The sequence below is a fragment of the Palleronia sp. LCG004 genome (assembly GCF_032931615.1).
In the GTDB taxonomy this organism is placed as follows: Bacteria; Pseudomonadota; Alphaproteobacteria; order Rhodobacterales; family Rhodobacteraceae; genus Palleronia.
Window position 1 is genome coordinate 2,805,001 of record NZ_CP136759.1, and the last position, 55,902, is coordinate 2,860,902.

The window sequence follows — 55,902 nt, forward strand, 5'->3', positions numbered from 1 at the left end:
ACCTCCGTAAGTTCGCGAGAAGGAGGCCCAGTTTCTAGGCAACTAGTGGCTGGGGGCACAAACCAGGGGGTGGCGACTGTTTACTAAAAACACAGGGCTCTGCGAAGTCGCAAGACGACGTATAGGGTCTGACGCCTGCCCGGTGCCGGAAGGTTAAAAGGAGAGGTGCAAGCCTTGAATTGAAGCCCCGGTAAACGGCGGCCGTAACTATAACGGTCCTAAGGTAGCGAAATTCCTTGTCGGGTAAGTTCCGACCTGCACGAATGGCGTAACGACTTCCCCGCTGTCTCCAACATCGACTCAGCGAAATTGAATTGCCTGTCAAGATGCAGGCTTCCCGCGGTTAGACGGAAAGACCCCGTGCACCTTTACTACAGCTTCACACTGGCATCAGGCCAGGCATGTGCAGGATAGGTGGTAGGCTTTGAAGCCGTGACGCCAGTCGCGGTGGAGCCATCCTTGAGATACCACCCTTGCCTTGCTTGATGTCTAACCGCGGTCCGTTATCCGGATCCGGGACCCTGTGTGGCGGGTAGTTTGACTGGGGCGGTCGCCTCCCAAAGAGTAACGGAGGCGTGCGAAGGTTGGCTCAGAGCGGTCGGAAATCGCTCGTTGAGTGCAATGGCAGAAGCCAGCCTGACTGCGAGACTGACAAGTCGAGCAGAGTCGAAAGACGGCCATAGTGATCCGGTGGTCCCGCGTGGAAGGGCCATCGCTCAACGGATAAAAGGTACGCCGGGGATAACAGGCTGATGGTGCCCAAGAGTCCATATCGACGGCACCGTTTGGCACCTCGATGTCGGCTCATCTCATCCTGGGGCTGGAGCAGGTCCCAAGGGTACGGCTGTTCGCCGTTTAAAGAGGTACGTGAGCTGGGTTTAGAACGTCGTGAGACAGTTCGGTCCCTATCTGCCGTGGGTGTAGGATACTTGAGAGGAGTTGCCCCTAGTACGAGAGGACCGGGGTGAACGATCCACTGGTGGACCAGTTGTCATGCCAATGGCAGTGCTGGGTAGCTATGATCGGAAAGGATAACCGCTGAAGGCATCTAAGCGGGAAGCCCCCCTCGAAACAAGGTATCCCTGAGGACCGTGGTAGACCACCACGTCGATAGGCCGGAGATGTAAGCGCAGCAATGTGCTCAGTTGACCGGTACTAATTGTCCGATAGGCTTGATTTGATCCAGTAGAAGATTGGCTGGACCAAAAGCATACACCGAAGTGTACACGACTTGGAACTGATGGATGTCCTGCCCGCTCAAACAAGCGGAACGGACAGAAGCTTCTCTTTCGGTTTGGTGGTCACAGCGCGAGCAAAACACCCGATCCCATCCCGAACTCGGCAGTTAAGTGCCGTTGCGCCGATGGTACTGCGTCTCAAGACGTGGGAGAGTAGGTCGCCGCCAAACCTAACGAGAAGCTCCGATGATCTCTCTGAAACGATGATGGTGCCGGATCCTACCGCCACCGAAACCCAGAATGATCGACGGGACCGCGCATACCTGCGCACCGTCATCCGGCGCGGGATGGAGCAGTCCGGTAGCTCGTCAGGCTCATAACCTGAAGGTCGTAGGTTCAAATCCTACTCCCGCAACCAACTTCCGCGAAAATCGCACTACCACGAACGGCGTCGAGCTCACTCGGCGCCGATTTGTGTAGCATCTCCAGCAGATTACCCTCGATGATCAAGCGATGAGCCTTCGCCTCTTCGTCCCAATCGACGTCGATCCGGTCGATCAGCTCATGCAGCTCGTCGGCCGCGCGTCCGACAACGCTCTCCTCGGAGAGGCTCGCTGCAAGGTTCCCGACCATCTCCTGATAGAGCTCGGGCAGACCCTCGGGCAGCTCGATGTCCGGCGGGACGATGTCGTCGCGGGTGGCTGCGAGGCGCGCGAGGTCGGCATCGATCTTCTGGAGTTCGGCGACGAGCGATTCCGAGCCCAGCCCCTGCTTCGCCAGAGCAACCAAGTTGCGTTGTTCCACCTCCAGCTGCCTCACCCGCGCGTCGTGAAGGCGCAGCATGTCCTCGGCCGTGCCTTGGGATGCCTTCAGCTGGTGGTGCACGCGGTCGCGGAACCTTGCATAGGCCTCGGGCTTCATCAGATCGGCCCGCAGGGCAGACAGGACCAAGGGCAGGGCGACGCTCTCTCGGAGGCCCTGGAACCCGGTGCAGACGCTCGGGCCCTTCTCCTTGGCGTCGGCGCAGTAGTAGGTCTTGTATTTGCCCGACCCGGCGACGGTCATTCGTCCGCCACAGAGGCTACAGTGCAGGAGTCCCGACAGCAGATACTTTCGGCGCCGGAGCGTCTGGCCCGACGACAGACGGTTCCGGTCGGTGGTCTCCACCTTCAACCGCCGCTTCGTCTGCGACGCCTGACGCGCCTTCACGGCATCCCAGAGCTCTTGGCTGACGATCCTGAGCTCAGGCACCTCGACGATGTGCCACTCGCTCTCGGGGTTCAGCGTCGAGCGCTTCTTCTCGGTCTGGTGGTGCTTCGTGTAGGACAGCCGGTTCCAGATCCGCCGCCCGACATAGAGCTCGTTGTTCAGAATGCCGGTGCCGCGCGCGGCGTTGCCGTTGATCGTGTTCTGCTTCCAGTGCCCCGACGACTTGCGCTTCGAACCCACGGACGGGGAGGGGATGCCCTCCTCGTTGAGGCGGCTGGCGATCTTGATGGGCGAGACGCCGGCGGCGTAGTCGCGGAAGATGCTCCGCACGACGGCTGCCTCGATCTCGTCGATGGCCAGGGTGCCCTTCACCGGGGCACCGCGCTCGTCGGTGCCGGGGCGGTATCCGTAGATGCGGCCGCCGCCGCTCAGGCCCTTCAGAACCTTGCCCTCGATGCCGCGGCGCACCTTGTCCGAGAGTTCCTCGAGGAACATGGCGCTCATCATCGACGAGAGCCCCAGCGTAAGCGCATCCACCTTGCCGCGCCCGACCGTGTGGATCTCGACACGTGCGGTCTTCGCGGCCTTGTAGAAGCCGGCGAGATGCTCTTGGTCGCGGGAAATCCGGTCGAGGGACTCGGCGAGGACGATGTCGAACGCCCCTGTGTGAAGCGCGTCCTTCAGGCGCGTGAAGTCCGGCCGGGTCCGTGCCGCCGTGCCGCTGATCGCGCTGTCCGAGAAGCGCTCGACGATCGTCCAGCCCTGCTGCCGTGCGTAGCGCTCCGCCTGACGAAACTGGTCCTCGACCGACATCGGGTTCTGCAAGTCGGTCGAGTAGCGGGCGTAGAGCGCGACCCGGCGGGGAGTGGCGGCGTTGGCGTGATTTGTCACAGGCGAAACTCCGGGGGTTGGAAACCGCTCTGACGGTCGGTGTCGTTGGTCATGTCGGGGGCGGACTTTCCGCCGTCGCTGAAAGGAGCCCGCAGGCTTCCCAGATTGGCGGCCGGCTCGACGAAGGATAAGTCGGCATCGTTTTGCGTGCAGAATCGCTCGAAAGCCAGAAGCTTCTCGGGATCGCGTGAAATGCGCGTCGGGTCGATTGCGATGACGGCCTGCGCCTCGCCGCTTGCGATCCGATCCCGGAGGATCGTGAGACCGGGAGCGTCTCCCGCTCCGCTGACGCCGTTGGCGACGACGGCATGAATGACCTTCCAGCCCTGCGCTGCGGCGAGAGCGGTGCACCGATGCCGCTGCTCTGCGATGGCACCCTCATTCGCGTGTGCCGTACGCAGGTAGAGCAGGGCGTTGGTTCGGTCGGTCATGGTCTTCCCATCGTCGTTCTGCCGTCGGCACGGCGCGGTTGAAAAATATGTCGCAGGCAAATGAGGACATCGTATGGCCGCATTCCCCTGTAGGTTGTGATTATCGCGTCAGGCATCGCTTCCTGCTTCTCCCGCTCCTGCGAGAGCTTGCGGACCGCGGCTTCTGCGAGAAGGTCGATCAGTCTGTCGAGCGGCATCGGCGGAGTCCTTTCCAGTTCGGGCACCACACAACCGACATGGCGGACGCCCAACCGAGACCGCAGCACAGCTTTGGCCACCGGCGCCCGTGGGGAGACCCGCGGGCGCTTTCTGTGGGGGCGCGATCGTCAGTCTCGTTCAGATCAATCGTCTATTGCTTGAGCTTCCTGAGCAGTCTCCGAAGCGCTCTCCTCGGGGAGCGCCTCGGAGACTGCGTCTGAGCGGACATGAAGATCTGCGGCGATCTCCACCCCGTCGAACAAGGTCCATGGCAGTTCAGGACCACCGGCATTGACCGCTGGCCAGGTCACATAACCGAGGCCGCCGAACGATACCGTCCGGGCTTCCGCGGCCTTCGCGCGTTCGGTGAGCTGCTCTATTGTGGCATGGTTCTCGGCGGTCAGCGCCTCAAGTCGGGCGATCTCCTTGTCGCGCTCTGAGATCTCGACCTCGAGAGCGCGCCGGATATGATGCCAAGCGTCGCGCCGTTCCTGATGTTCGGCCTCGGCAAGACGCCAGAGCTGGGCCCAAAGTGCCGTCATCTCTGCGGGCATATCGGGAACGGCGGTCATCAACTCTGCCTTCGCGGCCCGTTCCTCGCGCCAGGCTCGCAGATGCTTCGTGATCGTGCTGAACGAACCGCCAGTAATCTTCCCCACCTTCTCGACGGTCGGCGGTGTGCCGTCGGCGTCCAGCTGATTTGCAGCAGCGAACACCGCCTCTCTGGTGGCTTTGCCTCTCTGCGTCGACGATGCTTCGGCCATGATGCCTCCGTGGTGTGCTGTAGTGTAATCCTGCTACGCTATGTTACAGCGGCGCTCCTTTACGGAGGCTTATCGGCGACGCTATCGCCGGGGGTATGCGGCGGTTCACAGCGAAGCAGGCTTCGGGGCAGCCTGTGCCTCGGCCGGATGAGCATGCCAGGTGACGAGCATCGCCGGCGAGGATCGGTGATGCCGCCGGAGACTGAGTGCAGGTGTCGCAACGGGTAGCACGAGAGTGTCGGGCGTAGCGAGATCGCGGGGCACGGTCGGCGATGCAGCTTGGCTCCGTCCGCAAGCCGTGATGTCATCGTCGGAGCGCCGTGGTGACCGTCGCGCTGCCGGCGAAGGGCTGGTCGATCTGCAATCACTATTCTCTGACGAAAGGCCAAGTGGCGATCCGCGAGATCGCAAAAGTCTGGGCCGACAGCACCGGCAATCTTGCGCCTCAGCCCGCGATCTTCCCCGACCATACAGCGCCCGTCATCCGCATGGGCGATGAGGGCCAGAAGATGACGACGATGCGGTGGGGCATGCCATCGCCAAGCTTTGCCCTGAAGAACCGCAAGGCCGATCCGGGCGTGACCAATATCCGCGACCTCGGGTCACCGCACTGGCCGCTCTGGCTCGGCCCCGAGCATGGCGGCCTCGTGAAGTTCACCAGCTTCTCCGAATACCGGGTCGAGCCCGACAAGTCGCGAACCCCCGTCTGGTTCGCGCGCGGCGAGGATCGACCCCTGATGTTCTTCGCGGGGACCTGGAGGCGCTGGACCTCCGTGCGGACGATCAAAGAGGTCGAGGCCGATCTCACGACTTCCTGACTACGGAAGCGAACTTCATCGTCGGAGCGATCCGTCCCGGTCCATGCCGGTGATCCTTACCAAGCCAGCGGAATGGGAAACTTGGCTCACGACGCCCTTCGACGAGGCGCGTGTGCTGAACCGGCCGCTGCCGAATGACGCGCTGGAAGTCGTCGCCGAGGGGTGGCGGTAGAACGGAGCGATGCAGAAATAATAATGATCAACGGTAAGCGAACATGACTGATGGCGCAGCGGAATAATGGTCTCCTTCGTATATGGACGCATTCGGTCTCGCTAAAGCCTAATTTTCGTAGGATGCGTGTCGAAAAGCTGGAAGCAGCTCGAAATTGGTGCAGGTCAACGTCAAAGTTTGACGCGCCCTTGAGTACGCGGAAACGCCGAGAAGTGGTTCAAGACATCCTCCAGTATATTAAGAATTTCTGAGAAAGAATTGAAGTCTATGTTTTCTTGGTTTTTCGAAACTTTCTCGGCCAATATCCGTTTTCCATAGTGTTTATTTCTGTCGAAGGTTTTTTCGTCCGGGTTGAATGTCTTTCCACCAAGAACCTGACTTACGACTGGCTTAGGAAGAAAGTCTTCGATCATGCTATCCTTCCCGCCAGCCAATTTAGGGGTTGGTATAACGTAGAGATTTTTAGTGACGTGATAAAATCGCGCTGTCCCGTCGACAGTCACCTTTGATCCTGATGCCGTTTTAACCGCCCCCCACAGGCCGTCTCTCGAACCTTGATCATTATCGACTAAGAGGATAACCGGAGACACAAATCCTTTGTGGGATAAATTGCCTGTACGACTCTTATACTTATGGATAAGCCCTTTCAGGTCTCCGGTGCCACCGTTGAGGTGCTGAACCGAGCTTGGGACTCTTAATTCGCTGTCAATCTTCGCATACTGAAAAAGCCTAATGGCCAAGCCACTTGGTGACCCAGCATCTTGTAGTTTTGGTCGTGCGACTGTGCTGCGTTTGATGGCGCACTGGACATAAATATTATCAGTTACTCCCTCGCAAATAACCACGGGCTGAGGGGACGCTACAAAACTCGTGTAATCGAGAAAGCGTCGATAATCTCTGTAGAAAGCTGGTTCCTTAGGTCCTTCTAATTTACTGAACCTCCTGTAATTGTATTCGGCACCCTTGACCCAAAAAATGTGACTAAGCATACCTTGGAGTGCGGCCCCTGACACTGCAGCCTTGCTTTCCGCTCCTCCGATCGTAACCGGCTTAAAGCAAATGTCATCTTTGATGAAGCTATGTACTTGAGCTCTGACCTGCTTATAGTACTCGCGCTTAACGTTAACTTTTTCATTAACGACAAGCCCGGTTACGTCTTGTCGAGACCTTTTGAAAAGCATTCGAGTTTTGTCAGGATTTACTTCAAAGCCCGATCTTTTGACTTCGGAGAGGATTTTCTTGGATAGTCTCCAGTCTCCAGATGAGGTACCATTTTCACGGTCGATCGCTATATATTTTGGAAATACGCTTTTATTGGTTGAGAAGGTAATGTCGTCAGCATAACGTGTGTAAGTGCATCTGTTCTTCGTGGCGACTTTTGAGAGTCTTATATCCAAGTGGTTGGCTATGAGATTGGATATTACCGGCGACGTAGGAGCTCCTTGTGGAAGGATACTATTATTGCAGGCCAATTGTGCGAATATAGTGGCGGCCTTCTCATCCAGCAAGAAGTGCTTGTTCTTTATAAAAAATCCGCGCACTCTGCCGAAATTTATCGAAGGGAAAAAGTCTTTAAGGTCGAAATTCAGAATCCACTTTCGATCGACATGTCGGGCTCCATTAGTTGAGATTGACAAATTCCGCTTGAACCCGTGAGAAACAATGCAGTCCTTGCGACTGATTTGCTTACCCTCAATTTCGACAAGGCAATCTTGCAGAACGCGGGCTAATCTACTTTGGGCGAGTTTGAGTTCAGGAATCGGAGCGGATATCTTTCGAACACCCTTAGTCGCCTTTGGAATTTCGAACTCTATGTACTTGGATGAGTCTGGAATTTTATAGAGAATGTAGGATAATTTCTTTGGCTGATATCCAATGAGATAAGCAATATCGGAGATATTTTTGCATAATTTTATTCTGGATAAAGAGCTCATGTGATCCACGAAATATCTGTCTTGGTGAGCACGTGGGCACTCTCAGGCAACCGAAGGGTCACATAAGATATGCTGAAGGAAACCCGAATAGGGCATATCCACCTAACGGTGGTGTCATCCGTCGCGAACACACAACGGTAAAATCTGCCCACGCGCTCGAATTAGTTGATGGCACTACGGTGGGAGGCGCGCAACCTGTTATAGTGCATCGCCGTCGTTCGCGACTTATGCACCGAACTTCGGCTCTTCGCCCTCCACCTTGGCTAAGGTTGAGGTGGCGCGCCGGCGTCGTCGGTAGCAGCGACGGAGGGTGTGGGTGCCGGCGCGCCTTCTGCCGGGTGATCCAGTCCCGGCAGTAGGGCCCCGAGGGGCCTCAAGGACGGCACCCCGCGGGGTGCCGTTGGGTCAGTTGAGATCGAGCATCCTCATGCTGAGCCGGATCGCCTCTGCGTAGTCGATGGCCTGGCGCGTCGCATTGTAGAACGTCTCGATCCGCGGCAGAGCGGCCGTCAGGGCTTCGGCTTCCGGAGAGAGCACCGTCTCGATATCGTAGGCTTCCTTGCAGCCAATCAGGAGTTCCCTTGGAATGGGGACCTGCTTCTTGGACGTCCCAGCTGCGATTGCTTTCCGGATCTCCACGACGGCAATGTCGGTGAAGATGGCGAGATCGGGGGTGATGCCCTCCTCCTCGTCGAGAGTATCGAGGAGATCTCGGACGTATTCCTGTGCAGAACTGTCGAGATATGGGAGGACGTTGCTTCGAAGATGCTGATCCAAGTCGTTCCTCCAGAAGATGGCGGATCTTGTCAGATCGACGAGCTTTGCGAACGGGTTCTTGGGGGGCAGAGCGCTCATCCCTGCACCGCCTTTCCGCCCGTGCTCTCTCGTCGCGGCCCGCGGCTCTCGACGGTGAAGTCGCGGTCGCGCCGCAGCCAGCGACGCCGCCTCGACCGTCGATCGGCCGCGATGTCGGCCTCGGCATGGATGCGGCCCCGTACCGCGTTCATGGCGGCGAATGGCGCACCGTCGAGGCGGCCAAGGACGGCTGAGCCAGTCGTGCGGCAAATGTCGAAGCCGCTGTGGTTGAGCGGTACGAACATGCGGCGGGCACCGACGAAACGCGTCGGCTCGTTGAGCCCGGCAGGGAGGTATTCCGCGCGGCGACGGACATGGATCTCGTAGCCGACGTTCGAGCGGCGGTAGGACGTCGTGCCGTAGGCGAGCAGCGCGTATCGCTGGCTGCCGAGCCGCTCGATATCGAGAACGAGGCAGGGCCGCGACTTGGGGTCCTCGGTGCTGTCCTCTTCGGCGAGGGGAAAGCGGAAGGAGACGATGTCTCCGTAGCTCACGTGGTCCTGCCACGCGGTGGTCGTGGTGATCTTGGTGCTGGTGGTATCGTCGAGCATGTCGGCTCCATGGGTTGGTGGATGTCCGACGCGTCCGGCCTGGGTCCCTACCTTCTTCTTTCTCTCTCACTCGGCCGGGACCCTCCGTCGTGCGCGTCACAAGACGCGCGCACGACGGAGGGTGCTGGCCTTCTCCTTTGTGCTGGAGTTCCTGGGGTGCCAGATGGCTTGAGGCTGGGATAAGACTTCTCTGCGATGTTGCGCGGCAGTGGCTCGGTGGAAACGGGTGAGACCGGTATGGGTGTAGGACGGCTGAAACAGGCGCGAATGCGGCGTCTGATGCCTCGAATGGCGGCAGCCGTTGCATTCGCTACGAGCTTCAGCCTTTCCCCTATCGGGGCCGACGCCGCGGTTCTCACTGGCAGCGCGGAGGTTACCGACGGCGACACGATCAAGCTCGGCGTCGTGCCGGTGCGGATACATGGCGTCGACGCCCCCGAGGATGGGCAACGCTGCGAGTTGCCCACCGGCGGGCGCTGGAGTTGCGACGACGCGGCGCGTGATCGACTGGCCGACCTGGTGGAAGGCCGGGAGATCCGCTGCGATTTGCAGGATGTCGATGCCTACGGACGGCTGGTCTCGATCTGCTACGCGGGCGTTGTCGACGCGGGCGAAGCTCTTGCCGCGGAGGGACTGGCCTGGGCGTTCACCGAGTATGTCGATGTCGACGCAGCGGGGCTTGGGCTCTGGCGGGACGGTGCCGATCCGCAGACGCCGTGGGACTACCGGTCCAACAGATGGGAGCGCGCCGCGGCGGCCTCACCCCGTCCGGGATGTCCGATCAATGACAATATCGGCGGGGGCGGTGAGAAGATCTACCACACGCCATGGTCCAAGTACTCAGCCGAACGCAGATTGACGAGACCGAGGCAGAGCAGTGGTTCTGCGATGAGAGCGAAGCGGTCGCGGCCGGATGGCGGCCGGTGCGGTCCCGATAGGCAGACCGCGGCGACCGAACAGGCGGCGGGGACATCGCGCAGTCGATCTCATGCTCAGAGGGGTTCGGGGAGGTGTGCGAACGGCCTCCCTGAGAGCGGGGGAGGTTCGGAGGGCGCGCGGAGCGGCATCCTCCGGGAGCCTGGGGCCTTGGGGGCGAGCGGAACGCCCCCGAGCCCGTCGGGGGACGCTTCAGGGGGTGCAGGGGGAGCGGCGAGCAACGACCCTGCCCGGGGTGTCCAGAGGGGCGGTGCGCCCTCTGGTCCGGCCGAAGGCCCCGAGAGGGTCAGGGAGAGCGGCGCGTCTCCCTTGGCGTCGCGTCAGCGGCGCCGGGGTCCAGGGGTGCAACCCCTGGCGAACGACAGCTGGAACGCAGGCCCGAAGGGCCGGAGTGCCAGCTGATTAGTGAGTATTGACCTGGGCAATCGCTGGGCTGCTTTCGCAATCCAAGGCTTCACGGCAAAGGTGAAGCGGTACTCCGCTTTGCTCCATATTACCGATGAGAGATCTCACCGGCAAAGACGGTGGTCGAGTCCGCCATCAGTGTCCCAAGAATAATCTTTAAAAACTCTCGAACCATCCATATAGGAGCATTACGGAAAAAACGCAGGCATAATTGAAAAGCGAGGGCTAAAATTAAGTTTTGTAAAGTAACCTTTAATTTGCATCTGCTTTCCATATTTGATAAATCGTTTTACGCCGATCGAAAGCTTCAGGGCCGCCTTCCATAATAGATATTACGCTCGTTTGACAAGCTTTGTCGTCAATGTTGCCTGTTGATACTGAAATTTCTTCATCAGTGGCGCTGCAAGTGGTGATAGTCTCAGAATCTCCAAGGACCGGAAAATTCGCGTTGTGGGTTGCGAAGATAAATTGACGATCAGGCTTTAACTTGCGAAGTAATTTTACTACTTCCTCATACACGGTCTGACTATCGAGATCATCTTCTGGTTGATCAATTAGCAATAGATCGTTGCCCTCTTGGCTCAATAGAAAAAGCATCATCGCAGATGCCCGTTGACCAAGGGAATGGGATGAAAGAGCTTTGCCATGGTATGTCACTGAATAACTATTCGGCACCTGATACGATAGAAGGGCGTATAGATTTGCGAGAAATAGATTCTTGAAGTCTTCCGATTTCGTCTTTGCAAGAGTTGATGCCGAGTCCAGATCTCGGAAAACTTCACCAAAATTTGGATAAGCAGCAGCAAGATTCTCGTAGTGTTCTCTACGAATGCCACTTCCGCGAAGCACCTGCTCAAAGCGGTCTTTGAAAGCTTTCTTGTCACCGCTAAACTCGGCTTCGACCTTCAAAGCAGTCTGAGATTTGTTAATTTTTTCTAACTCGCCGGAAATAAGCAAGAACTCTTCATGCCAAGCATCATTGACCGAAGCCAGCGCAACCTCAACAGCGTCGAATCTCGACTTCTTCTTTTGAGTGCGCTTAGTCACTTCAGCGATTTGCGCTTCAAGTTCCTGCTTGCGTTGGGTAAGTTGAATGTAGGCGTCGGGCTCAATTGAGCTTACTCCTTGCTGCTCCAACGCCACAACCAAGTTCCGTTCCGTTTCAGCAAACTCTTCTTTGAGGCTGTCACGGCTGTCCCTTAGTTCTTGATGAAGTCTGTCAAGTTCAGATGTTATAAGTAGTATCTTAGCTGAAATGGCTTTGGCCATTATAGATATACTCTTTAGTTCACGTAGCTTCGCGGTATAGCCAATGAAGAACTCAAAGTTATAATCAGATTTGCGATCCTCAATAAGATTAAACTCTTCCTCAGCTTTGATTGCGAATCTGTCAATTACTCTCTGCCAATCTCGAGCTGTTTCCTCAATATTCTCGCAGTAGTCTAAGTCTTTGTAATAAACTAATTGCTTTTCAAGTTTTTCCTTAAGTCCGTGCTTGTCAAATTGCTCGAGTTTGAAATTCAAGTTATTTAGTTCGGTCTGCAAAGCTTCTAACTCATTGACGTCGCTGCTAATTTCCATGAATTCGCTAATTGAGGAACTTAGATCGTTCGTTCGCTCTTTAATCTTTTGGCGGATGCCTTTCAGGTCACTGCCTATAAGTTTATCTACGAGGTCATTCCCAAAGCCGCTTCCGACAGCGGATAGGTCTTTTTGGCCAAAATATAGTGGTTTGGTTATGACGGTCTCCCCGATAGAAATTCCAGGGCGCAGGAAACCGTCGACATAGACATTTGGCGATTGTCCATGAATACGACTAATTTCAAAATTTCTACCATGCCGATCAACGACTTCAAGAACAATTTTGCCTCCGCTTTTGAGTACGTGAGGGACAAGTTTGTCCTTATAGTCTTTGTCTTGGGCCATTTCGCCAAATGGTATATCAAGTCCGTAACGAATACTTTCCAAAATAGAGGATTTGCCGCTCCCCTGAATGCCAATTAAGCAATTTAAATGCGGTGAAAATGTAACACGTTTATCTTTTAGTACCCCGCCTTCAAAGCGAATTGCTTTAATATGTGAGTGGTTAACTGATGGTGCCTCTTTCGACACTCGAAATTTATGATCTGTGAGTGCAAATTTTACGGCGTCAAAGCTTAAGTCGCCAAGCTTAAGATAGGTTTTCTGGCCTTTGCCGATCTGGTCAATTGATTTCGCGTCAGACCCTTCGACTTCAGCTGGGTAGCGTTCACCCCACCATCCCTTCACTTTGACGCGACAAACTGCGTCGGGTTTATCGTGCGTCCGCACTTTCTGAAAACCAAGCGTATACTTTTGAACAAGGGGGTCTGAAGCGAGTTCTTCCATCCGTCCGCCCCTGATCTCTCTCCATAAACCGCTATTATTCTCGACATGGGCGAATAGGATAAAAAAGTCGCGATTATACCTTTCTAACTCTTTTAAGGTGTCAACAAGATCATCTTTGCTTCGGCCGTTCTCGTTCTCGTATTGCTGAGGAACTCGCCCGGAAAAGGCTACGTTTAAAAACTGATTTATGTAATCATAGCCATCAGCCAACCAAGCATCAGAGAATACAATTAGGGTGTGTATTCCGTTCGCGCCGTCGTTTACAGACAACTCTACTCCGGGCAGTACGCCAATTCCTGCGTTGCGCGCACGTTTTCGCAACGCTTTGAACTCTTTGTAATCGAACTTATTGTGGTTCGTAATTACTGCAAGCCGTGTTCCTGTGGATTCTAACGCGTCGACATAATTATTTATGAACTGGTTTTCCTCACCCCCATATCGAAATTCCTTATCGGCCCGCGTGTGTAGGTGAAAGTCTACCCGTAGCCAAGGTGCCCCATGCTCAAAAAGTTTTTGGATCGCTTCACTCAATGTTCAGTTCCCGCGTAAAACTGTTCTTACAGAATACATCATGTTCTTGAAGGCGATGTATAGGGTGGAGGTCCCACCTCAATCAACAGCTTATAAGGTTCCTTTCCGTAGTCGCGATGCAGAGCTGTGCGCCAGAAACGTTATATACCCGCCAAGCCTGAACGGCATAGTGTTTGAACGGCACCTTTTCCATGGCACGTCACCTGGGGATGACTGTAGAGCCGCAATGCTGCCTTTCTCCTCACCGCCCTTCGGCCGCGATTTTTGATTGATATCGTCTATCGGCTGAAGTTTCTTCTCCCAAGCGTACACTGACAACTACGACGCTGCGCCGGAAGTCAATTTCATTTTTGGAGCTTCTTTAGCTTAGCCATACGCTTGATGCTTCTCTTCGGACCTCAGCGGCCGCCCACGAGCCCGCGGGTTGACTGCGCACAACTCTTTTTCTCTCCGATCGCCTGACATCGACACAACTCCTGAATTCCTCGGTTCAGGAGATCAACGATGGACGGCTCGCAGCTCAAGACAGACTACCCCGTGGTGCTTCGCTTCGAGGGGCTCTACCCGCACCAGCTTGGGAGCTACGAGGCGCATCGCCTGCGGAAGGGTGGGGACCTCAGCCACGTTGATCGGGAGCGAACAAAGCTGAACGGCCCCCCGCTGATCGGTCCCGAGGACTGGGCGTCGCTGGCGCTCGCTGAGATCCGCGAGATGACGGCCAAGAACTTCGCGGCAGAACTCGAGGCTCTGGAGAAGCGGAAGCGCAAGAAGGATATCCAGCGCCGTCTCATCGAGGGGCCGAAGCAGCCTTGGCGACCGACGCGGCATGGGCCCATGCGCGAGGTGATCCTCACGGTCAACAAGGACTGGTTCGCCGGCGACCTGTCGAACTTCTTCGGCGAAGGCGAGAACCACCGGGAGAAGGAGTTTGGCGAACTCGCTGTAGGCTGGCTAAAGGAAAACTTTGGCGACGACGTGATCCATGCTCGTGCGGACCGGGATGAGGCCGCCTATCACATCCACGCGGTTATCATGCCCCGGGCGAATGTTGAGATCGCGAAGCCTGGGGCGAAGGTGCCGACGGCAACCGCGACGCGACGAATGCTGCAACCATCGATCCACCCGCTTATCAAGGACTACGAAGCCGCGCAGGACAGCGTCGGCCACTGGTTCAAGGATCTGGGGCTTGTGCGTGGAGAGCGAACCGCCGCTGCGAGCCGCGATGCCCGTGAAAACGGGGAAGAGCGTCCGAAACGCCGGTATCACGCGAAGACATGGAAGTGGCGCGCCGAGCAGGAACAGCGCCTGCTCGCAGAGAGGCAGGCGCTGGACCTGCGTGAAGAAAAGCTCTCCGATCGCGAGGGGAAGGTCGAGGAGCGGGAAGCGGAGGCGGAAACCGTGCTTGCCGTCGCCGAAGGCGTTGTGTCCGGGGCTCTCGTCGTCGAGACCGCCGATGACGATGCCGCGCCCGTTCTGACCGACGCACCCAAGGTACCGGATGCAACCCTCTGCGAGCCGACGGTCGAGACCCTGCGAAAGCGATCACCGCGTGGCTTCGCGCGTGCGGCGAATGCGTTCGAGCGCGCCTGGTTCCGCCTGTTCGGTGAAGCCCGCAAGAAGGCGAAGGCAGAAGCCCAGGCGAAGGTCACGGGGGCCATGGCGCAAATCGAGAAGGCCGACGCAAAGATCGTCGAGGCGACCCGACATCTGCCACGAGAGGTGCGCGAAACGATCGCCGGTATCCGTCAGACGATCCCCGCTATCCTGAGCCGTCTCGAACGGCGTAACGGGGGGATGCAAAGGGACGACGATGGGAGCCGAGACGAACGCAAGGATCGGGGTGATGGCGAAAAGTTCTAAGGCAGGGCAGAGGCTTATCTGAAACGTGGAAGAAAAGTTGCGGATCTCGCTCACCGATCGAACGGGTCGGAGCAAAATGTTTCGTACCCCGAGAGGGTGACCCACTAACGGTGCCCGGTCGGGCCCTTCACTTCGCTACAAGGATACCACCATGACCAACTTCCTCGACGCCCAGCTCGCCAACTCCAAAACCCTCCGCAAAGAGCGCCAGCGCGCCGCGTAGCCGAGCGAGTCCGACGCGACCGCACGTGCGTTTGCCACATTCCAGCGTGCCGTGCGGCGCGACTTCCGCAAGGCGGATAACCAGGAAAAGCTGATTGCGAAGGCAATCGCCGACACGATGCCCGAACTGATCGCGGCGATGGACGAGGACCCGCTCGCCGCGCTCTTCTTCGCACTCGAACGTGTGGCGACAGCGCCCAACCGCCGCCGCATCGCCAAGCACCTGCTGCGCCCCGAGATCGTCGACGAGATGCATGCCGAGGCGGACGAGGAAGACGCCCTTACCGCCGAGGAAGCGGCGAGGGCCGAGGCCTTGGCCGCCGAGAAACCCGTCGGGCGGAACGGCTCTGACAGAACTATGCCGAAAGGCGACGCACTTGGAGGCGCAGCGGAGGAATGACCTCCGCATATAGGAAGGCCGATACCTCTCGCCGGCCCCGCCTTAGTATTACCCGAAGAGCACCGAGGACGATCGGTTGAGTCCAATGCGTGCTCCCGCAACCAGCTCAAACGAACGCTCGTTCGAGCGAAAGCCCGCCCCTCCGGCGGCCTTTGTTTTTGCGAGCATCTCCGGCAGCTTACCTTCCAGCTCGACCTCGTGTCCGCCGCCCGGGCGGGGACGGACAACGATTGCGGAAATCAGCTCGCGCAGCTCGTCAGAGGCGCGGTCCCGCACGGAGGGCTCCGACAGCATCCCGATGAGATTCCCAATATGGGCGCGGTAGAGAGTCGGCAGATCGTCGGGCAGTTCCACCTGGGTCGGCGTGGCCGCCTACCGCTGGCTCTTCATCTGATCGAGCTCGGCTTGGAGGGTATTCAGGCGCGCGACGAGAGTCGGGGAAAACTCGCCTGTCTCAATGGCCGAAAAGATGTTGTCCACCTTCGCCTGATGCTCGGCGATCATCTTGTCTCGCAGCTTCAGGTTATCGCCGATCGTTGATTGCTCGGCGCGAAGGCGCGCCTCGAACTCCTGGCGGAAGGTCTCGCAGGGTCCGTCCTGAATCATGGCGTGGTAGAGGTTTGGAAGGATTTGCTCGGCATCATGTCGCAGCTAACACTTGAGTTGGCGTGTTCCTGCGACTCGGATTGCAGTACGCTTTGGCTATCTCGGCAGATGTTTCTCCCGTCTTACAGGCACTGGCCCCGCTGACGGTTTTCGTAGTCTTCCCGACGGTCATGTGGCCGCTGCAGAAGTTGCACCTGACCTGGCCCGACAACAAAGTATTTCCGGTGGTGATTGCTTGGAAACGGCAACAAGCTCGCAGCGTCTTGTAGTCCGCCCACGGCTCATCGTGACTAAAACCATAGGCCAGGAATGTTGCAATCGTTCACATCGACGGATCGTCCAGTGCTAATACCTACCGCCTAGGGAAAGGGCTTTCAAATATCTCCAGGCCGGTTCAGATGTTACACCCCAATTAAGATTGTCCTTAATGAGAATACCGGCGTGCGACACAAAATTGGTGATAGGCTTCAATTTATAGAGCCGAAGGCCCATAAACGGGACCAAATGATCCAAAGTGTCGCCTTTAGCAAAGATTGCCGGGATTGTGATGCGGGCTCTGCGCAATCTGGTTAATTAGCGGGTTGGCGTATCGGCGTTCTTCGGGAGGGTGATATTCACCCACATACGCTCAAGCGCATCATGGAATCCTCTTGACAGTTCAAGCTGCCATTCCGCGCTCGAGAGCTTTAAGTTTGTTCGTATGATATCAATCTTGATCTTCCTCGGTTCGGGGGATGCGGATCCGAGACACAAATTAAGCTTACTGTTCAAACACTCTCAAGTTCATTTGCCACATGCCGCTTTTGGTTGATCCCGATCAGTCGAGCCAAGGATGGTTGACGAGGCTTTCCCGGCCAGTTCCTCAGCGCCCCGTGATGCCGGGAAAGGCTATCAATAGACCGACCGCCAAGATCTGCAGGGCGATGAACGGTAGGAGCGCCCGGAAGATTTCGCCGAGCGATATTTCGGGCGGTGCGACCGACTTCAGGTAGAACGCAGCGGGGCCGAAGGGTGGGGACAGGAACGAGACCTGCATGTTCATGGCGAAGAGCACGCCGAACCACACTGGATCGAGCCCCATGGATTTGATGATCGGCACGAATATCGGCATCGTGAGCAGGGCGATGCCGACCCAGTCGAGGAACGCGCCCAGTACGAAGAGGATCGCCATCATCACGAGCACGATGACCGTGGGATTGTCGGACAGCCCCGTCATCAGGTCCGAGATAAAACGGATCCCGCCCATCAGGTTGTAGACGCCCACCAGCGCCGTGGCTCCGATGCCGATCCAGACGATCATGCCGACGGTGGCCAGTGTCTGCATCGCGCTGTCACGCAGCATGGCGAAAGTGAATTCCCCCCGGAGCAACGTCGAGAGAAGCACGCCACCGACGCCGACGGCGGACGCCTCGGTCACCGAAGCGATCCCCGCATAGATCGACCCCAGGACGAAGAACACCACGAGGAACGGCAGGATAAGCCCCTTGAGAAGCTTGATCTTCTCGGAGTTGGGCATGGGCTCCGGATCCGGCAGGGGAGCGATATTGGGATTCGTGTAGGACCGGACAAGAATGTAAATGACGTAGAACATCGCCAGCATGAAGCCCGGGAGGAACGCCGCGGTGAAAAGATCCCCGATCGAGACGTTGGCCGTGAGGCCATAGATGATCAGGACGATGGACGGCGGCACCATCGTTCCAAGCGAGCCGCCGGCGCAGACGACGCCGATGGCAAGCTTTCGATCGTACCCCTGGCGGAGCATCTGGGGGAGCGCGATCAAGCCAAGGAGCACGATCTCGCCACCAATGATGCCCGACATCGCGGCAAGGATGACCGCAACGAAGATCGTCTGAACGGCCACGCCGCCCCGCAGCCGTCCACCGACCAGCTTCATCGCGTCGAACAAGTCGCGGGCGATGCCGGACCTGTCCAGCAATGCCGCCATCAGGACGAACATCGGGACCGAAACGAAAACGAAGCTTTCGACGAAGGTATAGATGCGCGAGGTGATGATCGGTACGGACATGGTGCCGTAGCCCATGATCGCAAAGACCAAGGCGACCAGCAACGTGACGAAGGCAAGCGGCATGCCCGTCAGAAGCAGGACGACCATGAGGCCGAACATCCACAGGGTCAGCGGGCCGATACCTATGGCCGCGAAATCGAGGATGGCGCTCATTCTTCGGTCTCCAGGACGCGGTCTGCAGGCATGCGGAAGTATTTGACCGACAGGATCAGGAACTGGACCATCATCAGAAGGATGATGATGAGCAGAAATCCCTTCACAAGGGCCGGTGTCGGCGGGTTCCATGCTGATCCCGAGGTTTCCATGCGGAACGCGCCGGTCGGGGTCCAGTACGCCTTGGTCACGACGATCCACGCGGCGAACGCGAAGAATCCCGTAGCGATCAGGGACAGGATCGACAGGATGACGTTCAGCCAGCGTCGAGCACGCGGTCCCACGGCGTCGTAGAGCAGGACGACGCGGATGTGGCTGTCGCGCGACACGCAGAGCAGCCCACCGTAGAGAAAGGCGAGGCCGCACAGGAACGTCGTCGTCTCGTGCGCCCAGAGCGTCGGGCTGTTGAACACGTAGCGGAGGAAGACTTCCAGCAGCAGGATGCACGCAGCCAGGACGATCCCGGCTGCGAAGACATAGGCAATTTTGTCTATGATGCGCCCGAGGATGCCCGCTTCCGGGATCGCTCGCTTGGTAAGATCGCTCATGGGTCTCCTCCCCCCGGCATTTGCGTCACGGGGCGGGATGTGCTTCCGCCCCGTTCGGGTTCACTCGATCAGGCCCTTGGATTCCAGATAGCTGTTCAGGCCGTCATAGACCTTCTGCGCAGCTTCGGACTGGCTGGCGACCTTTTCCCATTCGCCTTGTGCGATGCCACGGAACTTGGCGCGCTCTTCCGCGGACCAATCGTGCACGGTCACCTCGCCTTCGGCCTTCGCGGCCTCGACCGCCGCCAGATCGCGCTCCTTCAGCGAGTTGACCTGGGTCTGCTGGAACTCCTTGATCGAGGTGTGGAACAGTTCCTTGATGTCATCGGGAAGTTCGTCCCAGCGAGCCTTGTTCATCGACACCTCGACCAGCGGTAACGAGTGGAAGCCCGGATAGACCGGATGCGTCGCGACTTCGTTCATTCCGACTTCCTGGTTGACCGAGAACACCGAGTAGTCGGCCGCGTCGATCACACCCTTGTCGAGCGACGTATAGACTTCGGATGCCGGCAGGTTCACCGGGGCGGCACCTGCCGCACGGAACACGTTCGCGATCAATCCCTCGGGGCTGCGGACTTTCAAACCCTGGAGATCGTCCACGCCTTCGAGCGGCACCTTGGAAACGAACGCCTCGAGCCCGGGCGTGGAGACGCCGATGAATTCAAGGCCATAGGGGTTCAGCAGTTCGTTCATCAGCTCCTTGCCGCCGCCGTTCTCGACGAAGTCGATCATCTCCGCGGGGTCGGACCATGCTCCGACGGGGTTGGCGATCAGGCCGAAGGCCGGGTCCTTTCCGGCGAAATAGGACGTGTCGGTGATGTGCCCGTCGATGATACCCGCGCCGACGGCATCCTGTGTTTCCTTGTAATCGACGATGGAGCCGACCGGCAGCAGTTCGACGACGACGTTTCCGTCGCTCATCTCCTTCAGCGTCTCGGTCCAGCCTTGCTGAAACTCGAAATTCGGGTTGCCCGCCGGGTCGGACGACTGGAAGCGGAAGCTGTAGTCCTGTGCATTGGCGGCCATCGCCGTCAGGCCAACGGCCAGCGCACTGGTGAGCAGGGTCTTGTAGGTCATCGAGGTCTCCTCCCTCTGGGGTGAATGAGGCGTGTCAGCCGCCGTGAAAACGTATCTGCACCTTCATGGCGCGGGATTTGTCGGCCGCGAGGTCGAAGGCCGCGACCGCATCGTCCGCGTCGTGCACGCCGGTCAACAGCGGGGCGAGGTCGATACGGCCATCGGATATGGCCCGCGCGGCCGTGGCAAATTCTTCATGGAAACGGAACGCACCTCGCAGGTTCAGCTCCTTGGCGACCATCAATTGCAATGGCAGCGGCGCATCGCCACCCATCCCGACGAGCACGACCGTGCCGCCCGCCCGCGTGGCATTCAGCAGACCGCCGAGCGCCTGTGGCGCGCCGGAACATTCGAAACTGACGTCGACACGACCCTTGTCGCGCTGCAACGGTTCCAATCCGTCCGCCTCGGTCGCGAGGTTGATCGTCTCATCCGCACCCATCGCGCGGGCAACCCCAAGTGGCGTGTCGGAGATATCGGTCGCGACGATGCGCGTCGCACCGGCCAGCCGCGCGGCAGCGATCGTCAGGCAGCCGATAGGGCCTGACCCCGCCACGAGCACGGTCTTTCCCACCAGCGACCCGGCCTGCCGCACCGCGTGCAGACACACGGCCAAGGGTTCGGTCATCGCGGCAAATGCCAGGTCTGCATCAGGCGCGAACCGCTCGACCAGCGTCGAGGGGAGGGTCAACGCCTCGCGGAACAACCCTTGTTCATGCGGCATCCGCATGGCCGATCCGTTGAAACGCATGTCGAGGCACTGGTTCGGCTGACCGCGCAGGCAATACTCGCACCGGGTGCAGGGACGGGAGGGGTTCACGGCCACCTTGTCGCCGATGGCCAGCCCCTCGACCCCATCCCCGAGTGCGGCGATTATGCCCGAGACTTCGTGGCCGAGGGCCATCGGTTCGCGGATGCGGATCGCGCCGAAGCCGCCATGCAGATAGTAGTGCAGATCGGACCCACAGATCCCGCCATTCGCGACTCGCACCTGCACCTCTCCGGGGCCGGGCTTTTCCGCGGGCGCGATAGGCTCGACACGCAGATCGCGCGCGGCATGGATGACGACGGCCTTCATCATCGAGCCCCCTTGAGCAGGTTGATCAGGTCGTCGCCCCGGTCCAGCCGATTGACGTTCTCGGCCACGGTCGCGGTGCGACGGGCAATGGTGCCCGTGGTCCAGCCCGACATGTGGGGGGTGATGGTGACGTTGGGCAGGTCGTGGAACGGATGTTTCGACGGCTGCGGGTTCGGATCGTCCTGCGACGGATAGACATACCACGTATCGAGGATCGCGTTCAGGCGGCCGTCCTCCAGCGCGGCGAACAATGCGTCTTCGTCGATCACGGGCCCCCGGCCGACATTCATGACGACCGCGCCGTCGCGCAGCGCGGCGAGCTCTGCCACGCTGATCATGCCGGTGGTGCTGTCGGTCAACGGCAGCGTGTTGAGAAGCACGTCCACCTCACCGGCCATCTCGTCCAGCGCATCGAGACCGTGGGTCGTGACCCGCGCATCCTCGATCGGCGAGCGGTTGGCGACATGGACCTTCATCCCAAAGGCCAGCGCGCGGTCCTTGACTGCCTTGCCGATATGCCCGTGCCCGATGATGCCGATGCTTTGCTGACCCATCTCGGTCCGCAATCCGTTCGGACCGCCGGCCCAGTAATGCCAGTCACCCCGACGCAGCCGGGCATCCGCATCCGCGAGCGGCACATGCCGCGACAGGAGCGCCGTCATGACGTATTCCGCGATGGCGTTCTCATGCCCGAACGCGTTGCAGACGGCGCACCCCGCGGGCAGGGCGTCCATGTCGACCTTGTCGTACCCGGCAGCGGGCAGCTGGAACAGTCGGGCGTTGCGGATGCCCGTGCCTTGGTACTGCACTCCCACGACCACGTCGGCCGCAGCCAGCGCATCGGCCTCCCCCGGGCCCTCCGCCGCGTCCGAGATCACGGTGATCTCGTGCGGCATGTGCAACTGTTCCGAAAGGCCCGGCTCGAAGGTCGACGCATTCGCGCCATAGAAGACGATCTTCATCATGGCGTCACAGCACCGAGATCATGCCGCCATCGGCATAGATGATCTGGCCCGAAACATAGTTCGACGCGTCCGAGGCGAGATAGATGCACGTGCCCGCCAGCTCTTCCGGCAGGCCCCAGCGCCGCATCGGCGTGCGTCCCTTGACCCACGCGTCGAACTCGGGGTTCTCGATCAACGCCTCGTTCATGTCCGTGACCATGTAGCCCGGGCCGATGGCGTTGGACTGGATGCCCTTTTCGCCCCATTCGGCTGCCATCGCCTTGGTCAGCATCTTGATGCCTCCCTTGGCGACCGTGTAGGGCGCGACCGTCGCGCGGGCCAGTTCCGAGGTAAGCGATCCGATGTTGATCACCTTGCCCCGCCCGCGTTTCGCCATGCGTTTCGCAGCCTCGCGCCCGACGACGAAAGCGGCGGTCAGGTTGATGTCGATGACGCGCCGCCAATCGGCGGTATCGAGCTCCAGCATCGGCTTGCGGAACTGGATGCCGGCATTGTTCACGAGGATATCCACGTCGATGCCTTCGGCGTCCAGCGTCTCGAATGCCGCGACGATCGCCGCCTCGTCCGCCACGTCGAAGGCAGAGGTCACAACGTCGAACCCCTGATCGCGCATTTCCTGCGCGGCAGCTTCCAGGCGTTCCGCATTGACGCCGTTCAGCACGATGCGCGCACCGGCCTGCGCCAGACCTTCGGCGAAGGCACGGCCGAGGCCCCGCGACGAGCCGGTGATGAGGGCGGTCTTGCCGGTCAGATCGAATAGGGGATGGCTCATGAAACCTCCGAGATGCGTGTTGTCAGGTCGCCGCGCTCGAAGAAATCCGAGCGCAGTTCGGTGCCGAGACCGGGCCCTTCCATCGGGTAGACGTACCCGTTCTCGATGCGCGGCACCTCAGTCACCAATTCGCGATACCATCCGTTGTAGAAGGCGCGAACGGATTCCTGGATCAACGTGTTGGGCTGGCTGAAGGACATGTGGATCGCGGCGGCGAACCCGACCGGGCCGATGCAGTCATGCGGAGCGAAGGGCCGGTGGTAGGTATCGGCCATGGCGGCGATCTTGCGCCCCTCGGTCAGACCGCCGGTCCAGCACAGATCCGCCATAACCACATGCGCCGCATCGCGGTCCAGATAGTCCTTGTAGGCGAACCGCGACCCCAGCGTTTCCGATGCACAGGTCCATACGCTCGTCGAGGCGGCGAATTCCGCCAGCGCCTGCGCGTTGTTCATGCGGATCGGGTCTTCGTACCAGCGCGGCTGATAGTCCTCCAGGACACGGGCGATGTCCTTGGCCACGGGAAGGTTCCACAGGCAGTGCAACTCGACCATGATCTCCATGCGGTCGCCGACGGCCTTGCGGATCTGTTCGAAGGGTTTCACCGCATTCTTCATTTGTTCCGCGGTGATGAACATGCCCTTGTTCTCGATCGCGGGCGGATCGAATGGCCAGATCTTCATCGCCGTGATGCCCTTGTCGAGCAGATCCTCGGCCAGCGCGCCCGCATCCGTCATGAAGGCGTCGAGATCCTCGTACTGGCCCTCGTCGCGGTTCCAGGTATCCACGGGCTTGATCTTGTTCGTGCGGACGTAGCGCGTGCCCGCGCAGGTATTGTAGACCCGGATGCGGTCCCACGATTGTCCGCCCAGCATCACGTGGACGGGCTGTCCCGCCACCTTGCCGAAGATGTCCCACAGCGCGATGTCGATGGCCGAGGCTGCACGGTATTCCACGCCGGTCGATGCCTGCGCGTTGGGAAGGCTGACCATTTCCTTGTGCAGGGCTTCGATGTTCAGCGGATTCTGGCCCAGCAGCCGAACTGACAGCGTGTTGTGGATATGGGCCTCACAGGCCTCGGCCCCGTAGAAGGTTTCCCCGAGCCCGGTGAACCCGGCATCGGTTTCCACATGGACCCAAAGCACGTTGGCGAATTCCTCCGCACGGAAGGTGCGGATGGCTGTGATCTTCACGTCAGATGTCCTCCCTGCACGCCCGGTTGGACCGGTGGCGTTCGTCATGGTGGACCCTATCGCCGGTTCCGGAACGGAGCTATATCTCGTGACAATCTTTCGTGAATTGTCAGACGATTATGGCGAAGTAATGAGAGAATAGGATAAAATAACCCTTAGATTCTTCATATTACTATAACCGTAGTAAGGAAATCACGTCGTGACGAATCCCATATCAAGCGAGCCGGGACTAGCAGAAATGGCCATGAGGGGCATCCGCGACCTGATCCGTGCGCAAGGATTGCGTCCTGGCGATTCACTTCCATCGGAGGCGGCCTTGGCCGGACATCTCGGCGTGTCCCGTCCCGTGACGCGCGAGGCACTGCGCGGCCTTGCGACCTTGCGGATCCTCGATATCGGTGGATCACGAAAGGCGCGGGTGGCTTTGCCCGACGCCTCCGCTCTCAGTCTCGTGCTCGACCACACGACCTATAGTCGGCGGCTCAGCATCCAGCAGGTGCTGGACGTGCGCAGGACTCTCGAAATGCGGACAGTGGGCCTGGCCGCGATACGTCGCAGCGACGCCGAGGCGACGGAACTGCTCAACACCACGGCCCGGATGTTCGCGGATCTCGAAGCGGGGCATACGGAATTGATGGAGCTTGATATCCACTTCCATTCCATCATCGCCAAGGCTTCCGGCAATCAGCTCTTCGCTATGCTGGTCGACAGCTTCGCGGTCATCACGCGCCAGACCTGGGAGATCGGCTGGCGTTCCCGGGCGACGCACCAGAACCGCAGGGAGAACATCAAGTGTCATGAGCGTATCGCCACCGCGATCATGGCGCAGGACGCCAGCCGCGCCGAAGCGGCCCTGTCGGAACATTTCGACGGTGCCATGGCCGTGCTGATCCGCGCCGGCGTGGCCTGATTTCCGCCGGCCGGTCGGGGTCATTCGTCACGACACTGGCGCGCTTTAGCCGGTCCATCAAACCGGGGAAGCTCGGCCCCTGAACAGGTGCGAATGTATGACATTAAGGCGGCAGGGCGTAAGCTCGCCCCTTCCACTTCAGCCGCGCATTTCACCTTGCGAAGGGGCGCCAGACCAATCGAAAGTCCACCACGCATGGGCAGGATCCAGGCAGTTCTGAATGCGTCGAAGGGTGCGTAATTTCTTTGGAGCGATCAGCGGGCTACCGACATCGTACAACCGATGACGAAATGACTTGGCGAATTGAAGCGGAGGGTAGGAACATCCAATGCCCGTCCCATCAGACCGCTCACGGATCGTTCCACCATCCCCGGATCGCTTCGTGCCGTGCGTGCAGTGGATCTTGTCCGGACGATAATGTTTTGCATGACGGACTAGGTGCAAAGATACTGGTCAGAACGACATGTCGTACAGGGCCTGGGCGATCTTCTCGGGCATGTAGGGCTTGGAAAAGAACACCGCCTGACCAGGCAGGATCCGCATGTCCGGCATGAGATATCCGGAGGTCAGGATGATCCCGATCGGCGGCCACCGATCGCGGATCGCGGCGGCGAGGGTCACTCCGTCGATCCCTCCCGGCATGTCGATATCGCTGAACACGATCCGGATGTCGGGCCGATGTTCCAGTATGTCGATGGCCTGTTGGGCGTCCGCGGCTTCGAGTGCTTCGAAACCCGCATCCTCCACAATGTCTACCGCGCACATTCGCAGGATGGGCTCGTCCTCGACTACGAGCACCACCGGCCACTCTTTCCCACCTGGCATTGTCACGGACTGGTCCTTCATGTTTGCTTCATTTGCGGAAGCGGTGCCCTGAATTCTGCCTGAAAGCCTTCCGCCGGATAACCAAGGTCGCACCCCCCCGTTCCCACGAGGCCGATAGCTATGAGGCGCGAGCCGAATCCCTTTCCCCGGTCCGCTGGCGGATGCGGCGGCGGGCCTCCCGATTCCGACCAGGTCAGGGTGAAATCGGGATCGGGGGTCCCTTCCGCGATGCTCCATGCGATGGCGATGCGCCCGGTCTCGGACGAGAGGGCCCCATATTTCAGCGCATTGGTCGCAAGTTCGTGCAGCAGAAGCGACAGGGATAGTGTCGCGCGCGAGCCAAGCTCGACCGGGGGCCCCGCGATCTCGAACCGGTCGTCCAATTCGAACATGCGCAGTACGGCCCTGACGACCTCTTCCATCGAGGCTGCCGCCCAGTTTTTCTTCAGAAGCACATCGTGAGCCGAGGCGATCGCATGAATGCGCTTGCGGAATGCGGCGACCGCCTCCTTCTCCGTTACCCCACGCAGTGTCTGCGTCGCGATCGCCTGAACCATGGCGAGCGTGTTCTTCATCCGGTGGGACAGTTCCTCGTTCAGAAGCTGCTGCTTGGCTTCGGCTTCCTTCTGGCCGCGGATGTCCCGTGTCACGGTCGCATAGGCCGTCACGTCTCCCGCATCGCTGCGCAGGGCCATGATGTCGTAGATCACAGGGATCGTTTCGCCCGTCACGAAATGGCGGAATCGCAGTTCGCCACGCCAGCCTCCCGTTTCGGTCACCGCCGGGAACACCTCGGTCGCGATATCGGACCATTCGGCCGGAACGAAGTAATCCTCGATCATGGTGTCCGTCGCGCTCTCGGGGCTGGACAATCCGACGAGCCGGCGGCCCGATTCGTTGACCCATGCCATCGACCCATCGAGATGTGCGACCCCGATGAAGTCGCGAGACTGCTCGACGATCGCGGCCAGGCGACGGGATTCTGTCTCGGCATGCTTGCGCTCGGTCACATCCACGGCTGAGCCGGAGAAGCGTTCCGGTCTGCCGTCCCGATCATGGACAAGACGGCCCTTGCACTCGACCCAGCGCAGCGGCTGCCCCTCGATCTCAACCCGGTATTCGATCAGGAAATCTTCGCCGCGATCGAACGTGGCCCTGATACTGTCTCTGAGCCTCCCGATATCTTCCGGGACGACGAATTGCTGATATTCCTCCATCGTCAGGCCGCTCGCGGTCTTCTCGGGGTCGAGACCGTAGATCCGGGCGAAATTTGCATCGCCGTGCAGCAGGTCGGTATCGATCATCCAGTCCCACAAGCCGACGGCACCCGAGGCCGCGAGCGCGATCTGCAGGCGTTCCTCGGCTATCCGGAGATGGGTGTCGATCTCGCGCTTCTTCGTCTCGTCGCGGAGGATCTTCAGGTATCCCACCAGTTCCCCGGACGAAGAGTTGAGGGGCATCATCTCGCCCATCGCGAAGAAGCGCGCTCCGTCCTTCCGCATGTACCATCGTTCGTCCGTGCCGGAGCCGCGTTCCCCTGCCAGCCGCATCTCTGCCGCCAGAACGCCGTTCGTGACGTCTTCGGGCCTGAAGAACGTATCGGCGGGCCTGCCGCACATCTCGGCGGACGACCAGCCGAAGATGCGCTCCGCGCCCCGGTTCCAGCTCGAGACGTAGCCTTCGAGATCCATGGAGATGATGGCGTAATCCAGCGCACTTTCGATGATCTGCAGATGGTGGGTGTTGGCCTCCCGGATTTCGCCGCTGGCGCGGTCGCGATCCCGGCTCAGGCGTCGCAGTTCCAGCTGACTCATGCTCTGGCGTGCCAGTCGTCTGAGGCCGTCGACCTGCCGGTCCGTCAATCCCCCGGGGCGGGGCTGGCCGTCCATGACGCAGAGCGTCCCCAGGGGCGTGCCGTCCGGCGTCTCGAGCCGGACCCCGGCATAGAAGCGTGTGAATGGCGCGCCAGTCACGAACGGGTTGCTGTCGGTCCGGGCATCGAGCTTCAGATCGGGGATGAGCAGCAGGTCGGGCCCTTCCAGCGCATGCGCGCAGACCGATCCCTCGATCGGTATTTCGGGGGCGTCGAAACCGACCCTCGCCTTGAACCACTGCCGATCCTCCAGCACGAAACCGATCAGCGCCGTTTCCGTCCCGCAGATATCGCGCGCGAGATGAGCGATATCGTCGAATTCGACCTCGGCCGGCGTGTCCAGGATGCGATAAGGTGCAAGCGTCGCGTGCCGGTCGGATCCCGTCCGGGCCGAACTCTTCGCGACAGGGGGAGGGGGCATGATCATCAGGTACCCGCAAGATCCTCAAGCGCCGACCGGGTGATGAGCCCGAATGGACAACTCGCACAACCGACAAGGGGGCCTTCTGGTATTCCTGATATTTCTTTCCTTTGCCCCCGCACCGGAGCATGGAACGAAATTGCTAAATTTGAAACTGTTTCTGCGTCGCGGGGCTGAGAAATGGCGGAATGACGCGACGGCGCGTTGTCGAGCCTATCGCTCAGGCAGATCTTGACGGAAAAGGCGGCACGTATCGGCACCGCCCTCCCCAAAGATAACGCACCCTTCAACTAAGCCGTGCGACGGCTCGTCGCGAAGTGCAACATCAGTTCGATCGCAGCCACGACGAGGAGCGTCAGGCCCACGAGCGGGAAGAAAAGGCCTGCCGCGATCGCCATCAGCAGGACCGCATGCGGTATGCGATGGTCCGATGGTACGGCCGGAGCGCCGAGCGATCCCGCCGGGCGGCGCTTCCACCACATGACGATGGCCGAGACCGACATCAGCACGATGGCAATGCAGGCCACCAGCAACACGATCTGGTTCGCCAAGCCGAATTGCTGGCCCATATGGATCGAGACGCCCCACTCCGCCATCCAGCCGAGCGTGCCGAGGTCGGAGATTCCCAGGTCGAGCAGGACCTCGCCGGTATACTGGTCGAGATGGATCACGCGTTCCTGCGATATGTCGTCGGGATAGACGGATGCCGTGAAGACGCCCGTCGCTCCCGACGGCATTGCGACCTCGTAGCCCGGGTGGAGGCCCGCGGCCTCGACCGTCGCCACCACATCGTCGAGTGCTGCCGGAACGCCGTCGGTGCCGCCCGACATCGGCATTCCGTGATGCTCCATGATCCAGGGGGTTTGTTCCATCGCTTCGCCCGCGGGCAGGTCCGACGTGGGCAGGTTCGACCAGTATCCGTCGGTCATCCCGAGGCCCGCCGCGTAGGACAGATCGTAGAAATACTTGCCCCATACGCCCGACCACGGCAGCCCGGTCAGCGCGAGGAAGAGGATGAACCCGGCAGTGTAGATGCCGGTCACCGCGTGGATGTCACGCCACCAGGGGCGGCCGCTCGTCCGGCGGGGGGCCATCACCCCGACCTTCCGTCCCCGCGGCCACCAGAGGTAGATGCCCGTTGCTACCAGAAGCACCATCCAGCCCGCGACGGCCTCGATGATCCGGTTGCCCCACCAGCCGACATATTCGAGCGAATGCAGCTTGCGGACGAGCCACATGGGCGTCGATCCCGACGGTCCGGCATCCCATGCGGAGGCGATGACCGTGGCGTCGTACGGGTTCACGTAGACCGTATCCGTGAGGCCATCCTCGCCGGCGATCTTCACCTGCGCCGTGCGGTCCGGTGCGGAAGGCGGGAAATAGGCGACGAGAGACCCCGGATGGGCCTCGAGCGCGGCTTCTGTGATCGCAGAAGGTGCCATCGCCTGCGTCTCGGCGGGGGTGACGAAGCGTCGCTCGGAATAGGCCGCGTTGTTGATCTCGTCCTTGAAGAGATAGATCCCGCCGGTCACGGCGATCAGGATCACGAAGGGCAGGACGATCAGCCCGGCGAAGAAATGCCAGCGCCAGACGGCGCGGTAAAGCGCGGAATTGCGCGGTGGGTTCATGGTCGTGGTGGTCATGGCGATGGGTCCGTTCGGGATGAATGCGAGAACCTCGCCATCCAGAGATGGCGCGGCAGGCTGCACGTGTCGGCATCGCGGCATGCGTCGAAATGCGGCTTGCCCGGAAGCAGTCACGCCAGGTGGGCCGTTCGGGTTTCAGCCGGATTGCCGGTGGGTGCCGATCCCGGTCCTGCCATGTGAAAAGGGATGCCTGCCGGGCCCCGACAGACGGTCTTTCGCGCGCAGTCCGGGGTCAGCCCGGTTGCGGAGGGGCACGCGCCGAAAGGTAGGGGTTTCCGGCCAATGGCCGGGCGGCCTGATGCCCGCGATCGCGCCCGACCTCATCGCACACCACACGGTCGGCGCTGGGCGCGAACCGGACGGTCGGAGGACCGGGTACCGCGTGGCAGAACGGGCAATGATGATCCTCGTGGGAAGAATGATCCGCACAGAGATCATGGAGCGAGCCGCCGCTCGCGAGATAGGCCGCAAGCTTCCCATCGCCCCGTTCGGGTGCCATCGCGGCGGCCGAGACGACGCTGGCCAGCGCGACCACGAGAAGGGTCGCGAGCAGAAGCGTACGGCGGAATGGCAAACGAACCATCCCTTCGAAGTACCCACCTGCACGTTCTAACGGAAGACCTTTCATGGTTTGCCGACGATGCTCGGATGGGGAAGCCCCAGTCATATCGAGGAGGGCGCGTTCCACGAACCATGGTTACCTGGAAACGACGCGCTGTCCGCGACGCTCAGGAAAGGCAGGTCAAAAGGAAGTCCGCTCGGTCCTCGACATCGACCTTGGGCAGGATGACCGGAACGTAATCCAGCCGACGGTATGCCTCGCGGAGGCGATGGTATTCGGCAATACCCTCATTCAGATCCTGCTGCCGTTCGCCGTCCAGCCGGTGGATCTCCGGCCATGGCGGCGTCAGAAATACTTGGTTGTGAAAGCGGGCAAGCCCTGCAAGCGTCTCCGAGGTCGCGACCCCGTCCGCGTGCTCCAGCGCCACTGCCGCATCGACGAGGCCGCGGTCGAAGAAGACCCATCCTTCCGTACCGGTCACGTCCTCCCGGTCGGCCGAGGCCATCGCGATGGCGCGCCTTGCGAAGGCACCGAGGTCGACCCACGGCAATGCCGTTCCGTCGCCGCGACGCTCTTCCGCCACGATCCTGCGGCCCGGTTCCTCCACGGTGGCGAAGCCCCGCCGGCGCAGTTCGGCCAGCAGCGTCGACTTTCCCCCGCCGGAACACCCCGAGAGAATGACGTGCCTGGGATTGGAAGGAGGTTTCAACATTAAATCCTTCGGTCTCTACGCCCGGCCTTGCCTGAAGGCATAATACGCAATTCCAGCCTGGCTTAGGGCGAGATCCATTCATGGGCTGAGGTGGGCTCAACAATCCGGAAATTTTTCACCGGGAACCGAGCGTATCTCCCGGCATCGTCGATCACGTCCAGTCCGGCATCACCGCATCTGGATAGCGGGCACCGAATCCGCCGGACGGAAGGATCTCTTCGATCCGTCGGAGGTCGTCGTCCGAAAGCTTGAGATGCACAGCGCCGACATTCTCTTCAAGGCGCGCGATGCTGCGAGTGCCGGGAATGGGAACGATGTCGTCACCCTGCGCCAGCAGCCAGGCCAGGGCGAGTTGCGAGACCTTCGCACCGCGCTCGTTGGCGAGGGCCTCGAGTTGTCGTACCGCTTCCACGTTTTTCTCAAACGCGCCAGGCTGCCAGCGCGGATCGAAGCTGCGCATGTCGCTCTTGTCGTACTGGTCCGCCGGCTTGGCCGTCCCGGTCAGAAAGCCTCGGCCGAGCGGCGCGTACGGCACGAAGCCGATGCCGAGCTCCCTCAGAACGGGAAACAACGCTTCTACATCGCGCTCGAAGATCGAGTATTCGGTCTGCAGCATCGCCACCGGCTGGACCGCATGGGCACGGCGGATCGTCGCCGGCCCTGCTTCGCTGAGGCCGAAATGACCGACCTTGCCCGCCTCGATGAGTTCCTTCACCGTCCCCGCTACATCCTCGATCGGGACATCTGGATCGACGCGGTGCTGGTAGAGGACATCCACATGCTCCACACCGAGGAACCGCAGGCTATTGTCGAGAACCTCGCGGATGTGCTCCGGTCGGCTGTTGTAGCCATAGTCGCGGGTCCAGCCGAATTTGGTCGCGATCACGACGTCGTCGCGTACGGGGGCCAGCGCCTCACCGACGACGCGTTCGTTGTGGCCCCAGCCATACAGCTCGGCAGTATCGAAGAACGTGACGCCGATCTCGTGCGCATGCCGGATTGTTTTGACGGCGTCGTTCGTGGTGTCCGATCCATAATACTCGGTAATGCCCATGGCACCGTAGCCTATGGCGGAAACCGTCGGGCCATTCCGGCCCAGATTGCGGGCGGGAAGGATGTTCGCTTGACGGCGGTCGACCATGATAGTCTCCTTTCGGAACATGCCGGTTATAGCATCTCGGCACTATTATGGCACTTAGTGCCAATTTGAACATGGAGTGTCAATGCAGTCGTCGTCTGCCCGATCCGCGCGTTCACTCAGAGAGATCAAGACGGACGCAGTCGCTGCTTCGATAGCCCTGCATGCACTTACATTGTTCGACGAGAAGGGGTTCGACGGTGTGACGGTCGACGAGATCGCGGCTGCGTCCGGGATCTCGCGGCGAAGCTTCTTCCGCTATTTCCCCACCAAGGAGGACGTTGTGGTCGCGGGGCACGCCGCGTTCGGGGAGAGGATCATCGATGTGGTGAAGGCCCGCCCGCAGGACGAAGACGTCTGGACCTCGCTCCGGCGCGGCTACGATGTCTTGTCAGACAATGTCGAGCGCGACCCCGAAGGGGCGGCCAGGACGATGCGCGTGGTCAACAGCACGGCAAGCCTGCGCGCCCACACCTTGGAAAAGCATATTTCCTGGGCGGCCGGCCTGTCGCCTGAAGTCGCGCGGCGTCTCGGAGCCGCGAATGCCTGTCGACTGGAAGCGGACGCACTGGTTCATGCATCATTCGCCTGCCTCGACGTCGCGCTCGCGCATTTCGCGATCGATCAAGACGCGTCCCTCAGCGAGAAACTCGACGCCGCTTTTCAAGCGCTCCGCCCGGATCATATGCGCTGATCGGTTGGGGACCTGCATTGGGGCGCAGTGGCAATGACTTTATCGTGCCCGGACCTTTTCGATCAAATACGAAACGATAGCGGGCTTTCTTGAATGGTGCAGCGTAGGCCCCCTTTGTTCCGCTCTGCCGACATTCATCGATTGAGAATGCTCCGCGATCCATGAATGATCGGTTCGGTGACGCCGTGATGCAGCACGTAGCGATGTGGCCAAGGACGGCTTTGGGCCGAACACGGTCCTGCTAACCGACGACAAGGGCGAACCGCGTTCACTGTCAGAATTGAAGAAATTGCTGGACCGCTTACGTGGCTACGGGCGGCAGTTGCACCGTCGCTCGCCACCGTCTGGCCCTCGGTCGATCCTCCGTTGAGGAAGGATAGTGGTCACGAGGAAGACTATCGTTGCAATCCATAAAAGGAAAGATCTGGTCGGGCAGAGAGGATTCGAACCTCCGACCCCCTGCTCCCGAAGCAGGTGCGCTACCAGGCTGCGCCACTGCCCGACCGTGGGCCGTCCACTATTGCTTCGGGCCGCGCTTTGCAAGGGCTTCGTAGCCCGGCGGCATGCGATTGGCCTGCAGCCTCAGGAGGGCGGGGATACGGGGAAAGGCCACGTTCTCCATCCGCGAGCGATAGGCACCGACGGGACTGGTGCGGGAGCTACCCAGGCTTTCGCGCAGGACGATATAGAGCCCCGAGCAGATGATGATCCCGGCCCCGAGCCACGTCATAAAGTCCGGTACCTCGTCAAAGAAAACCGCGCCGAAGATCGCGGCCCAGATGATCTGAGAATACTGCATCGGGGCGACCACGGCCGCCTCGCCCATGCGGTAGGCCGCGATCATGATGAGGCCGCCGGCAAAGGCCAGCAGCGCGACGAGGGCAATCATTCCCAGATCGATCGCCTCCATCGGGATGTAGACGACGGGCATCAATGCACCCGCCAGCACGAAATTCGCCATCATCGGATAGAGTAGCAGGACCACCCCCCGCTCCTCGCGGCCGATCTTGCGCACGATGACCGAGGCCGTGGCGCTGCCGATCGCGGTGACAAGCGCGGCTCCGTGGCCCAAGGTCAACGCGTCGACGTTCCAGGGTCTCAGCACCACCATCACACCCACGAGCCCCGCAACGACCGCGCCCCAGCGATGCGGCCCGACCTTCTCGCCCAAGATCGGAATCGACAGCACCGTGACGAGCAGCGGAGAGGCGAAGATCAGCGCATAGACTTGGGCGAGCGGAAGGTTCGAAAAGGCGTAGAACGCCCCCATGAGCGCCGAGACGCCTGCGATCGTTCTGAGGAAGATCCACCACGGGTGGACCGGTCTGAGCGTTCCGGAGGTCCGGTCGCGCATCAGCATCACGGTCGTCAGCGGAAATCCCAGCAGGACGCTGAAGAAGATGATCTGGAACGAGGAATAGGTCGCGCCCACCGCTTTCACCAGCACGTCGTGCGTGGCGAAAAGCGCGAAGGCCAGCAGCGCCAGCAGCGGACCGATCAGGGCGGGAGGAAGACGGCTCGACATGACACGACCCTCAACCTCTGCTTGCGTCTCACGTCAAGAGGGAACTGAACGTCGTCTCTTCGCGCTCCATGGAGAAGGGGAGTTCCGCCGAATGGACGTCGTCAACATCTTGCTGCGGGCGGTCATCGTCGTCGCGGTCATCGTCGCGCTGATCCGGCTCAACGGCTTGCGCAGTTTTTCCAAGATGTCGGGTTTCGACTTTGCCATCACGATCGCCGTCGGATCGGTGCTGGCAAGTGCGGCGATGTCCTCGGACTGGCCGGGCTTCTGGCGCTCGACGGGCGCGCTCGTCGCGCTTTTTCTGGTGCAAGGCGCGATCTCGCGTGTCCGCGCGCATTTCGGACCCTTCCAGCAGGTGATCGACAATTCGCCACTCATGCTCATGCGCGACGGCGAGATCCTCGAGGAAAACCTCTCTCGCGGGAATATCAGTCGCGACGATCTGATGGGAAAGCTGCGCGAGGCGAACGCCTTGCGCTTGAAGGACGTTCGCGCCGTCATCCTCGAGAATACCGGCGATGTAAGCGTCCTGCACGGGCAGGGCGACGTGGACGACGCCCTGCTCGATGGCGTGCGGCGCTAGGCCGTGCCGAGGGCGGCGATGATCGCGTCGCCCATTTCCGAGGTCGAGACCGGCTCGCGGCCCTCTTCGCCCAGAAGATCGGCGGTTCGCACGCCCTGCGCCAGGACCGCCTCGACCGCTCCTTCGAGCGCGAGCGCATCGTCGCCCCGGTCGAAGGAATAGCGCAGCGCCATCGCGAAGCTCAGGATGCAGGCGATCGGGTTCGCCTTGCCCTGACCCGCGATGTCGGGGGCCGATCCGTGGACCGGTTCGTAGAGCGCCTTGGGCCGTCCGTTCTCCATCGGAGCGCCGAGCGAGGCGGAGGGCAGCATGCCGAGGCTTCCGGTCAGCATCGCGGCCGCATCCGACAGCATGTCCCCGAAGAGGTTGTCGGTCACGATGACGTCGAACTGCTTGGGCTTGCGGACCAATTGCATCGCACCGTTGTCGGCGAGCATGTGCGTGAGCTCGACCTCGGGGTAATCCTTGGCGACCTCGGTCACGACCTCGCGCCAGAGGACGCCCGATTCCATGACGTTCGATTTTTCCATCGAGCAGAGCTTGCGGTTGCGCCGCATGGCAAGTTCGAAGGCGCTGCGCGCGACGCGGTCGATCTCGGATTCGGTATAGCGCTGCGTGTTGATGCCCACGCGCTCGTTGCCTTCCTCCATGATGCCGCGCGGCTCGCCGAAATAGACGCCGCTCGTCAGTTCGCGCACGATGACGATGTCGAGGCCCGCGACCACATCGCGCTTCAGCGACGAGAAATCGGCGAGCGCGTCGAAGCATTGCGCGGGCCTGAGGTTCGCGAAGAGGTCCATCTCCTTGCGCAGTCGCAGGAGGCCGCGCTCGGGCTTCATCGCGAAGTCGAGCTTGTCGTACTTCGGGCCGCCCACGGCCCCCAGCAGCACCGCGTCGACCTTCTGCGCCTGCTCCATGGCGGCATCGGTCAGTGGCGTTCCGTGCGTGTCGTACGAAATGCCGCCCACCAGATCCTCGATCACGTCGAAATTGACGTCGCGATTGGCTCCGAACCAGTCGATGACCTTGCGTACCTCGGCCATGACTTCGGGGCCGATCCCGTCGCCGGGCAGGATCAGGATGGATGGGTTGGGCATGACGGGACCTCCGGAGGATTGCGGTTGGATCGGGGCGTATAGCGGGGGTCACAAAGCGTCAAGCTGGGCTCAGCGGGCGAGCGTCACGTCCACCCAGACCAGCCGGTGCGCGGGCCAGTTTTCGTCCGGCGCGAACTGGGCATCCGGCGCGGGCCAGAAGACGCCGGCATCACGTACCGCGATGTCACGTGACGGCAGGACATAGCTCAGGCGCAGATTGCCGGGTCCGTCGAAGGCCGCCGTGTCCAGCGCGGGATCGCCTTGATGGTCGGGATCCGCCTCTGCCGCGCCGCCCGCGCTCCGGGGAAGGGGGTCCCGCAGGCGCGGCTCGGACAGAAGCGCGTCCAGCGCGTCGCGGATCCCCTCGCCGTCCTCGGGGTCGAGATTGGCGTTGCCGAGTATGACGAAGGGCGGCTCGGGCACATCGCCCATTTCGCCGTCGAGAAGTCGCGACCAGATCGCCGTCTCGTCCCGGTTTCGCCGGCCGTTCAGATCCTCGGGGCCATCGAAGATCGGCGGTGTCGCGCTCCATGTCATGAGGTCGAGCGTCCGGCCGTCGATCTCGACCGGCACGATCCAGTGGGCGACGGAGGAGAGCCTGCGTGCCGTGTGCGCCTCGACCGTGGGGAATGGCGGATCCGGTGGAATGGACCCCGGCAGATCGGCCCAGGGCAGGTCCGACAGGTCCCGCACCTCGCCCAGCGGGTAGCGAGAGAGTACCGCCATCCCGCCATCGCCCGTGAAATTGCCGTAACCTTGCGCGTCGCGCGGCCCGCGCGTGCGCCCGTCCCCATCCATGTCCAGATCGGTTAGCAGACCCGCATTCGGACGCGCGGCAAAGCTGTGGGGATAGTCCGGCCCGCCATCTTCGACGATCGCCTCTGCAAGTGCGGCGAGGCCGGTGCCGCCCGCATCCCAGTCGACATCCTGCAGGACGAGGATGTCAGGCGCGGTCTCGGCCACGATGCGGGTGACGATTCCCACCCGCTCGGACGGCTCAAGTATGTCACGCAGCATGAGGCCCGGCCCACGGGAGGAAAGTCCGGTGTTGAAGGTCGCGATCCTGAGATCCTGCGCTTCCACGGCCGAGACCGGCAGAAGTGCCACGAGAACCCCCAGCAGGGTCCGCTGCCCGTGGCGAAGGCGCGCGCCTGGGCGCGACCGGTCGATCGAGGGATTGGCCCGGGACGGTTCGCGCGCGAACCGTCCCGGTGCGCCGGTCACACCCAGGGGCGCGATTGCCCGACCGATGCTTCGAACGTGTCGATCGCGGCGGCCTTCTCCAGGGTCAGTCCGATATCGTCGAGCCCTTCAAGCAGGCAATGCTTTCGGAACGGATCGATCTCGAAGCGGATCGTCTCGCCCTCGGAGGTTGTGATCGTCTGGTTTTCCAGATCGATCTCCATCCGCGCATTGGCGCCCTTCTCGGCATCGGCCATCAGAACGTCGACCTGCTCCTGCGGCAACGGAATCGGCAGGATGCCGTTCTTGAAGCAGTTGTTGAAGAAGATGTCCGCGAAGGACGGCGCGATCACGCAGCGGATCCCGAAATCCTTGATGGCCCATGGCGCATGCTCCCGCGAGGATCCGCAGCCGAAATTCTCGCCCGCGACCAGGATTTCGGCCTCACGATAGGCGGGCTTGTTGAGCACGAAGTTCTCGTTCTCCGACCCGTCGTCGTTGTAGCGCATCTCATCGAAGAGGTTCACCCCGAGCCCCGACCGCTTGATGGTCTTCAGGAACTGCTTGGGGATGATCATGTCTGTGTCGATGTTGATGAGCGGCAGGGGAGCCGCGACACCGGTCAATTTCTCGAACTTGTCCATTTACTCTCTCCTCAAGCCGGCTGCGGCTCGGACTGCATGAGCTCGCGCACATCCGTCAGCCTGCCCGTGATCGCCGCCGCCGCCGCCATGGCGGGCGACATGAGATGCGTGCGGCCGCCGCGTCCCTGGCGGCCCTCGAAATTGCGGTTCGAGGTGGCCGCGCAACGCTCGCCCGGGGCGAGCTGGTCGGGATTCATGGCAAGACACATCGAACAGCCGGCCATCCGCCATTCGAAGCCCGCATCCATGAATATCTGCGCAAGGCCCTCTTCCTCCGCCTGGGCGCGAACGAGACCCGATCCCGGCACGACCATGGCGCGCAGGCCGTCCTTGATCTTGTTGCCCTTCAGGATCTCGGCCGCTGCCCGCAGATCCTCGATCCGGCCATTGGTGCAGGAGCCGATGAAGACGGTGTCGATCGGGATCTCGCTGAGCTTCGTACCGGCCTCGAGGCCCATGTATTCGAGCGCGCGCCGCGCGGCCGCAACCTTGCCGCCCGAAAAGCTCTCGGGGTTGGGAACCTCGGCGGTGATCGGCAGCGTGTCCTCGGGCGAGGTGCCCCATGTCACGACCGGCGCGATCTCTTCGCCCTTCAGCGTCACGACCTTGTCCCAATGGGCGTCGTCATCGGATTTGAGGGTCTTCCACCACGAAAGCGCAGCCTCCCATTGTGCGCCCTTCGGCGCGTGGGGGCGACCCTTCACGTAGTCGAAGGTCGTCTCGTCGGGCGCGATGAGGCCCGCGCGCGCGCCGCCCTCGATCGCCATGTTGCAGACCGTCATGCGGCCTTCCATGCTGAGCGAGCGGATCGCCTCGCCGCAATACTCGATGACGTAGCCGGTGCCGCCCGCGGTGCCGGTCTTGCCGATGACCGACAGCGTGATGTCCTTGGCCGTGACGCCGGGGGCGAGTTTCCCGGTGATCTCGACCTTCATGTTCTTCGATTTCGACTGGATCAGCGTCTGCGTGGCGAGCACGTGCTCGACCTCGGACGTGCCGATGCCGTGGGCAAGCGCGCCGAAGGCACCGTGCGTCGCCGTATGGCTGTCGCCGCAGACGACCGTCATGCCGGGCAGGGTCCAGCCCTGCTCGGGGCCGATGATGTGCACGATGCCCTGCCGCACGTCGCTGACGGGATAGTAGTTGATCCCGGTCTCGCGCGCATTCGCGTCGAGCGCCTCGACCTGGATGCGCGATTCCTCGTTCTCGATCCCGTTCGCGCGGTCGGGCGTCGTGGGCACGTTGTGGTCGGGCACGGCGATGGTCTTCTCGGGCGCGCGGACCTTGCGGCCCGACAGGCGCAGCCCCTCGAAGGCCTGCGGGCTCGTCACCTCATGGACAAGGTGGCGGTCGATATAGAGAAGGCTGGTGCCATCCTTGTCCTCGTGGACCAGATGTGCGTCCCAGATCTTGTCGTAGAGCGTCTTGGGGGACATGGGCGTCCTCTCCTTGGCTGGAATATCTCGGGCTCAGGCTGTACGGGCGGACGGCATCATAGGCGCGCGAGAACGCTCAGCGCGGCACCGAAGAAACGTTCGCTGAGACGCGCGCGATCGCCGATATCGAAGACTGGGCTCATGGCGGGGGATCCTATCCCACCCCGCCGGCGGAATAAAGGCCCGCGCGTGCGGGCTTGCCGCGTCCCGGGCGGCGCTGCATTCTCACATCCATGGACGCCGAAATCGCCGTCATCTCGGAAGAACTCGCCCGGATCTGGGCGTTGCTGCGATTGCAGGTGCAGAACCTCGCTCTGCCTTCGCGGCTCTGGCAGCTCGGGGTCGTCGCGGCCCTGATCGTCGCGGCCATCGCGTTCGCCCGGCTGGTCCAGCCCCGGATGCGCGAATGGATGCGCGGGCTCGAGAATCGACCGAAATGGCAGCTTCGGCTGCTGCTGACGATCAACCGCCGGCTGAAGCTCATCTTCTTCACGATCTTCGTCTGGATCGCACTCTGGACGATGCGGGGAATCACGCCCTATCCCTCGCGCAGCTACATTCTCGCGATGGTGGCGAGCCTTGCGCTCGCCTGGCTCGCCGTGGTCTTCGCGGTGCGGCTGGTGCGCAATCCCGCGCTGCGCTCCGTCGTGCGCTGGGGGCTCTGGATCTGGGTGACGCTCTACCTTCTCGGGATCACCGACGAGGTCGGGCGTGCGCTCGACCGGGTGGCCTTCACGCTGGGCGAATTCCGGTTGAGCCTCCTGTCCTTCCTGAAGGTGATCGTGCTCGTCTCGGTGCTGCTGACGATCGCGCGGATCCTGTCCTCGACCAGCGCCGAGCGTATCCGCCGCAACGAGTCGATCAGCCCCTCGATGCGGGTCCTCGTCGTGAAGATGCTGCAGATCGGGCTTTACGGCGCGGCGCTCTTCGCGGCGCTCAGGATCGTGGGGGTGGATCTCACGGGGCTTGCGGTGCTGTCGGGCGCGATTGGCGTGGGGCTCGGCTTCGGTCTGCAAAAGGTCGTCTCGAACCTCGTTTCCGGGGTGATCATCCTGCTCGACAAGTCGATCAAGCCCGGCGACGTGATCTCTCTCGGCGATACGTTCGGCTGGATCAACACGCTCGGCGCGCGCTACGCCTCGATCACGACGCGCGACGGCAAGGAATACCTGATCCCCAACGAGGATCTGATCACGGGGCAGGTGGTCAACTGGTCGCATTCGAACGAATTCGTCCGGCTCGATATCTTCTTCGGCACCGCCTATCACGACGATCCCCATGCCGTGCGCCGCATCGCGATCGGGGCTGCATCCGGTGTCGCGCGGGTGCTGTCGACGCCCGCGCCGGTCTGCCACATCACCGGCTTCGGCGGTTCGTCGGTCGATTACATCCTGCGGTTCTGGATCACCGATCCGACAGGCGGTCTGACCAACATCCGCGGCAACGTCTATCTCGCGCTCTGGGATGCGTTCAAGGAAGAGGGGATCTCTATCCCGTTCCCGCAGCGCGAGGTGCGGGTGGTAAACGATACGCTCCGCGTCGAGACCGGTGCGGATCGGGATAACGGGCCGTGAATGTCTCCCGCCCGATGAAGCCGCAACGTTCTTGAAGGCACCCGTACGGCGGGGCATCTTCGGCCCATGTCATGGCTGGCACGAATCGCGGAACGGCTGATCGACGCGTCGCGGGACGCGGGCGACCTCGAAGGGCTCGAGGGCGAGGGCAAGCCCATCGCCGTCGCCGAAGGCGGGCTCGACCCGCTGGAGGAGGCGGGTTTCCGGATCATGAAGACCGAGGGCGTGGTGCCGCCCGAGGTTGCGCTGATGCAGCGGGCGGCGTCCGAGCGCGCCGCACTCGCCGCCGCCGAGACCGAGCCCGAACGACGTGCTGCGATGGCCGCGCTGGGGCAGACGCAGATGCGCCTCGCCATGCTGTCGGAGCGTCGGCGCGGCCTGCGCTACTGAGCGGGCTGGATACCGTGGGGCAGCGTCCTATCTCGCCCGATCATGGACTGGACCCTCTTCTTCATCTTTCTCGCGGCCTGCGGCGGTGCGGCGGCAACCGGCGTGATGTTCTCACCCGGCCAATGGTACGACGCGCTCGAAAAGCCGGCTTGGACGCCGCCGAACTGGGTTTTCCCGGTCACGTGGACCGTGCTCTACCTCTTCATCGCCAATGCCGGCGCGCGAATCGCATCGGAGCCCGCCAATGCCTATGCGATGGGGTTCTTCGCCGTCCAGATCGCGTTCAACACGCTCTGGACGCCGGTGTTCTTCGGATTGCACAAGATGAAGGCCGCGCTCGTCGTGATCGCGATCCTCTGGGTTGCGGTCTTTGCCACGACGGTCAGCTTCTGGGATCTCGACTTCATCGCCGGGATCCTGTTCGTGCCCTATCTCATCTGGGTCAGCATCGCCGCTGCGCTCAATTTCGAGGTGTGGCGGCTCAACCGTCGCGGCCCGATCACCACCTAGCCGCGCCAGTTCGCCCGGCGCGGCACACGTACCGCCAGAAGCGGCATGAGCCATGGCCCCCGGAACCGGTCGAGGTCGAGCGCTTCGTGCGTACCGGTCACCTCCTCACCGTCGATGCACGTCCTCACGGCCGAACGGGAGTAGAAGGGCGCATCGAGCATCGGCAGGACCTGTTTGGGCGCATACCCTGCATCGGCGCGCGTCTCGCGGCGCACCTGCCACCGCGTTCTGGGCAGCGTCGCACGGGCCGGCGGGTCGATATCCGAAACATTGCCGTCGCGGCCGATGTGGATTGCGGTGGTCGAGGGCGATCCGTCGCGCAACGTTGCCTCGTAAAAGCAGGTCGTGCCGTCCTTGCCCGGAAAGCGCCCCCAGCTCCAGTAGCTGAAATCGGCCTCAAGCGGGCGCGTCCCCGAATTCGCGTCGAAATAGCCGTGCCCGGACCAGCGCCCCCGGTCCCCGAGATCGACATGGATGCGACCCGATGGCGCCAGTGGCCTCCAGAGATGACTGTCGTCGGGTGCGAGCGAGATCTCGGCCCCCGTCAGCGCATCTGGCTCGAAGGTGATCGTGCCGCGAATGCGCGAGATTAGAGGCGGGGAGCTTACTTCCTCGACCGTGACGATCAGCTTGCCGTCGCGCCATTCCATCGCCGAAGGGCCGATCCCGATCCGTTCGGGTGTCTGCGAGAGGGCATCGCGCCCGCGATCGGTCATGGCAAAACGCCCGCCGGGCCCGTAGGTCGCGATGTTCAGGCAGCAATGATCGCGCGGATCGCGGTGCCCGGACCAGCGATACCAGGGCGAGAAGACCGATCCTATGAACCCGATGGCCGAGACGCCGCGGGTTCCGTCGTCGGAGATTCCGTCGAGATACCACCATGCATATCCGCCGCGTCCGACCTGCCGGTCGAAGAGAGGCTCAGGCCGATCGCGCTGGCGGCGTGTCGGCCTGACAGGGCTGCCATCGGCACCCCCGCTCCCGGATGCGTCCCCCCGCCCGCCAGATACAGTCCCGGAACCGCGCTCTGCGCCGTCGGGCGCCTGAAGGCTGCCATCGTGCCCTGGGGCGAGCGCCCGTAGAGCGCGCCCCCCGATCCCGGAAAGAGCCGCCCGAAGCCCCTGGGCCCCGTAAGGGCCGTGGCCGGCGGCTCCGGATCGAAGCGGAGATCCCGCTCGGCCAGGGTGGTGAAGGTCCGCTGACGACATTGATTGAACTCCTGCTCGGGGGTGTCGGGGGCGGCGTTGACGATGATCTCGAACCGCTCGGGGCCGTCGGGGGGCGTGCGGCCCGTGCCGCGATCCTGCGCGCAGACATAGATCGTCGGGTCGAGCGGCGGCAGCCCATCGGCGATCCGGTCGAATTCCGAATGCGGATCGCGGCCGAAGAAGACATTGTGATGCACCAGATCCGCGCCCTGTGGTCGCGCCGCGAAGGCCCAGACCTCGGCCGAGAGGCTCAGAGGCTCGACCGCTCCGCGAGGCACGGCATCGGTCACGTCGCTTCCCAGAAGCCCGTGCCTGAGCGCGCGCGGATCGCCGTTGAAGACGACGCGGTCGCAATCGAGGACCGTCCCATCCTCGAGCTCCACCGCGCTCACGCGCCCTTCGTCGGTCACGATCCGGGTGGCGACGCTGGCATAGCGGATGCGCGCCCCGAGATCGGTGGCAAGCGCCGCCATGCCGCGGGCGAGCGCCGCGATGCCGCCCTCGACGCGCCAGATCCCGGCGGCCTCTGCCTCCCAGATCAGCGAGAGGAGCGCAGGTGTACCGAAGGGGGAGCCGCCGACATAGGTGGCGTAGCGCCCGAAAAGCTGTCTGAGCCGCGGATCGGTGAAATCGCGGGCAAGCCGTCCGGCCAGGCTCCGGCCGGGCGACATCGCGCGCAACAAGCCCGGATCGCGTGCGACGAGCGCCGCGAACGACAGGGGGCGGGGGGCGGGCGCGCGTAGCATCGGGTCTTCGAAGGTGGCAAAGAGTCGGCGGGCGCGGGCGGCGAAGGCGCGGAACTCCTTCCCTGCGGCGGGCCCCGCGAAATTGGCGATGGCCCTGGCATTCTCACCTTCGTTCGACGTGAGGTCGAGCCGGCTGCCGTCGGGCCAGAAATGGCGCGCAAGAAGCGGCTCGGGAGCGAGCGTCACGTAATCGTCGAGCGCGGCACCGGCCTCCTCGAACAGCTCGTCGAAGACGACGCGCAGCGTCAGGACTGTCGGGCCCGCATTGACCGGTCCCGCGGCGCTGTCCTGCGTGCGCGCCTTGCCGCCCGGCGCTGTGCCTCGATCGAGGATCGTGACGTCGCACCCCTTCGCGGCGAGCGCGATGGCGGCGGAGAGGCCGCCCATGCCGGCTCCAATGACGATGATGCGGGTCTCGCTCATGCGCGATTCTTGACTCACCCTGATCGATGTGTCCAGATTGGTTGACACTTTCGCCTATCCCCGTCCGCGAGGTTGCAGTCGCCATGTCCATTTCGACCCGGATCGAGAGCCATCTCGCCCGCACGATCGAGAGGGGTCGGGGCGGGGATGCACCCGCGCGGCTGTCCTCCGCGCTGCATTACGCGACCGCGCCCGGCGGCGCGCGGATCCGGCCAACCATTTGCACGAGCGTCGCGCTCGCCTGCCTCGACGACCGGCCGGCGCTGACCGATGCGGCGGCCGTCGCGCTCGAACTCGTCCACTGTGCGAGTCTCGTCCACGACGACATGCCCTGTTTCGACGATGCGGACATGCGGCGTGGCAAGCCTTCGGTCCATCGAGCCTTTTCCGAACCGCTTGCCCTTCTGACGGGCGACAGCCTCATCGTCATGGCCTTCGACACCCTTGCCCGCGCCGCGCCGCAGGACCCGCTTCGCGCGGTGGAGCTCATCCGCATCCTCGCTGCGCGAACCGGCATGCCCGGTGGCATCTGCGCGGGGCAGGGGTGGGAAAGCGAGGCACGGATCGACCTCGCTGCCTATCACCGCGCCAAGACCGGCGCGCTGTTCGTGGCCGCGACCCAAATGGGTGCCGTCGCCGCCGGACAAGAGGCCGAGCCCTGGGAAGAGTTGGGTCAGCGGATCGGCGAGGCGTTCCAGGTGGCCGACGACTTGCGCGACGCGCTCTACGATGCCGAGGCGCTGGGCAAGCCCGCCGGTCAGGACGACCTGCACGGACGGCCGAACGCAGTGGCCGCGCTGGGCGTCGACGGGGCGGTCGGGCGGCTGACCGATATCCTTGGCGGCGCGATCGCGTCGATCCCGTCCTGTCCGGGTGAAGCATCGCTCGCAGCGATGGTGCGGCGCTATGCTGAGAAGCTGACGCCGCTCACCCACAGACCCGCCCGCGTGGGCCACTGATCCATGCGCGATGCCGGTGGCGCGCCGGGCTGGTGCGAAAGGCTGGTGCGCGATCCCCGTTTCCGGCGCTGGGCCGCCCGGTTCCCCCTGACCCGATCCCATGTGCGGCACGAGGGCGAGGCGATCTTCGACATTGTCTCGGGCTTCGCTCAAAGCCAGGTCCTGCGCGTCCTTGTCGAACTGCGCGTCCTGCATCTGGTCGAAGGCCGTCCGCGAGAGATCGGCGCACTCGCCCGTGAGCTGCCCTTGCCGGACGACCGGGCGGAGATCCTGATCCGCGGCGGCGTCGCGCTGGGCCTGCTGCGTCTTTCGCGCGGTCGCGTGCGGCTCAGCCTGCGCGGCGCCGCGCTTCTGGGCGTGCCCGGGCTCGAGGAGATGATCCGCCATCACGATATCCTCTACCGCGACCTTTCGGACCCGGTCGCGTTCTTCCGCGGTGAGGTCGAGACCGAACTGGCGGGCTTCTGGCCCTACGTCTTCGGGCAGGGCGGCGAAGCGGGGGCAGAGGACAGCGCACGCTATTCGCGTCTCATGGCCGAGAGCCAGATCCTCGTGGCCGAGGATACGCTTGCCGCGATCGACCTGCGGGGCGTCTCGCGTCTCGTCGATGTGGGCGGCGGGACGGGAATGTTCCTGGCGCACGTGGCCGGGGCGCTGCCGCACGCCGATCTGGTCCTCTTCGACCTGCCGCAGGTGATGGGCCCGGCGCGTGCCGCGCTCGAGGGGCAGGGGCTCGGCGGGCGAATCACGTTCGCCCCGGGGAATTTCCGGCACGACGATCTGCCCGAGGGGGCGGATGCGATCACCCTCGTCCGCGTGCTCTACGATCATCCCGACGTCGTGGTGCGCACACTCCTGAGCCGCGCACGCGCGGCCCTATCGCCGGGCGGACGGCTCATCGTGTCCGAGCCGATGACCGGCGGAGACGCCCCTCACGTCGCGGGCGACATCTATTTCGCGCTGTATTGCATGGCGATGCGGACCGGCCGCGCCCGTGCGCCCGGCCGCATTGCGGAGCTTCTGCGCGAGGCCGGTTTCGGCGAGATCCGCATCGCCCGATCATCGCGGCCCTTCGTGACGAGTGTGGTCGAAGGACGCGCCGTCTGATGCGAGTGTCTATTCAGATTGACAGAGTAAAGTGTAAGCTTAGACTGACACCATGATCCGTACCGGGTTCGGACCCGGTCCACCGCGACAGGGAGGACGTCTCAGGTGATCGAAACCTCCGCAATCATCCTCGATGCTCCCCGCGCGCTCGGCCTCGGTCCGGCAATGCTTCGCGATCCGCAGGACGGTGACGTGGTAATCGATATCCTGCATTCGGGCATTTCCACCGGCACGGAGAAACTTTTTTGGACCGGCGAGATGCCCCCCTTTCCCGGAATGGGCTACCCGCTCGTCCCCGGTTACGAATCGGTGGGCGAGGTGGTGGACGCGCGACCGGGTGCGGGGATTGCGATCGGAACGCGCGTGTTCGTGCCGGGGGCCGATTGCTATGACGGGCTGCGCGGCCTCTTCGGCGGGGCGTCCCGGCGGATCGTGACGCCGGCCGCTCGGGTTACGCCGATCGACCCGGAACTCGGACGCGACGGTGCGATCCTCGCGCTTGCCGCGACGGCGCGGCACACGATCGCCGGTCTCAGGACCGACTTGCCAGACCTGATCGTTGGCCACGGAACGCTCGGCCGCCTTCTGGCGCGGTTGACCGTGCTGGCCGGCGGATCGCCTACGATCTGGGAGGTCGACCCTTCACGGCGCAGCGGCGCGCGCGGCTACGAGGTGATCGATCCCGCGGGCGACGAGACACGGAATTACGGCACGATCTTCGACGCATCGGGCCGCGCCGATCTGCTGCCCGAACTCATCGGGCGCATCGCCAAGGGCGGCGAGATCGTGCTCGCGGGCTTCTACACCGACCCGATCAGCTTTGCCTTTCCGCCTGCCTTCATGAAGGAGGCGCGGCTCCGCGTCGCCGCCGAATGGACCCCCTCCGACATGCGCGTGGTGACTGATCTGGTCGGCTCCGGCGCGCTCGACCTCGGTGGGCTCGTCACGCATTCGGCACGGCCCGACGATGCCGTCGCGGCCTACGAGACGGCCTTCACCGATCCGGCCTGTCTCAAGATGATACTCGACTGGAAGGACGTGGCATGAGCCTCGACGATCCGAACACCCCGAACCTTCGCGACTACGACGCCAAGCTGCGCGACGAGGCGGCCGAGCCGTCGCTCGAGGTGCCGCAATCCGAGCCGACGAAGCACACGCAGATCATCGCGATCTACGGCAAGGGCGGCATCGGCAAATCCTTCACCCTCGCCAATCTCAGTCACATGATGGCCGAAGAGGGCAAGCGCGTCCTGCTGATCGGGTGCGATCCGAAATCCGACACGACCTCGCTCCTCTTCGGGGGCAAGGCCTGCCCGACGATCATCGAGACCTCGACCCGCAAGAAGCTTGCCGGCGAGGAGGTGAAGATCGGCGATGTCTGCTTCAAGCGCGGCGGCGTCTTCGCAATGGAGCTTGGCGGGCCCGAGGTCGGCCGCGGCTGTGGCGGGCGCGGCATCATCCACGGCTTCGAACTGCTTGAGAAACTCGGCTTCCACGACTGGGATTTCGACTACGTTCTGCTCGACTTCCTGGGCGACGTGGTTTGCGGCGGCTTCGGCCTGCCCATCGCGCGTGACATGGCGCAGAAGGTCATCCTCGTCGGATCGAACGATCTGCAAAGCCTCTACGTCGCAAACAACGTCTGCTCGGCTGTCGAATATTTCCGCAAGATGGGCGGCAATGTCGGTGTCGCGGGTCTTGTCGTGAACAAGGATGACGGGTCGGGCGAGGCGCATGCCTTCGCCGAAGCCGTGGGCATTCCGGTTCTGGCCGCGATCCCGGCCGACGACGATCTGCGCAAGAAATCCGCGAACTACCAGATTGTGGGTTCGCGTGCCTCGCCTTGGGGTGGCCTCTTCGCCGGGCTGGCCGAGGCCGTGGGGGTGGCCCCCGGCCTGCGCCCCGCGCCCCTCGATCAGGACGGTCTGCTTGGGCTTTTCGACAGCAAGGACACGGGCGGCGACGTGGTACTCGAACCCGCGAGCGATGCCGACATGCGCGGCAAGAAGGGAGTGGCGAAGGCCTCGCTCGAGGTGATCTACGACGAGGTCTGAGTTGAGAGCGCCGGGGGCCAGCCCCCGGACCCCCGGAGTATTTCAGGACAGATGAAGGACGATATGACCCGCAAACCCGAATATGACGAAAGCCCGGAGACGCAAGTAGCGCCCGAACTTGCCGTCGATCCGGAGGCGGGCGACGGGCTCGGATGCCATGCTGGCGCAGGCCGGATGGAAGCGGCAGCGCGCGCGGCGGGTCAGAGCGAACTTCTCGACCGCTACGCCGCCGACTACCCCCGGGGCCCCCACGACAAGCCGCAGAGCATGTGCCCCGCCTTCGGGTCGCTGCGCGTGGGGCTCAGGATGCGGCGGGTTGCGACGGTGCTGTCGGGCTCGGCCTGCTGCGTCTACGGGTTGAGCTTCGTGAGCCATTTCTACGGCGCGCGCCGCTCGGTCGGTTATGTGCCTTTCGATTCCGAAAGCCTCGTGACCGGCAAGCTCTTCGAGGATATCCGCGAGAGCGTCCACGACATGGCGGATCCCGACCGTTACGACGCCATCGTGGTCACCAATCTTTGCGTCCCGACCGCGTCCGGCGTTCCGTTGCGACTCCTCCCAAAGGAGATCAACGGCGTCCGTATCATCGGCATCGACGTGCCGGGCTTCGGCATTCCGACCCATGCCGAAGCGAAGGATGTCCTTGCGGGGGCGATGCTGAAATACGCGCGGGAAGAGGCCGAGGCCGGTCCCGTCGCGCGCCCCGCCGCCCATCGCGACGACCGCCCGCAGGTCGCGCTCCTTGGCGAGATGTTCCCGGCCGATCCGATGATGATCGGCGCAATGCTTGCGCCGATGGGTCTTGCCGCCGGTCCGGTCGTGCCCTGCCGCGAATGGCGCGAACTCTACGGCGCGCTTGATTGCGAGGCGGTCGCGGCGATCCACCCCTTCTATACCGCGGCCATGCGCGAATTCCGCGCGGCGGGACGTCCGGTCGTGGGCTCCGCGCCCGTAGGTCGCGACGGCACGGCCGACTGGCTCGCCGGCATTGGCGAGGCGTTCGGGATCGCGGCCGACAAGGTCGCGGCCGCGCAGAACCAGTTCCTTCCCGCGATCGAGGGCGCGCTTTCGGGTGCCAGGATCGACGGCACGATCACGCTGTCGGGCTACGAGGGCAGCGAGCTTCTCGTGGCGCGTCTTCTGGTCGAGAGTGGGGCGGAGGTTCCTTACGTCGGCACCGCGTGCCCCCGCACACCCGAGAGCGAAGCGGACCGTCAATGGCTTGAGGCGAAGGGGGCCAAGGTCGTCTATCGCGCCTCGCTCGAGGATGATCTCTCGGCGATGGAAGGCCTGCGCCCGGACCTCGCCATCGGCACGACGCCCCTGGTGCAGAAGGCCAAGGAGCTGGGCGTCCCGTCGCTCTATTTTACCAACCTCATTTCGGCGCGTCCCCTGATGGGGCCTGCCGGGGCCGGATCGCTCGCACAGGTCGTGAATGCCGCCATGGGCAACCGCAACCGGATGGCGCGGATGAAGGCCTTCTTCGAGGGTGTTGGGGAAGGCGATGCAACAGGTGTCTGGCAGGGCGAGCCGAACCTGCGGCCCGATTTCCGCGCCCAGAACCTCAGGAAACTCGAACGTCAGGCCAAGGCGCGCAAGGCGCAGGAAATGATATGACGCGTCCGCTCGCCATCCCCCGGCCTTTCGGCCGCAGCCTCCTGGCTCTCTGTCAAAGGGGCCTGTCATGCTGATCCAGGATCACGACAGGGCGGGCGGCTACTGGGGCGCGGTCTATACCTTTTGCGCGGTCAAGGGGCTGCAGGTCGTGATCGATGGCCCCGTCGGCTGCGAGAACCTGCCGGTGACGAGCGTCCTGCACTACACTGACGCGATGCCGCCGCATGAACTCCCGATCGTCGTCACCGGCCTCGGCGAGGACGAGATGGGTTCGGGCACCGAAGAGGCGATGAAGCGCGCTTGGGAGGTCCTCGATCCGGCACTTCCTGCGGTTGTCGTGACGGGCTCCATCGCCGAGATGATCGGAGGCGGCGTCACGCCGCAGGGCACCAGCATCCAGCGTTTTCTTCCCCGAACCATCGATGAGGACCAGTGGCAATGCGCCGACCGCGCGATGACCTGGATCTTCACCGAATGGGGCATGACAAAGGGGCGCATGCCACCCGAGAAGAAGCGCGAGGAGGGCGCGGCCCCGCGCGTCAATATCCTCGGTCCGATCTACGGCATGTTCAACATGGCCAGCGATCTGGCCGAGATCCGCCGCCTGGTCGAGGGGATCGGGGCCGAGATCAACATGGTCATGCCGATGGGCGCGCATCTGGCCGAGATGCGCAACCTCGTGAATGCCGACGTCAACGTCTGCATGTACCGCGAATTCGGACGCGGCCTCTGCGAGGTGCTGGGCAAGCCCTATCTGCAGGCCCCGGTCGGGATCGACTCGACCACGCGGTTCCTGCGCAAGCTGGGCGAGCTGACCGGCCTCGACCCCGAACCCTTCATCGAGCGCGAGAAGCATTCGACGCTGAAGCCCGTCTGGGATCTCTGGCGGTCGGTCACGCAGGATTTCTTCGGCACCGCCGAATTCGCCATCGTCGCAAACGAGACCTATGCCCGTGGCATCCGCCACTACCTTGAGGACGAGCTCGGCTTTCCCTGCGCGATGTCGGTCTCCCGCGTGGCGGGCAAGAAGACCGACAACGACGAGGTGCGCGCGACGCTCCACGCCAAGCGGCCGCTGGTCGTCATGGGCTCGATCAACGAAAAGATGTATCTGGCCGAGATGAAATCGGGCCACGGCCCGAGCCCCGCCTTCATCCCGGCGAGCTTTCCGGGGGCTGCGATCCGGCGCGCCACTGGCACCCCCTTCATGGGCTATGCCGGCGCGACCTACCTTCTGCAGGAAGTGTGCAACGGGCTCTTCGACGCGCTCTTCCACATCCTGCCGCTCGGCTCCGAGATGGACAGTGCCGAGGCCACGCCCGCTAATACCCGGCGCGATTTCCCATGGGATGCCGACGCCCAGGCCGAGCTCGACCGCATCGTGGCCGAGCATCCCGTCCTCACCCGCATCTCCGCGGCGCGCAGCCTGCGCGACGCGGCCGAGCGCAGGGCCCTCGCCCATGGCGACGAAAGGGTCGTGCGCGACACCGTCAGGGCGCTCGCGCCCGCATCGAGTTCCAATCCGGAGGATAAAGCATGAGCGACATGACGAACCAGATGGCTTCGATGGCACCCGCGCGAGGCCGCGCGCAGCCGAAGGCCGAGTTCTACGCCTACTTCGCCCTGATCTTCGCCGCGACCCTCCCGCTTGCCTGCCTGACCTGGCTGCTGATCGCTGCACGGCAGATGCGCATGCCTGAGAAGGGACCGATCTCGCGCGCGTGGAGCCAGGCCCGCATCATCACGCCGATGATCTTCTCGGCCTGAACCATGACACGCGTACGCTACGCCATGCACGGGGGGATCCTCCGTGCGCGATGCCCCCGAAACGGGCACGCGCGGCGCGCGCAAGAATTCTGCCGGGCAAGGCCCGGAAGAAGTCCGGCAGGAGCCGGAACCCGGCCGCGGGGCCCCGCGGCGTCAGCTTGGCGATCCGAAGGAGAGTTAAATGGCTGATAGAACCGACCTGTCGTTCACAGGTCTTACCGACGAGCAGGCGCAGGAACTGCATTCCGTCTATCTGAGCGGGCTCTGGCTGTTCTCGGCCGTGGCCGTCGTTGCTCATATCGCGGTGTTCATCTGGCGCCCGTGGTTCTGAGGAGGGACGCGTAATGGCAAAGTTCTACAAGATCTGGCTGGTCTTCGACCCGCGTCGCGTCTTCGTCGCGCAGGGTGTCTTCCTGTTCCTGCTGGCGGCGATGATCCACCTCGTCCTGCTCAGCACCGACAGGTTCAACTGGTTCGAGCAATCCGCTGCCAAATACGGCACCGGCAACGTCACCGTCGTGGACTGATCTCGATCCGAAACCCGTCACGGGCGGCCCTTCCGGTCGCCCGTGGCACCCCCGCGACGGCCCGCGCACCGGACGCCGCCACAGATACGGAGTAGGAAGATGGCACTGCTCAGCTTCGAGCGTAAATATCGCGTGCCGGGGGGCACGCTCATCGGCGGCGATCTGTTCGACTTCTGGGTCGGTCCGTTCTTCGTGGGCTTCTTCGGGATCACGACCGTGTTCTTCGCGGGGCTCGGGACGATCCTCGTCTTCTACACCGCGGCGATCCAGGGGGTCTGGAATCCCTGGCTCATCTCGGTCAATCCGCCGCCGCTCTCCTACGGGCTCGGGGCCGCGCCGCTCGAGATGGGCGGGCTCTGGCAGATCATCACGATCTGCGCGCACGGGGCCTTCGTTTCCTGGGCGCTGCGCGAGGTCGAGATTTGCCGCAAGCTCGGCATCGGTTTCCACGTGCCTGTGGCCTTCGGCGCGGCGATCGTTGCCTACACCACGCTGCAGGTGATCCGCCCCGTCCTCATGGGGGCCTGGGGACACGCCTTTCCCTACGGCATCTGGAGCCATCTCGACTGGGTGAGCTACACCGGATACCTCTACGGAAACTTCCACTACAATCCCGCGCACATGGTCGCGGTGACGTTCTTCTTCACCACGTGCTTCGCGCTTGCGCTCCACGGATCGCTGATCCTGTCGGCCGCCAATCCCGAAAAGGGCAAGGTGATGCGCAATCCCGATCACGAGGACACGTTCTTCCGCGACTTCATCGGCTATTCGATCGGGCCGCTCGGCATTCACCGGCTGGGACTGCTGCTCGCGATCAACGCGGGCCTCTGGAGCGCGCTCTGCATCGTCATCTCCGGCACGATCTGGTTCGACCAGTGGGTCGCCTGGTGGGACTGGTATCTCTACCTGCCCTGGTGGGCGGATATGTAAGGAGAGCTGAACATGCCCAATTATCAGAACATCTTCACGCAGGTTCAGGTCGCCGGTCCGCCCGAGCTCGGCATGGTCGAGGATGCCGACCTGCGCGACCGCACCGATCGCGCGCGGTTCTCCCAGCTCCTCGGCTGGTTCGGCAACGCGCAGATCGGGCCGATCTATCTCGGCCCCTACGGTATCGTGTCGCTCATCACGGGGGGGCTCTGGTTCTTCCTCGTGGGCATCAGCTTCTGGGTGCAGGTCGATTTCAACCCGGCGCTGTTCTTCCGCGACCTCTTCTACCTCGCGCTCGAGCCGCCCGCGCCCGAATACGGTCTCGGCTTCGCACCACTCTGGGAGGGGGGGCTCTGGATCATCGCCTCGGCGCTGCTTCTCGTCGCGGTCATCTCGTGGTGGATCCGCTCCTACGTGCTGGCGGCGCAGCTCGGAATGGGCAAGCATGTCTGCTGGGCCTTCGCGAGCGCGATCTGGCTGTTCCTCGTGCTGGGCCTGATCCGTCCGATCCTCATGGGCAGCTGGTCCGAAGCGGTGCCCTACGGCATTTTCCCGCATCTCGACTGGACCAACCTTTTCTCGCTCAGCTACGGCAACCTCTTCTACAATCCGTTCCACGCGCTCTCGATCGTGTTCCTCTACGGCTCGGCGCTGCTCTTCGCGATGCATGGCGGCACGATCCTTGCAGTGGGCCGCTATGGCGGCGACCGCGAGCTGGAACAGATCGCCGATCGCGGCACGGCTTCGGAACGCGCCGGCCTCTTCTGGCGCTGGACGATGGGCTTCAACGCTACGATGGAGGGGATCCATCGCTGGGCCTGGTGGTTCGCGGTGCTGACGACGCTTACCGGCGGGATCGGCATCCTGCTGACCGGCACGGTCGTCGACAACTGGTTCGTCTGGGCGCAGGAGCACGGCTACGGCGCGGCGCAGAACTACGTGCCGGCACGCACGCCGGAAGAGTTCATGATCTACCAACCCCCGGGCATGGAGTGATATCGAAATGGCCGATCTCAAGAAAATGGTGACCGATCCCAGGATCCCGAAGCCTCCGCAATGGTTCATGCGGGATTCGCAGCCGTCGCTTCACATGTGGATCTTCTCCCAGATGTGCCTGGGGGCGTTCTACGCGGCGATCGTCTTTTTCGGCGTGATCGGTTTCATCCTGATCCTGCGCGCGATCAGCTATCTGCTGCCCGAAGATCCCTATGCGGCGATCGATCTCATGCAGCGCGCAACCGGGATCGCCTGATCCAAGCCGGGGGCGCGCCGGCCGGCGCGCCTCCCCTCAGCCGGGAAAGAGGGCCGCGACCTCGGCATCGAAATTCGCCCAGCTCATCGTGGCCTTGTTGCCGGCATAGCCGTGGTAATGCGACTGTCCGGACGAATTCGGCAGCCCTGCCCAGATCTTCGCGAGATTGTTCATGAAGGCGTGCCGCGTGATCTGGCCCGCGCGGAAAGCCGTCAGTCCCGCATCCTCGAGCAGCAGGTTCGCGAGTTGGTCCTGTACCTCGGGCGAGAATCGCGTCCGCGTGTCGAGCCCCGCGCGATTGACCAGTGCCTTCAACGTCTTGGGAATGAACTGGTACCGCCCGATCGCGTGCGGCTGGCCCGGCGTCGCGGCGATCCACTCATAGATATCGGCAAGCGTCATCTGGGTGGGCGGTCTCGACGGCTTGCGCGTCGCGCCGTGCTGTACGGCGTCGTATTCCATCGAACCGGCCTCGGCACGCGCGATGATGTGGCGCAGCTGTGCGACCGGCGTTCCGCCCTGATGGACGATCCCCGCGGCCGAGGCGACGGCGTTCGTCACCCGCGCGGGTTCGGATCTCGGAGCGAAGAATCCCGTCTCGGCGCGATCCGCGAAAAGGCTCGCCACCTGCAGCCGCGCCTCGGGCTCGGAGGGGCTGTCGTCGATGACGAAAAGCGGCGCGCGGTCGGAAAAGAGCGATCCCCGGGGGGCCATGACGGTTTCCTCGGCCATGGCCATCATCGGGGCCACGGCCATCACGGCCACGGCCATTCCGCGCACAATCCTCATCTACCCGCCTCATCCTTCTGACCAAGACGGGGAGATCAATGAGGCAAACGAATTACGATTCGCTTTCGCGAAAGCCGAGAATTAGCCGAAAATCTCAGAGGTAGGAGGTGACGCGCGTTCCGAGCTTCACGTTTGGATAGAGCTCGCTCACATCGTCATTGGTCAGGCGGATACAACCCGAGCTTACCGCCGTTCCGATCGTCCAGGGCTGGGGCGTTCCGTGAATGCGATACATCGTGTCGCGTCCCCCGCGATAGAGATACATGGCCCGCGCGCCCAGTGGGTTGTCCGGTCCGCCCGGCATGCCGCCCGCGTATTTCGTGTATGTCTCGGGCTCGCGCCGGATCATGTTCGCCGTGGGGGTCCAGCTCGGCCATTCCTCCTTGCGGCGGATAACCGTGTCACCGCCGAGATTGCGGCCCTGATCGCCCACAGCGATGTGGTACTCGCGGGCAAAGCCGGGTGCGCGTACGTGGTAGAGCGAGAAATATTCCGGAAAGATGTGGATCGTGTCGACATCGACATCCGGCCGGATTTCGACGTTGCGCGCCGACATGGACGCCCTCGACGTGTGCGGCAGGCCTGCGTGACCCAGAACGGCGGTCGGACTAGCCGCGAGCGCGAGGCCCGTGGCGATGAAGTGACGTCTGGTCAGCATGGC

Annotated in this window: 55 protein-coding genes, 2 tRNA genes and 2 rRNA genes (1 of these 59 only partly in view); 26 read left to right on the forward strand and 33 right to left on the reverse strand. The window is 62.6% G+C overall.

Going from position 1 to position 55,902, the window contains the following annotated elements; all coding sequences use genetic code 11:
- The 3 genes from RVY76_RS13705 to RVY76_RS13715 all read left to right on the forward strand — a co-directional run.
- A 23S ribosomal RNA gene (locus tag RVY76_RS13705) occupies positions 1-1,180 on the forward strand; it begins 1,657 nt to the left of the window's first position.
- Positions 1,181-1,293: 113 nt separating this feature from the next.
- Positions 1,294-1,408, forward strand: a 5S ribosomal RNA gene (gene rrf, locus RVY76_RS13710).
- Between the two features lie 111 nt (positions 1,409-1,519).
- Positions 1,520-1,596 (forward strand) — tRNA-Met (locus RVY76_RS13715).
- Here the strand turns inward: RVY76_RS13715 and RVY76_RS13720 are convergent.
- The 4 genes from RVY76_RS13720 to RVY76_RS13735 all read right to left on the reverse strand — a co-directional run bounded on the left by RVY76_RS13720 (position 1,575) and on the right by RVY76_RS13735 (position 4,671).
- Positions 1,575-3,278: a recombinase family protein gene (locus RVY76_RS13720; protein WP_317374729.1), complete on the reverse strand. Its 1,704-nt coding sequence runs from the start codon at positions 3,276-3,278 to the stop codon at positions 1,575-1,577. The two genes, RVY76_RS13715 and RVY76_RS13720, sit on opposite strands and share 22 nt — an antisense overlap.
- Positions 3,275-3,709 (reverse strand): recombinase family protein, encoded by a 435-nt coding sequence (locus RVY76_RS13725; RefSeq protein WP_317374730.1) that lies wholly within the window; start codon positions 3,707-3,709, stop codon positions 3,275-3,277. The genes RVY76_RS13720 and RVY76_RS13725 overlap by 4 nt, the downstream gene beginning before the upstream one ends.
- Positions 3,706-3,906, reverse strand: coding sequence for a hypothetical protein (locus tag RVY76_RS13730; protein WP_317374731.1), 201 nt, complete (start codon positions 3,904-3,906; stop codon positions 3,706-3,708). Before RVY76_RS13730 ends, RVY76_RS13725 begins: the two co-directional genes overlap by 4 nt.
- A gap of 144 nt (positions 3,907-4,050) precedes the next feature.
- Positions 4,051-4,671, reverse strand: coding sequence for a DNA-binding protein (locus tag RVY76_RS13735; RefSeq protein ID WP_317374732.1), 621 nt, complete (start codon positions 4,669-4,671; stop codon positions 4,051-4,053).
- A gap of 323 nt (positions 4,672-4,994) precedes the next feature.
- Here RVY76_RS13735 and RVY76_RS13740 point away from each other — a divergent pair, with 323 nt between their 5' ends.
- Both RVY76_RS13740 and RVY76_RS13745 read left to right on the forward strand, forming a co-directional pair.
- The gene (locus RVY76_RS13740) at positions 4,995-5,489 is read left to right on the forward strand and encodes an SOS response-associated peptidase family protein (protein ID WP_317374733.1); all 495 of its coding nucleotides are present in this window, start codon (positions 4,995-4,997) and stop codon (positions 5,487-5,489) included.
- Between the two features lie 43 nt (positions 5,490-5,532).
- Positions 5,533-5,661, forward strand: coding sequence for a hypothetical protein (locus tag RVY76_RS13745; protein ID WP_317374734.1), 129 nt, complete (start codon positions 5,533-5,535; stop codon positions 5,659-5,661).
- Between the two features lie 170 nt (positions 5,662-5,831).
- On the opposite strand, the gene RVY76_RS13750 is transcribed toward RVY76_RS13745, so the two are convergent.
- From RVY76_RS13750 to RVY76_RS13760, 3 genes are all read right to left on the reverse strand, one after another.
- Positions 5,832-7,595, reverse strand: a complete 1,764-nt coding sequence (locus tag RVY76_RS13750) for a retron Ec67 family RNA-directed DNA polymerase/endonuclease (RefSeq protein WP_317376776.1) — start codon at positions 7,593-7,595, stop codon at positions 5,832-5,834.
- 405 nt (positions 7,596-8,000) lie between these two features.
- Positions 8,001-8,372 carry a hypothetical protein gene (locus RVY76_RS13755; protein ID WP_317374735.1) on the reverse strand — a complete coding sequence of 124 codons (372 nt, stop codon included), beginning with the start codon at positions 8,370-8,372 and terminating at the stop codon, positions 8,001-8,003.
- A gap of 74 nt (positions 8,373-8,446) precedes the next feature.
- On the reverse strand, positions 8,447-9,001 hold the full coding sequence (locus tag RVY76_RS13760; RefSeq protein WP_317374736.1) for a hypothetical protein: 555 nt from the start codon (positions 8,999-9,001) through the stop codon (positions 8,447-8,449).
- Positions 9,002-9,289: 288 nt separating this feature from the next.
- Here RVY76_RS13760 and RVY76_RS18720 point away from each other — a divergent pair, with 288 nt between their 5' ends.
- A complete protein-coding gene (locus tag RVY76_RS18720) occupies positions 9,290-10,339 on the forward strand; it encodes a thermonuclease family protein (RefSeq protein WP_410796034.1) in 1,050 nt (349 codons plus the stop codon).
- A gap of 255 nt (positions 10,340-10,594) precedes the next feature.
- On the opposite strand, the gene RVY76_RS13765 is transcribed toward RVY76_RS18720, so the two are convergent.
- On the reverse strand, positions 10,595-13,240 hold the full coding sequence (locus RVY76_RS13765; RefSeq protein ID WP_317374737.1) for a TrlF family AAA-like ATPase: 2,646 nt from the start codon (positions 13,238-13,240) through the stop codon (positions 10,595-10,597).
- A 504-nt stretch (positions 13,241-13,744) separates the two neighbouring features.
- Between RVY76_RS13765 and RVY76_RS13770 the strand changes: the two genes are divergently transcribed.
- Positions 13,745-15,100, forward strand: coding sequence for a plasmid recombination protein (locus RVY76_RS13770; RefSeq protein WP_317374738.1), 1,356 nt, complete (start codon positions 13,745-13,747; stop codon positions 15,098-15,100).
- A 340-nt stretch (positions 15,101-15,440) separates the two neighbouring features.
- The gene (locus RVY76_RS13775) at positions 15,441-15,722 is read left to right on the forward strand and encodes a hypothetical protein (RefSeq protein ID WP_317374740.1); all 282 of its coding nucleotides are present in this window, start codon (positions 15,441-15,443) and stop codon (positions 15,720-15,722) included.
- 48 nt (positions 15,723-15,770) lie between these two features.
- On the opposite strand, the gene RVY76_RS13780 is transcribed toward RVY76_RS13775, so the two are convergent.
- The 9 genes from RVY76_RS13780 to RVY76_RS13820 form a co-directional block, all read right to left on the reverse strand.
- On the reverse strand, positions 15,771-16,076 hold the full coding sequence (locus tag RVY76_RS13780; RefSeq protein WP_317374741.1) for a hypothetical protein: 306 nt from the start codon (positions 16,074-16,076) through the stop codon (positions 15,771-15,773).
- Between the two features lie 18 nt (positions 16,077-16,094).
- On the reverse strand, positions 16,095-16,328 hold the full coding sequence (locus RVY76_RS13785) for a hypothetical protein (RefSeq protein WP_317374742.1): 234 nt from the start codon (positions 16,326-16,328) through the stop codon (positions 16,095-16,097).
- Between the two features lie 862 nt (positions 16,329-17,190).
- A complete protein-coding gene (locus RVY76_RS13790; protein ID WP_317374743.1) occupies positions 17,191-18,507 on the reverse strand; it encodes a TRAP transporter large permease subunit in 1,317 nt (438 codons plus the stop codon).
- A complete protein-coding gene (locus tag RVY76_RS13795) occupies positions 18,504-19,055 on the reverse strand; it encodes a TRAP transporter small permease subunit (protein WP_317374745.1) in 552 nt (183 codons plus the stop codon). Before RVY76_RS13795 ends, RVY76_RS13790 begins: the two co-directional genes overlap by 4 nt.
- 60 nt (positions 19,056-19,115) lie before the next feature.
- A complete protein-coding gene (locus tag RVY76_RS13800; RefSeq protein WP_317374746.1) occupies positions 19,116-20,132 on the reverse strand; it encodes a TRAP transporter substrate-binding protein in 1,017 nt (338 codons plus the stop codon).
- A gap of 34 nt (positions 20,133-20,166) precedes the next feature.
- Positions 20,167-21,210: an L-idonate 5-dehydrogenase gene (locus RVY76_RS13805; RefSeq protein ID WP_317376777.1), complete on the reverse strand. Its 1,044-nt coding sequence runs from the start codon at positions 21,208-21,210 to the stop codon at positions 20,167-20,169.
- On the reverse strand, positions 21,210-22,175 hold the full coding sequence (locus tag RVY76_RS13810; RefSeq protein WP_317374747.1) for an NAD(P)-dependent oxidoreductase: 966 nt from the start codon (positions 22,173-22,175) through the stop codon (positions 21,210-21,212). Before RVY76_RS13810 ends, RVY76_RS13805 begins: the two co-directional genes overlap by 1 nt.
- A 4-nt stretch (positions 22,176-22,179) precedes the next feature.
- Entirely contained in the window at positions 22,180-22,947 is a 768-nt protein-coding gene (locus tag RVY76_RS13815; protein ID WP_317374749.1) for an SDR family oxidoreductase, read from the reverse strand.
- The gene (locus RVY76_RS13820; RefSeq protein ID WP_317374750.1) at positions 22,944-24,140 is read right to left on the reverse strand and encodes a mandelate racemase/muconate lactonizing enzyme family protein; all 1,197 of its coding nucleotides are present in this window, start codon (positions 24,138-24,140) and stop codon (positions 22,944-22,946) included. Before RVY76_RS13820 ends, RVY76_RS13815 begins: the two co-directional genes overlap by 4 nt.
- 244 nt (positions 24,141-24,384) lie before the next feature.
- On the opposite strand from RVY76_RS13820, the gene RVY76_RS13825 reads away from it, so the two are divergent.
- Entirely contained in the window at positions 24,385-25,050 is a 666-nt protein-coding gene (locus RVY76_RS13825; RefSeq protein WP_317374751.1) for a FadR/GntR family transcriptional regulator, read from the forward strand.
- A 453-nt stretch (positions 25,051-25,503) separates the two neighbouring features.
- On the opposite strand, the gene RVY76_RS13830 is transcribed toward RVY76_RS13825, so the two are convergent.
- The 6 genes from RVY76_RS13830 to RVY76_RS13855 all read right to left on the reverse strand — a co-directional run bounded on the left by RVY76_RS13830 (position 25,504) and on the right by RVY76_RS13855 (position 32,230).
- Complete coding sequence (locus RVY76_RS13830; RefSeq protein ID WP_317374752.1) at positions 25,504-25,896, reverse strand: response regulator; 393 nt, start codon at positions 25,894-25,896, stop codon at positions 25,504-25,506.
- Positions 25,893-28,175: a PAS domain S-box protein gene (locus tag RVY76_RS13835; protein ID WP_317374753.1), complete on the reverse strand. Its 2,283-nt coding sequence runs from the start codon at positions 28,173-28,175 to the stop codon at positions 25,893-25,895. Before RVY76_RS13835 ends, RVY76_RS13830 begins: the two co-directional genes overlap by 4 nt.
- A 284-nt stretch (positions 28,176-28,459) precedes the next feature.
- A complete protein-coding gene (locus RVY76_RS13840; protein ID WP_317374754.1) occupies positions 28,460-29,812 on the reverse strand; it encodes a PepSY domain-containing protein in 1,353 nt (450 codons plus the stop codon).
- Positions 29,813-30,047: 235 nt separating this feature from the next.
- A complete protein-coding gene (locus RVY76_RS13845; RefSeq protein WP_317374755.1) occupies positions 30,048-30,389 on the reverse strand; it encodes a DUF2946 family protein in 342 nt (113 codons plus the stop codon).
- 154 nt (positions 30,390-30,543) lie between these two features.
- On the reverse strand, positions 30,544-31,089 hold the full coding sequence (locus RVY76_RS13850) for an AAA family ATPase (protein ID WP_317374757.1): 546 nt from the start codon (positions 31,087-31,089) through the stop codon (positions 30,544-30,546).
- Positions 31,090-31,240: 151 nt separating this feature from the next.
- The gene (locus RVY76_RS13855; protein WP_317374758.1) at positions 31,241-32,230 is read right to left on the reverse strand and encodes an aldo/keto reductase; all 990 of its coding nucleotides are present in this window, start codon (positions 32,228-32,230) and stop codon (positions 31,241-31,243) included.
- A 172-nt stretch (positions 32,231-32,402) separates the two neighbouring features.
- Here RVY76_RS13855 and RVY76_RS13860 point away from each other — a divergent pair, with 172 nt between their 5' ends.
- Positions 32,403-32,921 (forward strand): TetR family transcriptional regulator, encoded by a 519-nt coding sequence (locus tag RVY76_RS13860; RefSeq protein ID WP_317374759.1) that lies wholly within the window; start codon positions 32,403-32,405, stop codon positions 32,919-32,921.
- A gap of 425 nt (positions 32,922-33,346) precedes the next feature.
- Here the strand turns inward: RVY76_RS13860 and RVY76_RS13865 are convergent.
- Positions 33,347-33,423: transfer RNA gene (locus RVY76_RS13865), tRNA-Pro, on the reverse strand.
- Between the two features lie 15 nt (positions 33,424-33,438).
- Positions 33,439-34,446 carry a DMT family transporter gene (locus tag RVY76_RS13870; protein ID WP_317374761.1) on the reverse strand — a complete coding sequence of 336 codons (1,008 nt, stop codon included), beginning with the start codon at positions 34,444-34,446 and terminating at the stop codon, positions 33,439-33,441.
- 91 nt (positions 34,447-34,537) lie between these two features.
- Here RVY76_RS13870 and RVY76_RS13875 point away from each other — a divergent pair, with 91 nt between their 5' ends.
- Complete coding sequence (locus RVY76_RS13875) at positions 34,538-35,029, forward strand: DUF421 domain-containing protein (protein WP_317374763.1); 492 nt, start codon at positions 34,538-34,540, stop codon at positions 35,027-35,029.
- Here RVY76_RS13875 and leuB read toward each other — a convergent pair.
- The 4 genes from leuB to leuC form a co-directional block, all read right to left on the reverse strand.
- Complete coding sequence (gene leuB / locus RVY76_RS13880) at positions 35,026-36,126, reverse strand: 3-isopropylmalate dehydrogenase (protein ID WP_317374764.1); 1,101 nt, start codon at positions 36,124-36,126, stop codon at positions 35,026-35,028. The genes RVY76_RS13875 and leuB overlap by 4 nt on opposite strands.
- A 69-nt stretch (positions 36,127-36,195) precedes the next feature.
- Positions 36,196-37,233: an endonuclease/exonuclease/phosphatase family protein gene (locus RVY76_RS13885; RefSeq protein WP_317374765.1), complete on the reverse strand. Its 1,038-nt coding sequence runs from the start codon at positions 37,231-37,233 to the stop codon at positions 36,196-36,198.
- A gap of 113 nt (positions 37,234-37,346) precedes the next feature.
- Positions 37,347-37,952, reverse strand: a complete 606-nt coding sequence (gene leuD, locus RVY76_RS13890; RefSeq protein WP_317374767.1) for a 3-isopropylmalate dehydratase small subunit — start codon at positions 37,950-37,952, stop codon at positions 37,347-37,349.
- Between the two features lie 11 nt (positions 37,953-37,963).
- On the reverse strand, positions 37,964-39,388 hold the full coding sequence (gene leuC / locus RVY76_RS13895; protein ID WP_317374769.1) for a 3-isopropylmalate dehydratase large subunit: 1,425 nt from the start codon (positions 39,386-39,388) through the stop codon (positions 37,964-37,966).
- 233 nt (positions 39,389-39,621) lie between these two features.
- Between leuC and RVY76_RS13900 the strand changes: the two genes are divergently transcribed.
- The 3 genes from RVY76_RS13900 (at position 39,622) to tspO (ending at position 41,862) form a co-directional block, all read left to right on the forward strand.
- Positions 39,622-40,962 carry a mechanosensitive ion channel family protein gene (locus RVY76_RS13900; RefSeq protein WP_317374771.1) on the forward strand — a complete coding sequence of 447 codons (1,341 nt, stop codon included), beginning with the start codon at positions 39,622-39,624 and terminating at the stop codon, positions 40,960-40,962.
- A 66-nt stretch (positions 40,963-41,028) separates the two neighbouring features.
- A complete protein-coding gene (locus RVY76_RS13905) occupies positions 41,029-41,352 on the forward strand; it encodes a DnaJ family domain-containing protein (RefSeq protein WP_317374772.1) in 324 nt (107 codons plus the stop codon).
- Between the two features lie 42 nt (positions 41,353-41,394).
- Entirely contained in the window at positions 41,395-41,862 is a 468-nt protein-coding gene (gene tspO, locus RVY76_RS13910; protein WP_317374774.1) for a tryptophan-rich sensory protein TspO, read from the forward strand.
- On the opposite strand, the gene crtC is transcribed toward tspO, so the two are convergent.
- Positions 41,859-42,725, reverse strand: a complete 867-nt coding sequence (gene crtC / locus RVY76_RS13915; RefSeq protein ID WP_317376778.1) for a carotenoid 1,2-hydratase — start codon at positions 42,723-42,725, stop codon at positions 41,859-41,861. The genes tspO and crtC overlap by 4 nt on opposite strands.
- On the reverse strand, positions 42,680-44,239 hold the full coding sequence (gene crtD, locus RVY76_RS13920) for a 1-hydroxycarotenoid 3,4-desaturase CrtD (RefSeq protein WP_317374775.1): 1,560 nt from the start codon (positions 44,237-44,239) through the stop codon (positions 42,680-42,682). Before crtD ends, crtC begins: the two co-directional genes overlap by 46 nt.
- Positions 44,240-44,322: 83 nt before the next feature.
- Between crtD and RVY76_RS13925 the strand changes: the two genes are divergently transcribed.
- From RVY76_RS13925 to pufX, 12 genes are all read left to right on the forward strand, one after another.
- The gene (locus tag RVY76_RS13925) at positions 44,323-45,198 is read left to right on the forward strand and encodes a polyprenyl synthetase family protein (protein ID WP_317374777.1); all 876 of its coding nucleotides are present in this window, start codon (positions 44,323-44,325) and stop codon (positions 45,196-45,198) included.
- A gap of 3 nt (positions 45,199-45,201) precedes the next feature.
- Entirely contained in the window at positions 45,202-46,305 is a 1,104-nt protein-coding gene (locus RVY76_RS13930) for a methyltransferase (RefSeq protein WP_317374778.1), read from the forward strand.
- 108 nt (positions 46,306-46,413) lie between these two features.
- A complete protein-coding gene (bchC, locus tag RVY76_RS13935; RefSeq protein ID WP_317376779.1) occupies positions 46,414-47,352 on the forward strand; it encodes a chlorophyll synthesis pathway protein BchC in 939 nt (312 codons plus the stop codon).
- Positions 47,349-48,359, forward strand: coding sequence for a chlorophyllide a reductase iron protein subunit X (locus tag RVY76_RS13940; RefSeq protein ID WP_317374780.1), 1,011 nt, complete (start codon positions 47,349-47,351; stop codon positions 48,357-48,359). Before bchC ends, RVY76_RS13940 begins: the two co-directional genes overlap by 4 nt.
- Positions 48,360-48,422: 63 nt before the next feature.
- Positions 48,423-49,976: a chlorophyllide a reductase subunit Y gene (gene bchY, locus RVY76_RS13945; RefSeq protein ID WP_317374782.1), complete on the forward strand. Its 1,554-nt coding sequence runs from the start codon at positions 48,423-48,425 to the stop codon at positions 49,974-49,976.
- Between the two features lie 67 nt (positions 49,977-50,043).
- Entirely contained in the window at positions 50,044-51,516 is a 1,473-nt protein-coding gene (gene bchZ, locus RVY76_RS13950; RefSeq protein WP_317374784.1) for a chlorophyllide a reductase subunit Z, read from the forward strand.
- Complete coding sequence (gene pufQ / locus RVY76_RS13955) at positions 51,513-51,743, forward strand: cytochrome PufQ (protein ID WP_317374785.1); 231 nt, start codon at positions 51,513-51,515, stop codon at positions 51,741-51,743. The genes bchZ and pufQ overlap by 4 nt, the downstream gene beginning before the upstream one ends.
- A gap of 181 nt (positions 51,744-51,924) precedes the next feature.
- The gene (gene pufB, locus RVY76_RS13960; protein WP_317374786.1) at positions 51,925-52,074 is read left to right on the forward strand and encodes a light-harvesting antenna LH1, beta subunit; all 150 of its coding nucleotides are present in this window, start codon (positions 51,925-51,927) and stop codon (positions 52,072-52,074) included.
- Between the two features lie 13 nt (positions 52,075-52,087).
- Positions 52,088-52,270 (forward strand): light-harvesting antenna LH1, alpha subunit, encoded by a 183-nt coding sequence (gene pufA / locus RVY76_RS13965; protein WP_317374787.1) that lies wholly within the window; start codon positions 52,088-52,090, stop codon positions 52,268-52,270.
- Positions 52,271-52,369: 99 nt separating this feature from the next.
- Complete coding sequence (gene pufL, locus RVY76_RS13970; RefSeq protein WP_317374789.1) at positions 52,370-53,200, forward strand: photosynthetic reaction center subunit L; 831 nt, start codon at positions 52,370-52,372, stop codon at positions 53,198-53,200.
- 12 nt (positions 53,201-53,212) lie between these two features.
- On the forward strand, positions 53,213-54,196 hold the full coding sequence (gene pufM, locus RVY76_RS13975) for a photosynthetic reaction center subunit M (RefSeq protein WP_317374790.1): 984 nt from the start codon (positions 53,213-53,215) through the stop codon (positions 54,194-54,196).
- Positions 54,197-54,203: 7 nt separating this feature from the next.
- Positions 54,204-54,452: an RC-LH1 core complex protein PufX gene (gene pufX / locus RVY76_RS13980; RefSeq protein WP_317374791.1), complete on the forward strand. Its 249-nt coding sequence runs from the start codon at positions 54,204-54,206 to the stop codon at positions 54,450-54,452.
- A gap of 36 nt (positions 54,453-54,488) precedes the next feature.
- Here pufX and RVY76_RS13985 read toward each other — a convergent pair whose 3' ends face one another.
- Both RVY76_RS13985 and RVY76_RS13990 read right to left on the reverse strand, forming a co-directional pair.
- Positions 54,489-55,241 (reverse strand): hypothetical protein, encoded by a 753-nt coding sequence (locus RVY76_RS13985; RefSeq protein WP_317374792.1) that lies wholly within the window; start codon positions 55,239-55,241, stop codon positions 54,489-54,491.
- 94 nt (positions 55,242-55,335) lie between these two features.
- Entirely contained in the window at positions 55,336-55,899 is a 564-nt protein-coding gene (locus tag RVY76_RS13990) for a L,D-transpeptidase (protein WP_317374794.1), read from the reverse strand.
- Between the last annotated feature and the right edge of the window lie 3 nt (positions 55,900-55,902).

Bases quoted from the DNA above. Each gene is read 5' to 3' on its own strand.
- RVY76_RS13725 (WP_317374730.1), bottom strand. From the start codon at position 3,709: ATGACCGACCGAACCAACGCCCTGCTCTACCTGCGTACGGCACACGCG.
- RVY76_RS13730 (WP_317374731.1), bottom strand. From the start codon at position 3,906: ATGCCGCTCGACAGACTGATCGACCTTCTCGCAGAAGCCGCGGTCCGC.
- RVY76_RS13735 (WP_317374732.1), bottom strand. From the start codon at position 4,671: ATGGCCGAAGCATCGTCGACGCAGAGAGGCAAAGCCACCAGAGAGGCG.
- RVY76_RS13745 (WP_317374734.1), top strand. From the start codon at position 5,533: ATGCCGGTGATCCTTACCAAGCCAGCGGAATGGGAAACTTGGCTCACG.
- RVY76_RS13750 (WP_317376776.1), bottom strand. From the start codon at position 7,595: ATGAGCTCTTTATCCAGAATAAAATTATGCAAAAATATCTCCGATATT.
- RVY76_RS13760 (WP_317374736.1), bottom strand. From the start codon at position 9,001: ATGCTCGACGATACCACCAGCACCAAGATCACCACGACCACCGCGTGG.
- RVY76_RS18720 (WP_410796034.1), top strand. From the start codon at position 9,290: ATGGCGGCAGCCGTTGCATTCGCTACGAGCTTCAGCCTTTCCCCTATC.
- RVY76_RS13770 (WP_317374738.1), top strand. From the start codon at position 13,745: ATGGACGGCTCGCAGCTCAAGACAGACTACCCCGTGGTGCTTCGCTTC.
- RVY76_RS13775 (WP_317374740.1), top strand. From the start codon at position 15,441: ATGCCCGAACTGATCGCGGCGATGGACGAGGACCCGCTCGCCGCGCTC.
- RVY76_RS13785 (WP_317374742.1), bottom strand. From the start codon at position 16,328: ATGATTCAGGACGGACCCTGCGAGACCTTCCGCCAGGAGTTCGAGGCG.
- RVY76_RS13790 (WP_317374743.1), bottom strand. From the start codon at position 18,507: ATGAGCGCCATCCTCGATTTCGCGGCCATAGGTATCGGCCCGCTGACC.
- RVY76_RS13795 (WP_317374745.1), bottom strand. From the start codon at position 19,055: ATGAGCGATCTTACCAAGCGAGCGATCCCGGAAGCGGGCATCCTCGGG.
- RVY76_RS13800 (WP_317374746.1), bottom strand. From the start codon at position 20,132: ATGACCTACAAGACCCTGCTCACCAGTGCGCTGGCCGTTGGCCTGACG.
- RVY76_RS13805 (WP_317376777.1), bottom strand. From the start codon at position 21,210: ATGAAGGCCGTCGTCATCCATGCCGCGCGCGATCTGCGTGTCGAGCCT.
- RVY76_RS13810 (WP_317374747.1), bottom strand. From the start codon at position 22,175: ATGATGAAGATCGTCTTCTATGGCGCGAATGCGTCGACCTTCGAGCCG.
- RVY76_RS13815 (WP_317374749.1), bottom strand. From the start codon at position 22,947: ATGAGCCATCCCCTATTCGATCTGACCGGCAAGACCGCCCTCATCACC.
- RVY76_RS13825 (WP_317374751.1), top strand. From the start codon at position 24,385: ATGAGGGGCATCCGCGACCTGATCCGTGCGCAAGGATTGCGTCCTGGC.
- RVY76_RS13830 (WP_317374752.1), bottom strand. From the start codon at position 25,896: ATGAAGGACCAGTCCGTGACAATGCCAGGTGGGAAAGAGTGGCCGGTG.
- RVY76_RS13835 (WP_317374753.1), bottom strand. From the start codon at position 28,175: ATGATCATGCCCCCTCCCCCTGTCGCGAAGAGTTCGGCCCGGACGGGA.
- RVY76_RS13840 (WP_317374754.1), bottom strand. From the start codon at position 29,812: ATGACCACCACGACCATGAACCCACCGCGCAATTCCGCGCTTTACCGC.
- RVY76_RS13850 (WP_317374757.1), bottom strand. From the start codon at position 31,089: ATGTTGAAACCTCCTTCCAATCCCAGGCACGTCATTCTCTCGGGGTGT.
- RVY76_RS13855 (WP_317374758.1), bottom strand. From the start codon at position 32,230: ATGGTCGACCGCCGTCAAGCGAACATCCTTCCCGCCCGCAATCTGGGC.
- RVY76_RS13870 (WP_317374761.1), bottom strand. From the start codon at position 34,446: ATGTCGAGCCGTCTTCCTCCCGCCCTGATCGGTCCGCTGCTGGCGCTG.
- RVY76_RS13875 (WP_317374763.1), top strand. From the start codon at position 34,538: ATGGACGTCGTCAACATCTTGCTGCGGGCGGTCATCGTCGTCGCGGTC.
- leuB (WP_317374764.1), bottom strand. From the start codon at position 36,126: ATGCCCAACCCATCCATCCTGATCCTGCCCGGCGACGGGATCGGCCCC.
- leuD (WP_317374767.1), bottom strand. From the start codon at position 37,952: ATGGACAAGTTCGAGAAATTGACCGGTGTCGCGGCTCCCCTGCCGCTC.
- leuC (WP_317374769.1), bottom strand. From the start codon at position 39,388: ATGTCCCCCAAGACGCTCTACGACAAGATCTGGGACGCACATCTGGTC.
- RVY76_RS13900 (WP_317374771.1), top strand. From the start codon at position 39,622: ATGGACGCCGAAATCGCCGTCATCTCGGAAGAACTCGCCCGGATCTGG.
- RVY76_RS13905 (WP_317374772.1), top strand. From the start codon at position 41,029: ATGTCATGGCTGGCACGAATCGCGGAACGGCTGATCGACGCGTCGCGG.
- tspO (WP_317374774.1), top strand. From the start codon at position 41,395: ATGGACTGGACCCTCTTCTTCATCTTTCTCGCGGCCTGCGGCGGTGCG.
- crtD (WP_317374775.1), bottom strand. From the start codon at position 44,239: ATGAGCGAGACCCGCATCATCGTCATTGGAGCCGGCATGGGCGGCCTC.
- RVY76_RS13925 (WP_317374777.1), top strand. From the start codon at position 44,323: ATGTCCATTTCGACCCGGATCGAGAGCCATCTCGCCCGCACGATCGAG.
- RVY76_RS13930 (WP_317374778.1), top strand. From the start codon at position 45,202: ATGCGCGATGCCGGTGGCGCGCCGGGCTGGTGCGAAAGGCTGGTGCGC.
- RVY76_RS13940 (WP_317374780.1), top strand. From the start codon at position 47,349: ATGAGCCTCGACGATCCGAACACCCCGAACCTTCGCGACTACGACGCC.
- bchY (WP_317374782.1), top strand. From the start codon at position 48,423: ATGACCCGCAAACCCGAATATGACGAAAGCCCGGAGACGCAAGTAGCG.
- bchZ (WP_317374784.1), top strand. From the start codon at position 50,044: ATGCTGATCCAGGATCACGACAGGGCGGGCGGCTACTGGGGCGCGGTC.
- pufQ (WP_317374785.1), top strand. From the start codon at position 51,513: ATGAGCGACATGACGAACCAGATGGCTTCGATGGCACCCGCGCGAGGC.
- pufB (WP_317374786.1), top strand. From the start codon at position 51,925: ATGGCTGATAGAACCGACCTGTCGTTCACAGGTCTTACCGACGAGCAG.
- pufA (WP_317374787.1), top strand. From the start codon at position 52,088: ATGGCAAAGTTCTACAAGATCTGGCTGGTCTTCGACCCGCGTCGCGTC.
- pufL (WP_317374789.1), top strand. From the start codon at position 52,370: ATGGCACTGCTCAGCTTCGAGCGTAAATATCGCGTGCCGGGGGGCACG.
- pufM (WP_317374790.1), top strand. From the start codon at position 53,213: ATGCCCAATTATCAGAACATCTTCACGCAGGTTCAGGTCGCCGGTCCG.
- pufX (WP_317374791.1), top strand. From the start codon at position 54,204: ATGGCCGATCTCAAGAAAATGGTGACCGATCCCAGGATCCCGAAGCCT.
- RVY76_RS13985 (WP_317374792.1), bottom strand. From the start codon at position 55,241: ATGAGGATTGTGCGCGGAATGGCCGTGGCCGTGATGGCCGTGGCCCCG.
- RVY76_RS13990 (WP_317374794.1), bottom strand. From the start codon at position 55,899: ATGCTGACCAGACGTCACTTCATCGCCACGGGCCTCGCGCTCGCGGCT.